Genomic DNA, 56,672 nt, shown 5'->3' with positions numbered 1-56,672 from the left:
CCATCCCCCCCAAAACTTCCGATGAAGCGGTCAAGACAACCGGCATTCAACTGGGCTTGAACTTTCCTGCCAACGCTCCTGTCATCACCGAGCCATTTGACAGAACCAACCCTGAGACATATAACAAAAGCACCGCCCTCACGGTATATGACGGCGTTGGCAATGGCTACTTGGCGACCGTCTATTACGCTAGGACTCAAGTCGCCACTGCAGACAATGACTCCAAGTGGCAGACTTATTTTTTTGTAGGAGACATGCAGGTCAAACCCGCGCTGCTGCAAGCGTCCAACCATGTGGGCGAAGCGCTCTATGTCAACAAATACGGCGAATTAGCACCCAAAACCGACCCACGCGTCATTCCCAGCAGCGGCACCACAGCGTTGTACACACTGGACCAGCTGAGCAACAAGAAAGCGTCCACTCCGGCAACGGCCTTTGGCAGCCCGGTTCCGCAGAACGAAGATGGCTTCATCATTACCGCAACAGACACGACCGCGCCCGGTGCGTCAGAGTCCGTCTTGGAAGCTGGCAGCTCAGTCACCTTTGACATCAAATTAGACGGCGCAACTCGGGCGAGAACAGTCGAATATGTCACCGTTGAAGAAGACAAAGACCCGGCCATATTGGCCAGGAATCTTGAAGTGACTGTCAACAACCTGCTCGGCCAGCCCGCGAGCGATCTGACCCCAGATGAAGTGCAAGAACTTCGTTATGGAGTCACCGTCAAGTTTGATACTGCAAACTCGAAATTCGTCATTGCATCCGGGACGACCGGTGACGAATCCAGTATCGAGATTCTCAAAAACGATGGAACCGCAGATTGGCTTGGCTTCAATCCCCCCACCGCAGGACAGGCTCAAACCAATCAACTCCTTGAATCTGCATCGCCCAACGAAGCCTTGCGCGGCATAGCCAGCTTGCCAGCGCAATTGACCGGTGAAGTGATCAACGCGAGCAAATCAAGCAGCATCGCTTTGACCTCTGGCAACAAGGATTTTCTGGTCTCTGTGGATGGCATCACCGTGCCCGTTTCGCTCGGGCCTGTGCCGGCCTCCTACACCATGGACAGGATTGCAGAAATGCTTGAGCAGGCGATCAACGGATACGAAGATCCAGAATCAAAGCGTCTTGTTTCGGGTGTACAGGTGGCATTCGAAAACCAACGACTGGTTTTCACCACTGCAACAACCGGCGAAGGGGCGTCGATTCAAGTCACCGGCAAATCCGATTGGGGCCTGGCCAATACCGAAATGAAGTTCGGCCAAACAACGGAGTGGGTCAAGTTGACGCAGCTCCTGGAAAACGGCGCGCCTCAGTACGTCAAGAATGGTGTTCAAACTGAAGATGGCAGCAGTGCATCCGCCCAAACGGAGTGGTGGCCGGTTTATTTGGACCGCGGTGAACTGAGCTTTGACATGAGCGGAAAACCAGTTTCTCCGCTGCAAACCATGCCTTTCGAAACAGCCATTTTGCAAGGTGGTACAGGCGCACTGACCATGTCCATCGACTTTACCAAGTCCACACAGTACCCCAGCGCATTTGCGGTGCTGTCGCAGTCTCAAGATGGCGCCCCTGAAGGTGAATTGATGGGGCTGAACATTGAGCTGGACGGCTTGGTCAATGCCACCTATTCGAACGGCTCTCAAGTGTCTCTGGGCAAGATTGTGCTGGCCAACTTCTCCAGCCCCTCCGGCCTGCGTCAGGTGGGTGATTCCAGTTATCTGGCATCGGCCACTTCCGGAATGGCCACGATCGGTGAAGCCGGTTCGGCTGGTTTCGGCTCCATCCGTGCCGGTGCCACCGAGCGCTCCAACGTAGATCTGACGCAAGAACTGGTGGATCTGATCACCGCTCAGCGTTATTTCCAGGCCAACGCCAAGGCGATCGAGACCAGCAGCACCATGACCAGCACCATCATCAACATCCGTTCATGATGAACTCAAGCCCACACGTTTGACCCTCAGGTAACCCACCATGGACCGCATTGTTTTTACCGCCAACGCCACCATCAAGGAGCAGGCCACTGCGCGCCAGGTGCTCGTCAATGAACTGGCCAACGTGTCCACGGTGGGCTTCAAAAGCAGCTACGACGTGGCCCTGCAATCCATCAAGGTCGAAGGCCCGGGTTTTAATTCGCGCTTTCAGGCCCAGGCCGTGGCCCGCGATCTGATCCGGCTGGAATCCGGGCCTGTCATGGCCACTGGTCAGCCCTTGGACATTGCCTTAGCCGAAAAAGCCGTTCTGGCGGTGCAGGCCACCAACGGCGACCTGGCTTTCACACGTCGTGGCGACTTGAAGGTCAACGCCCAAGGTCAGCTGGAAAACGGCGCTCGCCATCTGGTGCTCGGCGTCGGTGGCCCCATCGCAGTGCCACCAGGGATGATGGTGACCATCAACCCCGACGGATCGCTCTATGCCAGGGACCCGGCACAAGCTGCTGCGGCTCCCTCGGTGTTCATCGACCAACTGCGCTTGCGCGATGCTGCCAATGTGAAGCTTGGACGCCGCACTGATGGTTTGTTCAAGGTCGAAGGTCAAGCCGATGGCACCGACATCGGACCCGGCAACACACCACCCCAAGTCATTGTGCAAGCGCTCGAAGGCAGCAACGTCAGCGCCATCGAGGCCATGACACGGCTGATCGACCACTCGCGCAGCTTCGAGACCCAAATCCGCATCATCAAGGAAATCAAGTCGCTCGACGAATCGGGTGCTTCCATGATGAAACCCGCCTAACACCACTGACAGGAGCCCCCATGGATGCATCAATGTGGATCGCCAAAACCGGCCTGGACGCGCAGCAAACGCGCATGTCGGTCATCTCCAACAACCTGGCCAACGTCAACACCACCGGTTTCAAACGCGACCGCGCCTCGTTCGAAGACATGCTTTACCAGAACCTGCGCCAACCGGGTGCCCAAGTCGCGGCCGAGTCTCAAGCCCCAACAGGCTTGATGCTGGGGACAGGTGTGCGCATCGTATCGACAGAAAAGTCGCACAGTCAGGGCAGCTTGGTGACCACAAAAAATGCGCTCGATCTGGCTTTTCAAGGTGAAGGCTTCTTCCAGATTACGCAAACTGATGGCACCATCGCCTACAGCCGCGATGGGAGCTTCAAGCTCTCTGCCACAGGCCAATTGGTCACCGCCAACGGTGCTGCTCTGCAACCCCCCATCAACATCCCGCCCAACGTCGCCAGCATCACCGTGGGCCAAGACGGCACTGTGTCGGTGGAAGCGGCGGCAGGCGGCGGTAGTCAGGTGATAGGTCAAATCCAGATTGCCCGTTTTGCCAACCCCGCCGGTTTGCAGTCCATCGGTCAGAACCTGATGAAGGAAACCACAGCCAGCGGCGCGCCGCTGGTGGGTCAGCCCGGCATCGCAGGCGCAGGCCAGATCATGCAAGGCGCGCTGGAGGCATCCAACGTGAACGTGGTGGAAGAAATGGTCAACATGATCGAGACCCAGCGGGCCTACGAAATCAACTCCAAAGCGATTTCAGCCGTAGACGGCATGTTGCGCTTCCTCAACAACAACATGTAAGCAGCACATCATGAACAAAACACATTCTTTTTATGGCGCACTTGGCCTCGTTTCGGCATTGGCGTTGAGCGGCTGTGCCTCAACGAGTACGCCTCCCATGACCCACTCACCACAATTTTCTCCCGTGTTGCCCGTCGCCATCGAAAAACCGAAAATGGCCACCGGTGCCATCTACAACGGCCGAGCAAGTGACAACTGGTTTGGCCGGGTGCGCACCTACAACGTGGGCGATGTGATCACCGTCTTGCTCAACGAATCCACACAAGCGGGTCGCACGCAATCTGGAACTGTCAAACGGGCAGCCAAAAATGACGTGATTCCCTCAGCGCTCAACGCCCCTAATGGTCTGAGCGCACGCGTTCAGGGCCTCCGGATGCCCACCAATATCCTGGGCACCCGGCTGCAAGGCATCATGGGTGGTGTCGACTTGAGCAAGGCCAACATCGAAAGCGTGGGCGGCGGCGAAGCCGACCAGCAAGCCACCCTGATCGGTGATGTTTCTGTCACAGTGGTCGAGGTCTTGGCCAACAGCAACCTGATGGTCCGGGGTGAAAAACAACTCGCCTTGACCCAAGGCGCAGAAATCATCCAGGTCAGTGGCATCATTCGACCAGAAGACATTTCCCCCAACAACACCGTGCAGTCGCGCCGACTGGCCAATGCCCAAATCGCTTACCGCGGCACTGGCGACATGGCCAATGCGGCCAAAGCTGGCTGGGGCACCAATGCCCTGATGAAGTACTGGCCCTTCTGAGCTGATGCAAGGCTGGACATCACATGAAACCCACACTCATTGCCCTATTTTTTTTGCTGGCTTTGTCGGGCTCGGCCTGGGCCGATCGTGTCAAAGACCTGGCCTCGGTCGCCGCAGGCCGCACCAACCAACTGATCGGCTACGGCCTGGTGGTCGGCTTGCAAGGCACAGGGGACGGCACCAACGTTTCCTTCACGACCCAAAGCATGAAAGCCATGCTGGCTCGCCTGGGTGTGGGCATTGACGGCCCCCTGTCAGACTTTGAACAAAGCGCCACCAGCGGCAAGATCGACATCAAGAACGTCGCCGCCGTGATGGTGACCGCCGAGTTGCCCGGATTTGCCAAGCCGGGCCAGAAAATCGACGTCAATGTTTCTGCGATTGGCAGGGCCACCAGCCTGCGAGGTGGCAATTTGCTGCTGACCAGTCTGCGCGGTGTCGACGGCGAAATCTACAGCCTGGCCCAAGGCGCTCTCACCGCCACGGGCGTAGAGACCAGCGCCGCTGGCTCCAAGGTGAGCATCGGCGTACCCACCTCAGCCCGCATACCCGGCGGAGCCACCGTCGAGCGCATCGTTGACAGCCCGTTTGAGCGTTCTGACCATGTGGTCATGAATGTGCGCGAATCGGATTTCACCACCACCACCGCCATCGTCAACGCCATCAACAAGAACTTCGGTCAGGGCATCGCCCATGCGCTGGATGGCATGTCCCTTGCGATCAAGGCCCCCAGCGACCTGTCGCAACGTGTGGCCTTCATGAGCATGGTGGAAAACCTGGAGGTCGTGCCCGGCGAGCCACCCGCACGTGTGGTCGTCAATTCGCGCACCGGTACTGTGGTCATCAGCCGCAACGTGCGCGTCACAGCCGCAGCCGTGGCACACGGCACGATCTCGGTCGCAATTACTGCCACCAACGAAATTTCTCAACCCAACGCGCTGTCGCGTGGTCAAACCGCTGCGGTACAAAACGCAGAAATCGCGGTCTCCGAACCCAAGAACCCCATGTTCCTGTTTCAACCCGGCGTCGACTTGCGTCAAGTGGTCGATGCTGTCAACCAAGTGGGTGCCACACCTTCGGCCCTGATCGCCATCCTTGAAGCCCTCAAAAGCTCGGGCAGCTTGCGTGCCGAACTGATCGTGATCTAAAAGACAGTCGCAACGAGACACCAAATGAGCGACCTTTCCACCACCAATGCCAGCACCTACCTGGACTTCAACGCCCTCACGCGTTTGAAGGGTGAGGCAGCGCAAGACCCGACCAAAGCCATTCGCCAGACCGCTGAGCAATTTGAAGCCTACTTCATCCAGCAAATGATGAAAGCCATGCGCGAGTCGATCGAAAAAAGCGACCTCATTGACGGTGGCCACATGGACATGTATCAGGACCTGATGGACAAGGAAGTTTCCTTGCAAATGGTCAAGCGAGGCGGCATAGGCCTGGCCAACATGATGGAACATCAGATGACACTGGCCCAAGGCCTGAGCACACAAGACGCCTTGCAACTGCGCCAGCACGATGGCAAGGCCATGCCGCTCCACCCAAGACACGACCCCATGCCGCTCAGGTCAGAAGCCATCAAGGCCTACCAGCTCGAACGTAACACAGGACATACGCCTGACCGCGTCACACCGGTAGCCAAGCCATGAGTGATCTGCTGAGCATTGGCAGCTCCGGTGTCACCGCCTACCAGCGGGCATTGGCCACGGTGTCCAATAACATCGCCAACGTCAACACCGACGGCTATAGCCGCCAGGACGTCTCTCTCACGGCCAACCTGCCGCGTCAAATCGGCAACATCTATCTGGGCACGGGCACACACTTTGATGCGGTGCAACGCAAATACGATGCATTTGTTGAATCGAACCTGCGCAACAGCAACAGCGACCTGCAAAGCCAAAAACCACTGCTGTCCTACGTCAATCGACTGATCGACATCATGGGCGACGAGAGCATTGGCCTGACCACGGCGATGAACCTTTTTTTTGAATCGGCACGCGACCTGGCCACCGACCCGGCTTCGGTCGTCTCGCGCAACATCTTTTTGCGCGACGCCGATGGCCTGGCCACCCGCTTTCGCCAACTGGCTGGTCAGTTCGATTTATTGGATAAGGAGAGCCGCCAAGCGGTCGAGACCGATGTGGGCCAAATCAATGCCTTGAGTGCTCAGTTGGCCCAAATGAACAAGCAAATGGCCAAACACAGCTTGCAAGCGAGCCAACCTTCCGAGCTGCTGGACCAACGCGACTCGTTGCTGCGGGAGTTATCCAGCTTGGTTGCGATCAAGACACGTTTTGAATCAAACGGTGCTGTCATCGTCAGCGTGGGCGACACCTTGAACCAAGGCATTCTGGTCAGCCAAACCACATCGCGCGCCATCAACGTCCTGTCCTCGATCATCGATCCCGGCAGGCTCGAATTTATCATCGACCCTTACGGAAAACCCGAAACCATGCCCGCCATCACCAGCGGAAAAATTGGCGGTGCAATGAGCTTTCGCGACCAGGTGCTCCAACCAGCCAGCGATTCTCTGGACAACCTGTCAGCTGTAACGGTCATGGCCGTCAACCAGGTACACCGTGATGGGGTCGATGCCAAGGGCCAACTGGGAGACGACCTGTTTGGCTTTGCTACAGAAAAAGCTGGTAAAGCCTCGGGCATCCAGCTCTTGCTCCAGGATGCCAGCCAGGTCGCAGCCGCAGGCCAATTTCGGGTCATTGACAACCCGCTCAACAGCGGCACCGCACAAGCCCGGGTGGCCTACGCGCAGCCTATTTTTCAGGGCCCTACGCAATTGCTTGGCGACCTCGCTCTGGCCAGAGCACCGCAAATTTCCACCCTGCCCAGCGTGACCATTGAGGCCAGCCAAGGCTTCACCAGCCTGGGTCTGATCCCGATGGGCACACAAAGTTTGGACCTGACCTTGCAAACGCCAGGGCCAGGCCAAAGCCTGCAAGTGCTGACCCGCGATGGTCGTCACCTGATCGGCTCTGCATTGAACGACACCCAACAAGGCCTGATGGTCAAAGCCGGCAATGGCATGGAGGTCGGCGCCACCTACAGCACCCAAACCCTGAATGGCAAAACGCCTGCCACCTATTTGGGCATAGACATTTTCATGGGTGCCAAAGCCAGCGTCAGCATGGTGCAGCAATTCAACGCCACCACGGGCGAAGCACAGGCCCCGCTGGCCTTGGCCGCCAAGCTGACTGGCAACACCTTCGTGGACTCCGCCGATCCGATCGCCGCCAATACCTTTCAGTTGAATGACCAAAACCTGCCCGCACTGAGCGGGCCGCTGACTTTGGCCTCGGTCGTCAACTGGCTCAACACCGCCACCAGCAACCAACCGGTGGCCAGCCGCATCACCGCTTCCGTGCTGGATGGCAAACTGGTGCTCAGCCGCCCGACCAGCAACACCACCCAAGACATCCGTCTGGGACTGGGTGCCCATGGCACCCCCTCTGACTTGCAGCGTCTGGGTTTTAACACCACCCTCAGCATCGAAGGCGCGACGCCTGACGACCTGCTGGTCTTTGTGACCGACTCCGCCATCCCCGCAGCCGCCACCAGCAGCAGTGTGAGTGTGCAGGCCCAATTTTCCGACATCGCAGGCGACATGAAGCAAGCACTGCGAGCCTCTCAACTCAAGGTCAGCTTCACCAGCAACACCCAATACAAAATCATCGACAACCGGACCCAGTCGGTTCTGGCCGAGCGCACCCTGGTGCCTGATCCCCTATCGACCACATCCAGCCTGAGTTACCGGGGCCTGAAACTGGAGTTTTCCACCGCGCCCAAGCAAGGTGACGAATTCACGATCGATGGCAACCACGATGGCATTGGCAACAACGAGACGATGCTGGCCCTGGTGGCCCTGGAAAGTCAAGGCCTGACGCCAAGCGGCATGACCCTCACCGATGCCTACATTGAACGGGTGAACCAAGTCGGCAACGTGGCCAGGCAAGCCGCAATTGCGGAGCAAGCACTGGAAGTGGTCTACCGCCAAGCACAAGAAGCCCGTGACGGCATCAGCGGAGTGAGCCTGGACGAAGAAGCCTCTGCGCTGGTGCGTTTCCAGCAGGCCTACCAGGCCAATGCCAAAGTGATGCAAACAGCGATGTCACTGTTTGACAGCATCCTGCAAATCCGTTGAGGAAGGCTCTCATGAAAATCTCCACCTCATTCATGTTTGATCGCGCCACTGAGCGCATGAGCACCACCCAAAACAAACTGACCACCACCCAAGCCCAGATGACCACGGGCAAAAAAATTCTGTCTCCGAGTGCGGCTCCCGACCAGGCCACCGCGATCCTGCGTCTCAAGGGCGAAGTGGAGCGGCAAAATGGCCACATTCGCACGCTCGACGTGGCCATACGACGTTTCGCTGCTGAAGAAACGGCCTTGTCGGCCTCCAATGACCTCTTGATTCGACTCAAAGAGCTCGGCTTGCAAGCGGCCAACGCGACATTGGCACCCGATGACCGAAAAGTCATGGCCGTCGAAATGAAAGCCCTGCGTGACCAACTCCTGAGCCTGGGCAATAGCCAAGATGACAGCGGCAACTATTTGTTTGCGGGCACACGGGTCAAGACCCCCGCTTTTGCCGAAAACGGCTCTGGCCAAGTGCTCTACCAAGGTGATCAAACCGGGATACGCATCCCAGTGGACGTGGAGCGTTCGGTTCAATTGACCCGTGCGGGCACCGATGTGTACAACCGCGTCGTCCGGGACGACGGGTCACCTGTTGATTTTTTTGACGCGCTGGACGACATGATCCACGCCACAGAGCACAGCCAAAGCCATGGCATTCAGCGCGGCATTGCCGACCTGACCCAAATGCACAACACCTTGACGCTGTCACAAGCGCAAAACGGCTCGGACCAGCAGGTGCTGATTGCCCAAAAAGACGTGCTTGAAGAGACGCAACTTCGCATCAAATCCACCCTGTCAGACATAGAAGACCTGGACTACAGGGAGGCCATCACCCGCATGAACCTGGAAATCATGGGACTCGAAGCGGCCATGGGCAGCTTTGCCAAAATCTCCGGCCTGTCACTTTTTGATTACATCCGGGGCTGATTCTGCGCACAGCCTTCAGTGTTGACGCTTCGCGCCGATACTTTCGACAAGCGACTTTTTTGAACCCTCAACACAACACAATTCAGCACCATGGCCACCAGCAGCATTGTCAACACCCTCGGCGCCGGCTCCGGCATCGACGTGAAGAGTCTCGCCCAAAGTCTGGTGGATGCCGAAAAAACGCCCAAAAAAGAGCGCATCGAAACCAAAATCACCCAGTCAGAAGCGCGCATCAGCGGCTACAGCGCCATCAAATACGCCCTTTCTACGCTGAAAACCGCTTTTGGCAAACTCAACGATGCCAACGATTTCAGCTCCATCCAACCCAGCAACACGCAACCTGCGGCATTTGGCGTCAGCGCCGGCCCATCAGCCGAAGCGGGAAGCTACAGCATCGAGGTGCTGCAAACAGCGCTGGCCCAACGCACGGCCAGCAGCAACTTTGCTGACCGGGCTACCAGCCTCAATGGTGGAGCTGCCTTCACGCTGAAGTTGAGCATTGGCGGCGTGAGCAAAGGATCCATCGACGTCACCACGGCCACGCCGACTGGCCTGGTCAGCGCGATCAACGGTGCCAAGTTGGGCGTGACGGCACAACTCATCAACACTGGCAGTGCTTACAACGTCGTCGTGACGGGCGAAACCGGGGAGGCTCAAAACTTCAGCCTGACCAGCGACGACGGCACCGGCTCGGCTGTGGCCGAAGTGGGCTTTACCAACGCCTTGCAAACCGCCGCCAACGCCCGATTCAAAGTCAACGGCCTGGAAGTCAGTCGTAGCAGCAACACCATTAACGACGTGATCGATGGCGTCACCCTGGACCTGTACGCCAACAGTACAGGCGCAGCACGACTCGATCTGAACCGAAACACAGCAAGCATCAAGGACAACATCCAGGCCCTGGTGACCGCTTACAACGACTTTGAAGAAACCCTGAGAATTCTGGGCGACAGCACCAGCGAAGTGGAAGAATTTGGCGGTGCCCTGAGCGGCGACAGTCTGCTGCAAAGTGTGCGCAGCCAGGTGCGCGGCATGATCACCAACAACTCGTCCACCCCTGGCACCACCATCAAGGCCGCGCGTGATGTGGGGCTGAGCATCGACCGATTTGGCAAACTCACCCTGAATGAAGACAAGCTCGATACGGCCCTGCAAAACAACTTCAGCGAAGTATCCACCATGTTCAGCGCCGGCACCAACAACCAAAGCATCTACAGCACTGCACCTGCAGGTTTGGCAGGCGGTGCCATCAACAGCATTGAAAAAATGCTGCTATCGACTGGCTTGATTGACACCAAAAGCAAAAGTGCGACCACCCAAATTGCCAAATACAAAGAAGATCTGATCCTGCTCGACGAGCGTATGGAAAAGCTGATGACCCGCTACATGAATCAGTTCAGCGTGATGGAAAGCATTGTGGGCAACAGCAACAGCATGCGCGAAAGCCTCAAAGGAACCTTTGAAAGCATGATGAAAGCCTACAGCAACTGATCTCGTCAACACCTGCCAAGTGTTGTGCGTCATTGCCAGGGAACATCTCAAACATCCACCGCATAACCAAAGCATGGGCCCCTAGGCGGTCAAGCTGCTGTGGATGTTTGGCAACGATAGCCGGTGAACTCGCCCCGAATGGACGCCATGCATGGCGAGCCGTCGGTTCCGAAAAAACCATCAAAGCCAAACCCAACGGCAAATTCTTGCCGCTTTTTGCCAAAAGGTGCTCAAGCCTCAGGCTCAGCGTCCGAATCATGTTGACACCCCCTCCAAATTGCTGAGCCGCATGAGTGGCACACCACTGGCCAGGACTGTCAGCGGGGGCCAGACCAAGGACCATGCCATGAGCAACGACATCCAAACCCGCGCCTCCACAGCCCCTGTCATGGGTGCTGCCATGCCCGCTGCAGGTTCAGCAGACGTACAGCTTCGACCACAAGCCCCGGCACAAGCCAAACCAGCGGAGGAAAACAAACCCGACCCGCAGGAGGCCCGACGCATCCTGCAAGAGGCCACCGAACACCTGAACAAACAAATGCAGCGCAACAGCCGCGCCCTGAGTTTCAGTGTGGACGACATAGCCAGGAAGGTGGTCATAACGGTAAAAAACCTCGAAGGCGAAGTGGTACGCCAGATCCCCAGCGAAGTGGCCTTGCGCGTGGCGCACAACCTGGATGACATAAAAGGACTGCTGCAAGACGGCAAATCCTGATTAAAAAAACTGCACAAGTGCTAAAGCTTCTTCTACAGCTTCCGAATCATCAAGTAACAGAGATTCAAACCAGATTTTCTGTAAAACCAGGCAGGTCCTACTCCCTTCGGGTTCCTGCCAACCTTTTGAAATAAACCTCGTCAAGGAGTAAGACCATGTCAGTTATCAACACCAACGTGAAATCCCTTGTGGCACAAAACGCCATGACCATCAACAACCGTTCCATGAACAAGGCGATGGAGCAACTCTCCACCGGCAGCCGGATCAATAGCGCTGCTGACGATGCGACCGGCTTGGGAATTGCAAACAAGATGACCGCACAAATCCGCGGCTTGAACCAAGCGGTTCGCAATGCAAACGACGGCATCTCGATGATTCAGACAGCGGAAGGAGCCACCAAAGAAATCACCAACATGCTGCAGCGCATGCGTGAACTGGCAGTGCAGTCTGCCAACGGCACTTACAACGACGCAGACGATCGCGCATCCCTCGATGCTGAATTCACGGAGCTTGTCTCTCAGATTTCAGACATTGCTGCAAACACAAAATGGAACAACACTGCCGTGATCGACAGCTCAGTCTCCAGCACCGATTTCCAGGTTGGCGCAAACTCCTCGGAAACCATGACCTGGACAATGTCCAAACTTGACACAACCACTTTGGGTGTGGCCAGTTCAAAAGTGGATGATGTCACCAGTGCAACAGCAGCCCTCACAGCCCTTGATTCAGCCATTGGTCTGGTTGATACCGCACGTTCCACCATGGGGGCCATGGTCAACCGTCTGACATACGCAGCCGATAACCTGGCCAACATCTCCCAAAACACTTCGGCATCACGCAGCCGCATACAGGATACAGATTACGCCACGGCCACCACAGAACTGGCTCGGACCCAGATCATCGCTCAGGCAGCAACGGCCATGCTCGCACAGGCCAACCAGCAGCCACAAATGGTCCTGAAACTTTTGGGTTGATCAGCTTGACATAAACAAAACAAACAAAAAGCCCTGATGGGCTTTTTGTTCTGATCAAGCCGTGAGTTTCAAGCATCGGCTGCCTCATCTCTGCTCAGCCGGTTCGCGAGAGCAGATCGATCAAATCAGGAGTTCAACCATGGGCAATGTTGTCAACACCAACGTGAACGCCATTGCAGCCCATCAGGCTTTGTCCAATGCGCAAAAAACGCTGGACAAATCCATGGTTCAAATCAACACAGGACAAAAAGTCCATTGTGCTGCGGACGATGCCTCTGGTCTGGCCATCAGCAACAAAATGACAACGCAAATTCGAAGTCTCAATATGGCAATTCGAAATGCAAATGATGGCATTGCAATGCTTCAGACTGCGGATGCAGCAAGCAGCCAGATCACAATGATGCTGATGCGGATGCGCGAAATGGCTGTTCTTTCGGCCAATGGGACAAACGACACACCTGAACGCGATGGTCTCCAGCTCGAATTCAGAGCTTTACAAACGCAACTGGGTGACACCATCCGCAACACCAGCTGGAACGGCATGAAGTTACTCGATGGCGATGCGGGATCGGGTGGAACGGTTACTTTTCAGGTCAACTCCAACAGCGCTGATTCAATCAGCCTGCCTTTGGCCACACTCAACAGCGGGGATATCACGACCGTGCTCGCCAGCGGCTCCACACGCATTGATACCGCGTCGGCTGCTCAAGGCAGTCTGGCCACCATTGATGAGGCCATCCGTCAAATTGACGGCGAGAGAAGCAAATGGGGGGCCATGATGAATCGCTTGAGCCACGCAGCCGAAAACGCCAGCAACGTTGCCCTGCACAACAGTGCCTCACGAAGTCGCATTTTGGATACGGACTACGCACAAGCAACGGCTGAAATGGCCAGGTCCATGATCCTCGACCAAGCCGGTATGGCCATGCTGTCGCAGGCAAACCAGCAACCCATGTACGTGCTGGCCCTGCTGCGATGATTGTGCCGACCTGCTGGCCAACGCCGTGCCAGTTCAGGCCGCCGACAATGCGTTGCTGATCATCAGGCGTCATCCATGATGCAAGCAGCACTGGCTTTTTAACCAAAACCTTTCATTCGGCGCTGTCTAGCAGTGCCAGCCACGCGCTCAGTCCCGCCCATGTCCGGCGGGCCGTTGCCGATCCAGCTGATCCAACCCATCACCCCTTTGACCAGATGGGTCTGCACAGCCTCTGCGCTCCAAATCCGAATGGAACCCGGCAAATTTTTGCCGCCCAAACGACAGCAGATTGCCAGGCCCCGTGAAAAAAACAATTTTTGGCCTTGACAGCGTAAAAAAGTCCACAAACAGCCAAGGAAGAACTGGCACGCGGTTTGCTTGAAAAGGGCAAGTTCGGTTTCGCTACAACGCAAGCGAGCAATTGCCCCCCTTATTCAGGAGACCTGTACATGACCCCCCTCTACCAAGCCATGCTGTCGCAGGCCGTTACTGGCCAGCTGCTGAATGTGCGCGATGTGTCGCATTTTTCTGCCGCCGAGATCCGCCAGACCATGGCTGACCTGGTGGCCACCGACCGTATGGATCTGGCCAACGCCTTGGCCGCGGCCGGTCAAAGCCTCTATCCAGAGAGCGAAGACATTTTGGCCATGAGTGCTTTGCTGGCCGAAATTCAGCAACATTGGAGCAGTGCCGAAGAGTTGCTGCACAAATTGGTGCAAGCCCAGGGCGATACGGTCACCCCTTTGACTTGGCGCCACCTGATTCGCGTGCTTCGCTGCCAGTGTGAACCCGGCAAAGCCATGCAAGCAGCTCGGCAAGCCTTGGCCCAATACCCACAAGACGAATTGCTGCAAGAAGAACTGGAGTCCTTGCAGGCGCTGGTTTCCGACCCCATGCCCTTGGAGGCACCAGAACAGTTGCATTGATGCGTCTGCGCTGACACCAGATTTTTTCAATTCCCTCATTTAAAGCCAAGGACTCACGGTCATGAACGTCATCAACACCAACATCAAGTCACTCGTTTCGCAAAACGCGATGGTCAAGAACAACCGCGATTTAGCCAATGCGATGCAGGAATTGTCCACGGGCAAGCGCATCAATTCAGCCAAGGACGATGCCGCGGGTCTGGCGATTACATCGCGCATGACTTCGCAAATCACCGGTTTGAACCAGGCCATCCGCAACGGCAATGATTCGGTATCGATGCTGCAAACCACCGAAGGGGCCATGATCGAGATGACCAACATGCTGCAGCGCATGCGTGAATTGGCCATCCAGTCGTCCAACGACACCTACACAGCCATTGACCGGGGTTATCTGGATCTGGAGTTTCAGCAACTCAAAGCTGAAGTCAACCGCATTACCAAAGACACCGAATGGAACGGCATGCCTGTTCTGAATGGCACCGTTCAAAACGATGAAGGCACATTCGGAAAATTCGAATTTCAGGTGGGTGCCAATCAGGGACAGATCATCATGCACACCATAGCCAATATGGGGTTTCGCGATGATGCGAAAACCAGCTTTGCTACAACAACAGCCAACGCCTCAGGTGTTCATCAAGTTTCCACACTGACTCTGAGTGGCACTTACAAAGCCGGGGACACCATCTCTTTTAGTGTTGGCGGCGAAGATAAAACCTATAGCGTGCTGGAAGAAGATCTCACCAGCTCATCAAACGATACGAATTTGGCGAGCATTGCAGCCAAGCTTCTAACGACTGCAGAGACCCCAATGGGCTTGGCCGATCAAGCCGATGTGACTGCTTCCGGCAGTGTTTTGACCTTTACTGCAGCAACTGCCGGCACGGAATTTTCCACAAGCACCGCCACTGACCTCGTGGATACAGGCGTTCTCAAAAATACGCGCGCCTTGACGATTTTGAACAACACCGACTCCAACGCCTCCATCTCCGAACTCGATGTCGCCATCAACCGCATCAACACCGAGCGCGCTGGCATCGGCGCGGTCGTCAACCGATTGACCTACGCGATGGACAACCTGACGAACGTGTCGCAAAACACGTCCGAATCACGCAGCCGCATCATGGATGCCGACTACGCCAAGGCCTCCAGCGAGCTGGCCCGCACACAAATCATCTCGCAAGCGGCCACAGCCATGCTGGCCCAGGCCAACCAGCAACCTCAAACGGTGATGAAGCTGCTGCAAGGTTAAACCGCTTCATCGCGTTGCCTACGCGCCTGCACATTCGATCGGATTTGCAACGTCTGCCATCCACCGGTTTGCAGCTTCACCATCGCAGATGCACACGACACCCCCGACAGCAGCCCACGAGCGCGGCCCCAATTGTTGGCAGTGCCGATTCTTGGCCATTACCCATCTGCCCTCAACACCCTATGCCTGCAAAGCCATGGGTTTTCAGTCACGTCTTTTACCTTCGGTGGAAGTGCTGCGTGTCGACGGTCGGTTTTGCCAGCTCTTTCAGGCCAAAGGCCCGCCCCTGGCCCGTGGAATCCCCCGCTGTCAATCTTCCGTCAATTAAATTGTCAAAATTGATATAAAGAATAAAATATTAAAGTTTTCAAAAAAATTATTTTTCTTATTTTAAACTGATTTTTCTGGCACAAGGGTTGCTTGGTGTGTTCCATCTGAACATGAGATCAACGCCGTGAAGTCACAACCCATGACCACCCCTCTGGCCCTTTGGCTGGACCCCGAAGCAACCCTGAGCCCCGAGCACAGCCATGCCTTGCAGGTCAGTGGTTGGGCTGTGCTGCCTGAGACCACTTTGGACAACTTGCTGAACCACGCGCCCGATGCGGCCATAGTGGTGCTGCACCTGACTTTGGACATATCGCGACTGAGGGCTGTGCAACAGATTTTGCAAGACGCGGGGCTGAGCACGCCTGTGGTGTGCCGCGTTGACCGCCATGAACTGGATCTGGCCGTTGAGGCCACCCAAGCGGGTGCGTTGACCGTGCTGGCTGCTCAAGACGTTCGCACCGCCTCTTGGCAACGTCTGCAAAATCAAATCAACCCGACAGCCCCTCGCACGATGCCTCACCTTGTTCGGAACGTGGTTTTCGTGGACCCAGCCAGCCAGCACCTGCTGGCTCTGGCCCAAAAGGTGGCTCAAGCCGATGTGACCGCTTTGCTGGTGGGCCCCACCGGTTCGGGCAAAGAAGTTCTGGCCCGCGTGCTGCACGGAACTTCTGGCCGCGCCCAGGGCCCGTTTGTTGCACTCAACTGTGCTGCCATGCCGGAGAACCTGATCGAAGACATGCTGTTTGGTCATGAAAAAGGGGCCTTCACCGGGGCTCACCGCGAACAAAAAGGCTTGTTCGAGCAAGCCCAGGGCGGCACCTTGTTTCTGGACGAGATTGGCGAGATGCCCATGCACCTGCAAAGCAAACTGCTGCGCGTGTTGCAAGAGCGACAACTCACACGCCTGGGTGGCCAAAGTGTGATCCAGCTGAATGTGCGCATCGTGGCGGCCACCAACAAGGACCTGAAAAAAGCCATCACCGATCGCGAGTTTCGCGAAGACCTGTACTACCGCATCGCCACTTTCCGCATGAGATTATTGCCCTTGGCCGAGCGTCCCGGCGACATCATCCCCTTGGCCATGCAGTGCCTGTTGCACCAAGACAAAAGGCCTTGGCAACTGCACCCCCAAGCCCAAAAGCAACTGCTTCAATACCCCTGGCCTGGCAATGTACGCGAGCTGGAAAACGTGATGCGTCGCGCCATGGTGCTGTGCACGGACCATGTGGTTACGCCCGCACACCTGATGTTTGACGACTGGTTGACCCCCAGCGCTGTGCCGCTGGTCGCCTCTTGGGGAGCAGCACTCGCTGACGAGCTGGACGCCGCCGCGTCGCTTGCGCACCGGCAGCAGTTGATGGCAGCTGCCAAGGACAACATGGACCTGCAAGAACAAGACAACACCGAAAAAACCGGCAACTTGCCCACTGACCTGCTCAGTGCGGCACGCATGAACGAGCACCAGGTCATCATGGCCACATTGGCCAGCACACCCAGCAAAACCGAAGCGGCCAAACGCCTGGGCATCAGCCCGCGCACCTTGCGCTACAAGATAGCCCAGTTGCGTGAACATGGCCTAGGCATGGCCAGCGCAGCTTACTGACGGAGGTACGCATGATCGAAAAAACCATCTCTCCAGCCAGCATTCAGTCGATGCTGCAAACCCTGCGCAGCCACCAAGCTCAAGTAGCGGGCAAAACAGCAGACATGCTCAACGGGTCCGAAGCGATCGCTGACGCAGGCAGTACCCAGAAAACAGGTTTTTCCGATCTGGTCTCTGGGGCGCTTGGACAGGTCAACAAGCTGCAACTTGAATCATCGGCGATGCGAACCGCCTTTGATCGTGGCGAAAACATAGCGCTAACCGACGTGGTGCTGGGTATGCAGAAATCTTCGCTGGCTTTTGAGGCGACCTTGCAAGTACGCAACAAAGTGCTCAAGGCCTACGAAGAAATTTTGAACATGCCGGTCTGACCGACACAACTGAACCAGAAGAATCCACATGGCCACAGCCACTGCACCTATGAACTCCGGCTTGATGACGACGCCTCAAGCATCCAGCAACACCCCGGCCAACTTGCCCGCCAATGGCTCGGCCAGCATGGTCATGGCCAACGCCCCGGGGGCCAATGGCAACGTCAAAAACGCAGGGAGCATGCCCAGCCCCTGGCGTACAGAAGGCATGACTGACAACTTCAAAAATGTGATCAATCAACCTGCCGTGCGCCGGGTTCTGCCGCTCATCGTCATGCTGGCAGTGATGGTCATTTTTGGTCTGTTCTATGCCTGGATGCAAGCGAGCCCCTACCGGCCCGTAATGCCAGGCTTGCAAGAAGCCGATCAGCAAAAGGCTTTTGAATCGCTCAAGGCTGCGGACTTCAGCCCCAAAATCGATCCGGTCACAGGACAACTGACGGTGCCCAGCCAGCGTTTTCATGAAGCCCGGATTTTCCTGGCCTCACAAGGTTTACCCAAAGCCGGGGCTACGGGTCTTGACGGCCTGAAGGAACAGTCGTCCATGACGACCAGCCAATTCATGGAGCAAGTCAGGGTCAATGCTGCCATGGAGCAGGAGCTGGCACGCAGCATCATGCAAATTGGCAGCGTACAAAGTGCCCGCGTGCACCTGGCCACCCCCAAGCAAAGCGTTTTTGTACGAGACCGAACGCCGCCCAAGGCCTCTGTGGTGTTAGCGCCCTATCCTGGGCGCGCAGTGTCGGCCTCTCAAGTGCAGGCCATCGTGCACTTGGTCTCCTCCAGCGTGCCCTATCTGGCACCGGACCATGTCACCGTGGTGGACAACGTGGGCAAACTCATGACCGAGTCGGCCACAGAGCAAAAGCTAGGTTTGACATCGGCCCAAGAACAGCACAAGCAGCAACTCGAAGAGGTTTACCGCAACCGAATCCTGCAAATTCTGGCCCCCATGGTGGGCGAGGCCAACGTGCGCTCGCAGGTAAACCTGTCGCTGGACTTCACCCAGATTGAAAGCACAACCGAGGACTTTGACAACCGTGACAAAGGGCCTCGCACCCGCTCCGAAGTGCTGACCGAAGACCGTGCTGTCAACCGGGGAGCTGAAGGCATTCCAGGGACCTTGACCAATACACCCCCTGCAGAGCCGAACACAACCAAGGAAACCCAGGAGGATGGCAACAAAACTCAGGGGGAATCGGGCAGCACACTCAGCAGTCGTTCGACCCGCAACTTTGAACTCGACCGTACCGTGCGCCACGTGCGTAACGCCTCTGGCGGCATCATGAAAGTCAGTGTGGCGGTGGTCGTGAACGAGCGCCCTGTACCGCCCCCCGCCAAAGATGCCACCGCGGTGCCCAACGCCCCAACTACACAAGCCTACACGCCTCAAGAGCTGGAGCAAATGCTGCAAGTGGTGCGCGGGGTGGTGGGCTACGACCAGCAGCGCGGCGACAACGTCTCGGTGGTACCCGCCAAATTCGAGCCAGTCTCGCCGCTGGAGACCATCCCCTGGTACCTTGAAGATGCAGTGCAAACCGGCATCAAAGGCGGCTTGCTGGCCATCAGTTTCATCGCATTCATGTTGATCGTGGTGCGCCCGATCATGCGCCAAATGCTTACCACCAACACCACCTACAACGACCGGGTCAAGGCTGCTCTGAGCGATGGCGAATTGAGCGAAGCCGACATGCGCATGATCCAGATTGGGGAGGGCGAGAGTCTGGAAGAAATCAAGGCCAAGCTCAAACCCAAGAAGTCCAGCATCTCCATGGACATGCTGGACACCGCCAACACCTACGACGACAAAGTAGCGCTCATCCGCATGTTGGTGGCCGAAGACTCGGGCCGTGTGGCCAACGTGCTCAAGGGCATGATCAAGTCCAGCTAACGCTCATCAGGAAAAAAACATCATGGCCACCCAAAAAGCCGAAGCCAAGGACGCCAAAGCCGACAAAGTCGACAAGCCCAAAGCGGGTAAAGACACGCCCCCCGCATTGCCTGGCGTTGGCGGCATCAGCATGACCGAAGAGTTGGCAGAATTGACCAGCACACAGCGTGCTGCGGTATTGATGTTGCTTTTGGGCGAACAACAAGCCTCCGAAATCATCCGTTTCTTGCACCCCAAGGAAGTTCAGTCACTGGGCGCCGCCATGGTCTCTGTTTCCGATTTGTCGCAAGAAACAGTGAACATTGTTCTGGACGAATTTGTGACCATGCTGAAAAAGCAGACCAGCCTGGGTCTGGGCACAAGTGACTATGTCGAAAAAGTGCTCAAACGCGCTCTGGGCGAAGACAAAGCTGCTTCAGTACTCAGTCGCATCATGCCGAGCCAGGGCAGCAAGGGCCTTGAAATTCTCAAATGGATGGATGCCCGATCGATTGCTGAGATGATCCGCGGGGAACACCCACAGGTGGTGGCCATCATCCTGTCGGTCCTCGAATACAACGTGGCTGCAGACGTGTTGAACTTCTTGCCGGAAGAATCACGCCCGGAAATCATCCAGCGCATTGCCAGCCTGGAAACGGTACAACCTTCGGCCATGGAAGAGCTGGAGCAGATCATGATGAAACAGTTCGCCACAAGCTCCTCATCAAAATCGTCCAGCTTCGGTGGCATCAAGGCGGCAGCCCAAATCATGAATTCGGTCAAGGTTGAGCTCGAATCCTCGATCATGTCAGGACTGTCACAGATCGACGGTGATCTGATGCAAAAGATTCAGGACAACATGTTCACCTTCGAGAACCTGGTGGGCGTGGACAACCGGGGAATCCAGGCCATCATGCGCTCGGCCGAGCCCGACCTTTTGATGGTGGCACTCAAAGGTGCGCCTGACTTCGTCAAGGACAAATTTCTCGACAACATGTCGGCCCGCGCCCGCGTCATGTTTGTGGACGACATGGAAAGCAAAGGCCCGTTGCGTATTACCGAAGTGGAAGAGGCGCAAAAGAACGTCATTCGCCTGGCACGCAAGCTGTCCGATGCGGGCGAGTTGGTTTTGGCAGGAGGCGGCGATGGCTTTGTCTGATATGAACGAAAAGCCAGCCCCCTGGATCCCCGACCCCTTGCTCAACAGCAAGGCCCGGGCACCCCGCTTCTTGCGAACCCAGTGGGATGAGGCCTGTGCCCGCTCATTTGGCCCTTGGCGAATCGCCGATAAAGCCGATCCTGCAGATGGTTTAATGACCGAAAGAACGGACGTTGAGACCTTGGAGGCAGAGACCAACGGCTCAAACAGGACGACGCCATCCGAAGCACCGATCACAGCGCCCGATTCAGAGCTGCCTTGGACAGCATCGACACTCGGGCAATTGCGCGACGAATCCTATCAGCGCGGTTTGCACGATGGTCAAACCCAGGTTCACACACAATTTGAAGCCGAACGGCAAAAAGAGCGCGAACTGATGCGCCATCTGGGCATCGAATTGCGCAGCATCAGTCAGGATCCCCAACGTTTTTTTGAGCCACTCAAACGTTTGTCCCTGCATCTGGCTGAACAATTGGTTCGTGCCGAACTGCAGCTTTCAGGGCAAGCCGTGCACCAGCTGATTCAGGAATGCATCCAGCAGCTTGACCACGCAGTTGAGCCCGTGACCGTGAGCGTCAACCCCGAAGATTTACAGCGCCTGAAGGCTATGGGCGATTCGATCAGCCAACACATGCAGCTCCAAGCCGATGCCCAGCTGCGCCCGGGTAGCGTGCGGGTGCGTGTGCAAGACAGCTTGGTGCAAGACTTGATTGAACACCGCCTAGAGCCTTTGGCCCGTCGCCTGCTGGCTCAGCCAGAGGCCTGGATGCAACAGTCCTGCCTGGTCACCGACAGGGCCGAAGCACTGCCCGCCGATACCCCAGTCCGTGACTGGCAACGCCAGGTGATCGATGTCGAAGACACCGCGATCAAGCCCGAATCAACTCCGGATGTCGAGAATCCATGATGAATTTTGATGCGGAAGTCAACCTGTTGATCAGTGCGCTGCACACGCCTGAACCCCGTCGTAGCGGGACCCTGGTTCGCTCGGTAGGCATGCGCCTGGAAACCCGTGGTCTGATGGCACCTCTGGGAGCCTGCTGCGAAGTGGTGGGGCAATTCGGGCTGCGGGTCGAAGCCGAAGTTGTTGGCTTTCACGACGAGAGCCTGTACCTCATGCCGTTTACCGAGCCCAATGGCATCGGCCCTGGCGCGCAGGTGACCGTCATCAACCATTCCTCAAACGTCAGACTCGGCTCCGAATTGCTGGGCCGAATCATCGACGGCCGGGGGCAACCGCTGGATGGCAAACCCGCTGCCGATTGCCCTGACGTACTCAGCCTGCTGGGCCGCCCGCTCAACCCCATGGAGCGTGGCCCCATCCACCAGATCCTTGACGTGGGAGTGAAGGCCATCAACGGCGTGCTGACCATCGGGCGTGGCCAGCGTCTGGGCCTGGTGGCTGGTTCGGGCGTAGGCAAAAGCGTATTGCTGGGCATGATGACCCGCTTCACCGAAGCCGATGTGGTGGTGATCGGCCTGATCGGGGAGCGGGGTCGCGAAGTTCAGGCCTTTATCGAAGAAACACTTGGCCCTGAAGGCCTTGCCAAGTCGGTGCTGGTGGCGGCCCCCGCCAACGTGTCGCCGGTGCTGCGCCTCAAAGCCACCCACATGACCCATGTGATCGCCGAATACTTTCGCGACCAGGGCAAGAACGTTTTGATGCTGGTTGACAGCCTGACTCGGGTGGCCCATGCACAAAGGGAAATTGGCTTGGCCATCGGTGAGCCGCCAACCGCCAAAGGTTACCCGCCTTCGGTCTTCGCCCTGTTGCCCAATTTGATCGAACGTGCCGGTGTCGGTCGACATGGTTTTGGCTCGATCACCGCCATCTACACCGTGCTGGCCGAAGGTGACGATGCGAACGATCCCATTGTGGACATTGCCCGCGCCTCGCTCGACGGGCAAGTCATGCTGTCGCGCAAACTGGCTGATGCAGCCCACTACCCGGCCATTGACCTGAACGGCTCAATATCCCGGGTGATGCAGAACCTGCTCAACCCGGATGAGCTCAAGTCATCAAATCGATTCCGTCGTTTGTGGTCCTTGTACCAGCAAAACCAGGACCTGATTCAGGTGGGCGCCTACGAAGCCGGCAGCAACCCCGAACTCGATCAAGCGATCCGTTTGCGACAAGGCATGGAAAAATTCCTGCAACAAGACATGCACACCAACATGGATGTGCCGTCTACCCGCCACGAACTCCAGTCCTTGATGGCCGCCTAACCTGAGGAACCCAAGGATGCGACAAGCCCGAAACTGCTGGCCTGCCCTGGTCAAAAAGGCCTCAGACGAGGTGGCTCAAACCCAAACCGAGTTGACTGCGGCTCTAGCGCGTGTGGAGCAGTTCCATACCAGTCATCAGAGGCTTTGCCGCTTGTACGAAGAATACCGGCTGAAAGAGCAACAGACCCAAAGTGAAGCCGTGGGCATGCAAGCGAGCATGAACCAGCGCCAATTCATGGCCCAGTTGCTCAATTTGCAACACCGTCTGGTACTTGACATCAGCAAGGCCGAGGCCCAAGTCAGCGGCCTGCGCAAAAAGCGCCTATTGGCCGACATCGCGCTGCAGAAGATGCTGGCACTGCAGGAGCAAGAGATGATGGCGGTGCGGCTCGACCAGCAGCAGCAGGAGCAGCGCGACATGGACCAATTGGGCCTTCGGCAGTTCAATTTGCGCATGCAAGCGTAAAAGACCGCGTGTCAGGACTTTCCCTTAGAAAAAACGCTGTCTGACTACAACATAATGAGGCGATCAGCGCAGCACAGGGCTGCACACTGATTTGCTTCATTGGAGACACACATGACATCCCGACGTTCCTTACTCACCCAAGGCGCAGCCCTCCTGGGCACCGCGTCCACCGGCTTGCTCGCCCCTGCCAGCGCCCTGGCCCAAAGTGGCAAGATCCGCGTTGGCTTGATGCTCCCCTACACCGGCACTTTTGCCCAGCTGGGTGTGGCCATTGAAAACGGTGTGCGCATGGCCATCAACGAACAAGGCGGCAAGCTGGGTGGCCGCGAAATCGAGTGGTTCAAGGTCGATGACGAGTCCGAGCCCGCCAAAGCCATCGAGAACGCCAACAAACTGGTGCAGCGCGACAGAGTCGATGTTCTGATCGGCACCGTTCATTCTGGTGTGCAAATGGGCATCCACCGCGTGGCCCGCGAAAGCGGTGTCATCAACCTGATCCCCAACGCGGGCGTGCACATCGCCACCCGAGCCCAATGCGCCCCCAACGTCTTCCGCACCAGCTTCTCTAATAGCCAGCCCACCATGGCACTGGGAGAAACGATGGTCAAGCGCGGTCACAAAAAGGCTGTCTGGATCACCTGGAAATATGCTGCAGGCGACGAAGCCTTTGAAGGCTTCAAGGAAAGCTACACCAAGGCCGGTGGCACCATCATCAAGGAATTGGGCTTGCCCTTCCCCAACGTAGAGTTTCAGGCTTTGCTGACCGAAATCGCCGCCCTCAAGCCCGATGCGGTGGCCTGCTTTTTTGCCGGTGGTGGTGCAGCCAAGTTCTTGCGTGACTATGCAGCCGCTGGCCTCAAGGGCAAGATTCCCTTGTACGGCTCTGGCTTCTTGACCGAAGGCGTGCTGGATGCGGCAGGCCCTGCGGCCGACGGCGTGCTCACCACGCTGCATTACGGCGATGGCATCGAGACCAAGCGCAACAAGGAGTTCCGCCTGAACTACGCCAAAACCTTCAAGTTGCAACCTGATGTGTATGCCGTGCAAGGCTATGACACCGGCTTGCTGCTGGTGCAAGGCGCCAACGCAGTCAAGGGCGATGTCAGCCAAAAAGCCAACATGATCAAGGCCATGGAAAGCGCCGTGATCGACAGCCCCCGCGGCAAGTGGACCATGAGCAAATCGCACAACCCTGTGCAAGACATCTACCTGCGTGAAGTCTCGAACAAAGAGAACAAAGTCATCGGCATTGCGGCCAAGGCCTTGGCCGACTCGGGCGCTGGCTGCCGCATGTGAACCCGCATGGGCCGGGTTGGGTGACTTTCGCCCTCATCCCCGGACATGCCAGCCATCCCACGGCGGATTTCGGTCCGCCGTTTTTGTGCCGAGCATTCGGATTCTGCGTTGATCTGAGCAGACCATCACCTTCGTTTTTCAAACGCTCAACGCCAAACGCAAAACCCCATGGACTTTGTCAATTTTTTGATCCAGCTGCTCAACAGCGTCCAGTACGGGCTGCTGCTTTTCATGCTGGCTGCAGGCCTGACGCTGATCTTCGGCATCATGGGTGTGGTCAATCTGGCACATGGCAGTTTTTACATGCTGGGCGCTTACCTGGCCTGGTCACTGGCGGCGCAACTGGGCAGCTTCACGCTGGCCATTGTGCTGGGAACAGCCTTGTCAGTGGCTTTTGGTCTGCTGATCGAGCGCCTGCTGTTTCGCCACTTCTACCACCGTGACCACCTCGACCAGGTGCTGCTCACCTTCGGCCTGATCTATGTGTTTGAGGAGATGCGCTCCATGATCTGGGGTGACGATGTGCACGGCCTGCCCGTGCCCGAATTGCTGGCAGCATCGATTCCCCTGACCGAAAACCTGTCGTACCCGGTGTACCGCCTGTTCATGTCAGGGGTGTGCCTGGTGTTGGCGCTGGGCCTGTATTTGCTGATCTCCAAAACCCGCTTGGGCATGAAGATCCGGGCCGGGGCCTTCAACCGTGAGATGACCGAGTCGCTGGGCGTCAACATCCGCCTGATCCATTCGGTGGTGTTCGCTTTGGGCATTGGGCTGGCCTCCATCGCCGGCATGATCGCTGCGCCGGTGTCCAGCGTCTACCCCAACATGGGCAGCCAGGTGCTGATCATGTGCTTTGTGGTGGTGGTCATTGGCGGCATTGGTTCGGTGCGCGGCGCCCTGATCGCCGCCTTGCTGGTCGGCTTGGTTGACACCTTTGGCAAAGTGCTGCTGCCCCAGGCCTCGGGCATGCTGGTGTATGTGCTGATGGCCGCCGTGCTGCTGCACAAGCCCGAAGGCCTGTTCAAGCAATGACAACGAGAAGAACACCATGAGCATGCCGCAAATTCACCTCGAAACCCTGCCGCGCAGCATCCAGCTGTTGATGGTGCTGGGTTTTTTGGCGCTCGCCGCCTTCCCCTTTGTGGGGTCTGACTTTTACACGGCCATGGTTGTGCGCATGATGATCCTGGCTATTTTTGCCATGAGCCTCGATTTGCTGCAAGGCGTCACGGGCCTGGTCTCACTGGGCCATGCCGCTTACTTTGGTCTGGCCGGTTATGTGCTGGCCTTCATTACCCCCCAGAACGAAGCCATCAGCTTCTACACCAGCTTGCCCCTGGCCGTAGGCGGCGCAGCTTTGGCAGCGCTGGTGATTGGCTTTTTGGTGGTGCGCACGCATGGCATTTACTTCATCATGGTCACCATGGCCTTTGCGCAGATGATTTTCTTCATCTTCTTTGACAACAAGGCGTTGGGCGGCTCGGACGGTTTGTTCCTCAACTTTCGGCCCGATGCAGGCGTGATCGACCTGGAAAACAAGCGGGTGTTTTATTACTTCACGCTGGCCTGCTTGGTAGGCGGTCTATGTGTTTTTGCGTCGCCTGCTCTGGAGCCCATTTGGCCGAGCGCTGTCGGGCATTCGGGTGAATGAGCACCGCATGCGGGCGCTGGGTTTCAACACCTTCAGCCACAAGCTGGCGGCCTTCACCTTGGCCGGGGCTTTGGCGGGTTTGGCGGGATATTTGTTTGCCGCCCAAACTGGTTTTGTGAACCCCGAACTGATGGGCTTTCACCTGAGCGCGCACGCCATCATGATGGTGATATTGGGCGGCATGGGCAATTTTGCGGGAGCCATTGTCGGGGCCTTCAGCTTTGAGTATTTGCTGCACATCTTCAAGGACCTGCCCGACATCGGCAGCTTTCGCACAGGCAAGCACTGGCAGATGTGGATGGGCCTGTTCATTGTGGCGCTGATCATTTTTGCGCCCAAGGGTATTTTGGGCCTGGTCAACCGCTTCATCGGTAGCAAAACCCCCGGCGCTTGGGCCGGCAAGGAGTCAGACCATGGCTGATCGCAGCACACTGATGTCTGCGCGTGGGCTGACCAAACGCTTCGGCGGTCTGGCTGCGGTGAATGACGTTTCGCTCGACCTGTGGTTGGGCCAGATCCACGCGGTCATCGGCCCCAATGGGGCGGGCAAGTCCACGCTGGCCAACTTGTTGTCCGGCGATTTGCCGCCCACCAGCGGCCGCATGACCTTGGGCGAGACGGACATCACCGGCTGGACTCCCGAAAAAATCTCGCGCCTTGGCTTGGGACGCAGTTACCAAAAAACCAACATCTTCAGCACCTTCAGCGTATGGGATAACGTACGCCTGGCGGCGCAATCGCGCGTACAGCCCTCCCCCTTCAACCCCCTGGGCTGGTGGCGCGCTGCCGGCCATATGCAGAGCGTGAACCAACGCGCTGAGCGCGCCATCGAACTGGCTGGCCTGCAAGAGCGTCGTCAGGTGCAAGCCGGGGCCACCAGCCATGGCGAGCAGCGACAGCTGGAGATCGCCATGACCTTGGCCACCGAACCCCAGGTCTTGCTGCTCGATGAACCACTGGCGGGCATGGGCCAAGCAGAAGCCGAGCGCATGGTGCAGCTGCTGCTGCGCCTTAAAACCGAGCATGCCATTTTGTTGGTCGAACACGACATGGACGCCGTGTTCACCCTGGCCGACCACTTGACGGTGATGGTCAACGGGCAAGTGATCGCCAGCGACACGCCTGTGAATGTGCGGGCCGATGCGAGTGTGCAGGCGGCCTACCTGGGTGAGGAGCACTGACATGAGCGAACTGTTGATCCAGGCCCAAGACCTGAATACTTTCTATGGCGCCAGCCACATCCTGCGTGGCGTCAACTTCACGGTGGCTCGGGGCGAAACGATTGGCCTGATGGGGCGCAACGGCATGGGCAAAAGTACCCTGCTCAAAACCCTCATGGGCATTGTGCCGCCGCGCACCGGCTCGGTGGACATCAAGGGCCAGCGCATGAATGGCCGCGCCACGTTCGAGGTGGCCCAAATGGGCATCGCTTACGTGCCAGAGGGGCGCGGCATCTTTGGCAACCTGAGCGTAGTCGAAAACCTCAAAATGGCCGCCCGCTCCGGCACCCAGGGCCAGCGTGAGTGGACGTACGAACGGGTGCTGGAGACCTTTCCACGCCTGCAGGAGCGTCTGGGCCACGGTGGCCAACAACTGTCGGGCGGCGAGCAACAAATGCTGACGATTGGCCGTGCCTTGATGACCAACCCCGATGTGCTGATTCTGGACGAGGCCACTGAAGGGCTGGCACCGCTGATTGCGCGCGAGATCTGGCGCATTTGCAGCGTCATCAAGGACAGTGGCATCAGCTCGATCATCGTGGACAAAAACTGGAAACACGTCACCCGGATCACCGACCGCAATGTCATCCTGGTCAAGGGTCAGGTGGTGTTCGAAGGCTCCTCCCCCATCTTGCTGGCCGACCCCAGCGTGCTCGAACAGCACTTGGGGGTCTGAGACAGCTCACAGCAAGGGACGCAACTGTCTGGCCGCCTCCAGCAGCAGGGGCAACCATTTGTGCTGCACGGCAGCATCAGTCAATTGTTCTCCGGTGCCCACCACATTCAGTGCGGCCAGCGTATGGCCCTGCATGTTGCGTAACGGCACAGCCAGCGCGTGGATGCCCAACTCGTGTCCATCTCGGGCCAGGCAAAAATCGTCCTTCCGGACTTTTTCAATAAGGGACTTGAAGCGGGTTAACCCCACCTCGGTGAACGGCGTGATGCGCGGCAATTCGCGCCCCTTGAGCCAGGCAGCCAATTCGGCCTTGGGCCAACTGGCCAGCAGCACGCGGCCGGTAGACGTGGCGTGCACGGGCAAGCGCGCGCCCAAATGCAGGCCATGAGCCAGGTGGCGTACCGGTTCGGCTGCACCCGCGCTGCGCGCCACGATGACGCACTCATTGCCGCCCAACACCACCGCACTGAACGCTGCTTGGGTTTGCTGCGCCAAACGGTTGAGCGTGGGCTGCAAGGTACGCGGCAGGCGCGATGTGGCCATGTAACTGCCCGCCAGCCGCAGCACCCGAGGCGACAGCCAGTAGTGGCTGCCGTCGGTCTCCAGATAGCCCAAATCGGCCAGCGTGAGCAAATGCCGCCGCGCCGCCGCCCGAGTGATGCCCGTGCGCTGTGCAGCCAGCGTCGCGTTCAGGCGCTGACGCTCGGTGTCAAAAGCCTCCAGCACTGCCAGTCCTTTGGCCAGTCCTGCGATGAAGTCGGCTTTGGCGATGGTCATTTTGTCCATTTGGCAAGTCCTTTGGAGTCGGGTCTCGCGGCGGCATCGGCCTTGAATGGAGACCCATCAATTTCGCGCGATGATCGCACAAAAAGTCAAATAACGCACAAACTCGTGATCTCTCATCCCAGAATAAATCAACTGACACCTAAGCTTGAGTGCATCCCAGACACCACTTCCAAGAAACACATCATGAGCACCACCCGCACCCAGGTCGCCATCATCGGCGCAGGCCCTTCCGGACTGTTGTTGGGTCAACTTTTGCACAAGGCCGGTATCGACGCCACCATCGTCGAGCGCCAAAGCGGCGACTATGTCCTAAGCCGCATCCGCGCAGGCGTGCTGGAACAAGTCACCATGGAGCTGCTGGACGAGGCAGGTGTGGGCCAACGCATGCACAAAGAAGGCCTGGTTCACACGGGCTTTGACCTGCTGTTCAAAGGCGCACGCCACCGCATCGACATGGAACTGCTGACTGGCGGCAAAAAAGTCATCGTGTACGGCCAAACCGAAGTCACCCGCGACCTGATGGACACCCGCCAAGCGGAGGGCTTGCCCACGGTGTACGAAGCGAACAACGTGCAAGTGCACGACTTCGACAGCCAAAAGCCACGCGTGACTTACGAAAAAGATGGCCAAACCCACACCATCGAATGCGACTTCATTGCAGGCTGCGATGGCTTTCACGGCGTGTGCCGCGCCACTGCCCCCAAAAGCGCCATCAAAGAATACGAAAAGGTCTACCCCTTTGGCTGGCTGGGCGTGCTGTCAGACACCCCGCCTGTGCACCACGAACTCATTTATGCCAACAGCACCCGCGGTTTTGCCTTGTGCTCTCAGCGCAGCGCCACGCGCAGCCGCTATTACCTGCAAGTGCCGCTGACCGACAAGATTGAAGACTGGAGCGACGAAGCCTTCTGGACCGAATTGCGCCATCGTTTGGACCCCGAAGCCCGCGAGCATTTGGTGACAGGCCCCAGCATCGAGAAAAGCATCGCCCCGCTGCGCAGCTTTGTGACCGAGCCCATGCGCTTTGGCCGCATGTTCCTGGCGGGTGACGCCGCGCACATCGTGCCCCCCACCGGGGCCAAGGGACTGAACTTAGCGGCCACGGACGTGAAGTACCTGTCCACCGCCCTCATCGAGTACTACCAGGAGAAATCCAAAGCGGGCATCGACGCCTATTCAGAGCGCTGCCTGCGCCGCATCTGGCGTGCCGAACGATTTTCCTGGTGGTTCACCAGCCTGATGCATCACCTTCCCGAAAATGGCGAGATCGGGCAAAAGTTCCAGGAAGCCGAGCTGGACTACCTGGTCAACAGCGAAGCGGGTGCCAAAACCATGGCCGAGAACTATGTGGGCTTGCCGCTCGACTTTGGCTGCTGAAAACGTGTGGGCACAGGTCCATGCAAGCAGCCGCGTTCTTCAGCCAGGCAGTGTCAACAGGGGGATGTCTTGGGCCGCTGCCAGCTTGTCCAGTTGTTGACGGGTCTTGCCAGCTAAGAAGGCGGCAATGGTTTGGTGGATCTCGGGCTTGAACAGGTCTTTGACCGGGTGCACCAACGTGATGCCCGCTGCCGCGCACAAACTGATTGCAAAGTGCGGCTCCAGCGCGGCCACGGCCACCCGGCCGTTTTTGCAGGCATACACCCGATAGCCTGCATGCGCCCCGCCGACTGCGCCATCGGGCGTGGTCATGCGCAACTGACGGGGCAAGGCCAGCCAGGCAGCCGCGTCTGACAAGGCGACCTCATGGCGCGTGCCCTTGCCGCTGATCTTGAGCATCAGCACCGCTTTGAGCGTGGCCTCACTGGCCATCAGAGCACCGCCCATGTCGGCGAACAGACTGGGCGGCAAGTCCAGCCCGTTGACCAAGCCCACCTCGGCCTGATACGTCAGATCATGGCCAGGAATTTCGGCCAAGGGGCCGGGTGCACCCACCACCTCGATCAGACTGAGTGCGGGGTATTGTTGGTGCAGGCTCTTCCAGCCCAGGCCCAGCTTGCTCAAGGCCGAAGGCCGAAAAGAGGTGAGCAGCACATCGATCTGGGGCAATAACTGGTGCAAGGCGGCTTGGCCCGCAGTAGTTTTCAGGTCCAGGGTCTTGTGCGCCACCCCTTTGTGCAGCAGGTCATAACCTGTGGGCGTGTAGTGCTGCATCGGGTCGCCGGCAGGCGGGTTGACTTTTGTGCAACGTGCACCCATTTGTACCAGACGCATCAAGGCGGCAGGTCCGGGTAAATTCAGGGCAAGGCTGAGGATGCGCACACCGCGCAAGGCTTGGGCAAAGGACATGTGTGAGGACTTTGGGTAGACAGCTCGGAACCGCCATGGACGGCGAACAATGATCCCGCATTATGGGCACTTTTCCCCTCAGCGCTTGTCATTTGGGCGGTCCTTGCCCAGCCACCCAAAGTCCCCGGTCTGCGCTCAGGCGATTTTCAGAACATGGCTTTGACCGTTGTGCTTTTTGGGCAAAGTCAGTTGCAGCACGCCGTTTTCGTACTTGGCTTGGGCGGCCGATTGGTCCACGCTTTCGTCCAGGGTGAAGCTGCGTGAAACACTGCCGTAATAACGCTCACAGCGGATGAGCTTGGCACCTTCTTTTTGATCGGTTTCTTTTTTCACCTCGGCGCTCAAAGACACCAAGTTGCCATCCACCGACACTTTGATGTCTTCTTTCTTGACACCGGGAATTTCGGCTTTGACAAAAAAGTTCTTATCGTCTTCCGACAGGTCCAGGCGCATTTGGGGCTCGCCCTCCATCATTCGAAACACTGGACGCAGGGCAAAGCCCTTGAAAAAGTCGTCACTGAAAGGGTCGCGAAGTTCGCTGAAAGGATTGAATCGTGCAAGGTTGCTCATGGTCTTTTCTCCAAGAAAAACGCAGCGAGGGTGCTGCCAACGTGGGAGCCCATTCGGCCCCCCCCTCACTGTGGCCCAGGGCCAGCCGTGTGTCGGTTGCTCAAGGCACACAATTGGCGGCAAGCACAAGCCACCGATCCGGCACTGTGGGTCGCACCCTCAAGCGTGATCGGCATCATCGGCCAGGGCAGACGCGGGCAAGCCGAAGACCCGGTCAAAGCACCAGGTGAACGCGATCGCATAAAAGAAAAAGAACGCGAGCAAGCCCAGGATTGGCCAAGCAAGGCAGCGTGTGAGTGAAATGTCGAGCCACAGCGACATGACGGGCAGCAAGGATGATCACCAGGCCCCCCTCAAAACCAGCCCCGTGGGCCAGCCGCCTTGCAAAAGAGCGGCCCCGCACAGATTGGCGCGACTCCCAACGCTCAAAAATCCAGTTGAAGACGTAGTTCCATGTCAGCGCCATCGTAGGACAACACCACCGCCAAGCCGAATGTGGAAGTGGGCGACTTGTCAAAAGCCAGGCTCAACACGGGCCCAACCACCGCGATGGCGATGGCCTCGTACAACAGGGCTTGGAGAACGCGGCGGGTGCTGGGAGACATGGTGATCACAAGGGTTGGGATAGCGGTCGAGGATAGCGCAGCCCATGACCTGAGCCATGGGCTGCTGAACGCCGCGATGCGGTTTTAAACCAATGCCTGGTTCGCTGCCACCTTCGCCCGCGCGACGTGCAGTTTTTTGTAGCTATCGAGCAAGCGCTGGTGCCGGTCCAGGGTTTCCAGCTGCAGGCTGGTGGGCGTGAGACCATGAAAGCGCACGCTGCCGTCCACCGAGCCGATGGCAGCATCCATGCGCTCGTGGCCAAACATACGACGGAAATTCACCTCGTAGTCTTCCAGGGCCAAGTCCTGGTCCAGCGTCACCTCCAGCACCACGTTCAAGGCCTGGTAAAACAAGCGGCGCTCTACCGTGTTGTCGTTGTACTGCAAGAAAGCACCCACCAGTTCATGGGCCTCTTCCAACTGCTGCAAAGCCAGGTGGATCAAGAGCTTGAGCTCCATCACCGTCAACTGGCCCCACACCGTGTTGTCGTCAAATTCGATGCCAATCAGGGTGGCGATGTCGAGGTAATCGTCCAGCTCGTTGTTCTCCAATCGGCCCTGCAATGCCATCAAAGCCTCGTCGTCCAATTGGTGCAGGTTAAGCACATCGGCGCGGAACAACAGCGCTTTGTTGGTGTTATCCCAAATCAGGTCATCGACCGGGTACACCTCGGAATAGCCCGGCACCAGGATGCGGCAGGCGGTGGCGCCCAGTTGGTCGTGCACCGCCACATAGGCTTCTTTGCCCATGGCCTGCAAAATGCCAAACAGCGTGACGGCCTCTTGCGCGGTGGCGTCCTCACCCTTCCCGGCAAAGTCCCACTCCACAAAGTCGTGATCGGCTCGGGCACTGAAAAACCGCCACGACACCACGCCGCTGGAGTCGATGAAATGCTCGACAAAGTTGTTGGGCTCGGTCACCGCGTTGCTGGTGAAGGTGGGTGCAGGCAGGTCGTTCAGGCCCTCAAAACTGCGGCCTTGCAGCAGCTCGGTCAGGCTGCGCTCCAGCGCCACTTCCAAGCGCGGGTGTGCGCCAAAGGACGCGAACACACCACCGGTGCGCGGGTTCATCAGGGTCACGCACATCACTGGGTACACACCGCCCAGCGACGCGTCTTTGACCAAGACCGGGAAACCCTGAGCCTCCAAAGCCTCGATGCCCGCGACGATGCCGGGGTACTTGGCCAACACAGCCTGTGGCACATCGGGCAAGGCCATTTCACCTTCCAGAATCTCGCGCTTGACGGCCCGCTCAAAAATTTCTGACAAGCATTGCACCTGAGCTTCCACCAGCGTGTTGCCTGCGCTCATGCCGTTGCTCACGAACAGGTTTTCCACCAGATTGGAGGGGAAGTACACCACCTCACCATCAGACTGGCGCACATAGGGCAGTGCACAAATGCCGCGCGAGGGGTTGCCCGAGTTGGTGTCGAACAGGTGCGAGGCCTTGAGTTCGCCATCGGGGTTGTAAATGGGCAAACAATGCGCATCCAACAAGCCTTTGGGCAGCGCGTCGCGCTTGGCCGGTTGGAACCAGCGCTCTTTGGGGTCGTGCACAAAGTCGGCTTGGGCAATGTCTTCACCAAAAAACACGCCTGCGTAAAAGTGGTTGTTGTTCAGGCGCTCGATGTATTCACCCAGCGCCGAGGCCAAGGCGCTCTCTTTGGTCGAGCCCTTGCCGTTGGTGAAGCACATGGGCGAATGCGCATCGCGAATGTGCAGCGACCACACGTTGGGCACCAGGTTGCGCCAAGACGCAATCTCGATCTTGATGCCCAAATCGGCCAAGACCCGCGTCATGTTGGCGATGGTCTGCTCCAGCGGCAAGTCCTTGCCCGCAATGAAGGTCTGCGCTTGCGCATCGGGGTTGAGCGTGAGCAAGGCCTGCGCGTCGGCGTCCAGGTTGTCCACCGCTTCAACAATGAAGGTGGGGCCTGCTTGGATCGCCTTTTTGACCGTGCAGCGGTCAATCGACCGCAGAATGCCTTGGACGGTCTTTGTCAGGACATGTCGGCCTGGCAACTCCACCTGAATCTTGGATGGTCTGCAAGATAGCGGTTCTCGGGGTCGACGATGTTGTTTTGCGACAGGCGGATGTGCTCGGTGGAGATACCGCGCGTCTCGCAATACAGCTTCACAAAATACGCCGCGCACAAAGCCGACGACGGCCAAAAAATAATCAAACGGCCCTGGTGCCGAGCCATCGCCCTTGTAAGCGATCGGCTGATCGGCCAGCACAGGTGAAGTCGTCAAACTTGGCCTCCAGGCGCAGTTTGTCGAGAAAGTTGACTTTGATTTCCATGCGGTGTTTCCGGGCAATTGAGGCATCCCAGCGGCTGACAAAAGGTTGATCAGCGGCTGGGGATGTGAACGAAGGGGGTATGCAGTGTGCCTGAACGGGACGCGTCAAGGAGTTTCGCTGCGGCGTTCAGGAAGCTGGAATCAAACCAATGAGGCTGCGGCAGTGTGACCCATGGTTAGTCCGACCCGGTTAGACCGCTTGCAAAATGGCTTCAGGGCGACTTCAGGGCAATGCGCAGCAGTGTGCGCGCCGCGCCTGATGGCTCCCGGCGGCCCTGCTCCCACTCTTGCAAGGTGCGCACGGATACGCCCAGCAATTGGGCAAAAGCTGATTGAGAAACGCCCAGTTTCAGGCGCGCCTCGGTCGCGGCAGTCACAGCCACTTGCGTGACACGGCCTTCGCCACGTTTGGCCTGGCGAATGGACTCCAGCAAATCCTTTTCAAATTCCGTCATTTCCGCATCGACAGGGGATGAGATTTTGGACATGGTTTATTCCTCGTAAAGTTGCGCCAGACTGCGCAAAAAAGCATTCGACAAAGTGTCGTGTTCGGCCTTCGCATAAACGGTCAACAACACCAACACCCCTTGGGCATTTCGCAGCATGTAGATAACTCGAACACCACCGCGTTTACCCATGCCAGGGCGCGACCAGCGCACTTAACGCAAGCCCCCAGTGGCGGCCATCACATCGCCGGCGTCAGGGTGTTCAGCCAGCCAGACGATGAACTCATTGCGCTCTGCGTCATCCCACACTTTTGCAGCGTAGCGCAAGAAAATAGGTGTTTCGATGACGGTGAGCATGAGCCGATGATACGTCAATTGACGTATAAAAGACAATTCAGAGCCCAGCTCAATGATTCAACTGCCCCCAAGCCTTCTCCAGCCGCTTGATGCTGACGGGCTGGGGAGTGCGCAAGCTCTTGCGCGAAGAAGCTCACGCGCAGTTCTTCCAGTAGCCAGCGGAACTCCAGCATGCGGGCGTCTTGCGCGCCTTTGCGTTCGGCCACCAGGACGCCAGTAGCGTTGTTCTTGCGGTTTGAGCTCAGTCAGGCGCTGGGCGTCGCGGGCGGGGTCGGCGCGGTATTTGTCCAGGCGCTGGGTGATGGCCTTGCAGGTAGCGGGCGTAGTGCTGCAGCTGCGGCCACGGGGTGGCGGCCATGAAGTTTTTGGGCATCAGGCGTTGCAGTTGCGCAGTGCAGTCTGCGGTCGCGTCGGGGGCGTTTTTGGTGTCCTTGATCTTGCGGGTGGCCGCGCCAAACTCCAGCAAGATGGTGCCCGCCAAACGTGCCACTTCGTTGGCAATCAGCGTCAAGCGGCCACGGCCTTCTTCGATGCGACGTTTGAAGGTGATTTCGTCATTGGGCAGCGGGTCGAGCAAAAAGGCACGGTCCAGCGCCACGTCGATGATCTGGGTTTTCAGCTCATCCGCCGTGCCCAGCGGCATGTAGGCCACGGCCATTTTTTGCAGGTCGGGGATGTTTTTCTCAAGGTATTTGAGCGCGTCTTTGATCTGCAGCGCAAACAGGCGGCGCAGGCCCGCGCGGTTTTTGGTGGCGGCCACGTCGGGCTCGTCAAACACTTCGATGGTCACGGCGTCTTGCACGTCCACCAGCGCGGGAAAGCCAATCAACGTCTGCCCGCCTTTGCTGATTTCCATCAACTCGGGCAGTTCGCCAAAGGTCCAGGCGGTGTAGCGCTGGGGGGCCAATGGCTTGGGGGCGGCTGATTTCTCACCTCGTGGCTGATTGGCGCGCCCACCTGCATCGGCCTTGAAGAAATGGGGGTCTGACCCCGATTGTTTTGACCCCGATGGTTTGGACTCCCCGCTATTGGGGGCTTGAGGCACTGCGGCAGGTGCAGCCGAGACTTTCAGCTGCGCCAGCGCCTGAAACGCGCCACGCGCTTTGGCGCCCAGCTCGCCTTTGAGCGCACCCAGGTTGCGGCCCATGCCCAGCTGGCGGCCATGTTCGTCCACCACCAGCAGGTTCATGAACAGGTGCGGGCTGAGCATCTCGTGTTTGAAGTCGGTGCGCTTGATGTCGAGGCTGGTTTCGTCGCGGGCTTTTTTGAGCAGCACGTCGGTCAACGATCCGGCACCAAACAGCTCAGGCACTGACAGCTCGGCGGCCAGGCGAGTGGCGGATTCGGGCAGCGGCACAAAGCGGCTGCGCGGGCGCTGCGGCAGGCTTTTGAGCAGGGCTTGAATTTTGTCTTTGAGCAGGCCGGGCACCAGCCATTCGCAGCGGTCTTCGCTCACCTGGTTGAGCACAAACAACGGCACCGTCACCGTGACGCCATCGCGGGCGTCGCCGGGTTCGTGCAAATACGTGGCCTGGCAGTCGGTGCCGCCCAAGCGAATGTGTTTGGGGAAGGCCTGCGTGGTGATGCCTGCGGCTTCGTGGCGCATCAGTTCTTCACGGCTCAGCATCAACAGACGCGGCTGCTTGGCGCTCTCAGTGCGGTACCAGTTTTCCAGCAGGCGGCCGCTGCACACGTCGGCGGGCAGTTGCTGGTCATAAAAAGCGTAGATCAGCTCGTCGTCCACCAACACGTCTTGGCGGCGCGACTTGTGTTCCAGCTCTTCGACCTTGGCGATCATCTTGTGGTTAGCGGCCAAGAACGGCAGCTTGGTCTCCCACTGGTCGCCCACCAGTGCTTCGCGGATGAAAATCTCGCGTGCGCCGTGCAGGTCCACCCGGCTGTAGGGCTTGCGACGGCCACTGTAGACCACGAGGCCATACAGCGTGGCCCGCTCCAGCGCCACCACTTCTGCGGACTTCTTTTCCCAATGCGGGTCGAGCAGTTGCTTCTTGAGCAAATGCGCCCCGACCTGCTCCAGCCACTGCGGCTCGATGGCGGCAATGCCCCGGCCAAACAAGCGCGTGGTTTCCACCAACTCAGCCACCACGATCCAGCGCCCCGGCTTTTTGGAGAGGTGCGCGCCAGGGTGTTTGTGGAACTTGATGCCGCGTGCGCCCAAATAGGCTTCTTCGTCTTCGAGCTTGTAACCCACGTTGCCCAGCAGGCCCGCCAACATGGACAGGTGCAACTGCTCGTAACTGGCCGGCTGCGTGTTGATGCGCCACTTGTGTTCAGCCACCACGGTGAGCAGCTGGGTGTGCGTGTCTCGCCACTCGCGCACGCGGCGGATGTTGATGAAGTTCTGACGCAGCAGTTGCTCGTATTGGCGGTTGCTCAGCTTGTGCTGCGGCGCTTCTTGCGCAGGCCTTCCTTTAATTGGGGTCAGATCCCGATTGTTTTGACCCGCAGAAGCAGCTGGATTTAATTGGGATCTGACCCCAATTAACTTAGATGGGCCGCCACGGGCGTCGTGAATCCATTTCCACAGCTTCAGGTAACCGGTGAATTCGCTCTTGTCGTCGTCAAACTTGGCGTGTTGTTGGTCGGCCTGGGCTTGCGCGTCCATGGGGCGGTCGCGCACGTCTTGCACGCTCATGGCGCTGGCGATGACCAGCACTTCGTCCAGCGCTTCGCGACCACGGGCTTCCAAGATCATGCGGCCCACACGGGGGTCCAGCGGCAGGCGGGCCAGCTCTTTTCCGATGGGCGTCAGCTCGTTGTCGTCGTCCACCGCGCCCAGCTCGGCCAGCAGTTGGTAGCCGTCGGTGATGGCGCGTTTGGACGGCGCTTCGATGAACGGAAAGTCTTCCACCACGCCCAGGTGCAGGCTCTTCATGCGCAAGATCACGCCCGCCAATGACGAACGCAAAATTTCCGGGTCGGTAAAACGCGGACGGCCGGCAAAGTCTTGGTCGTCGTACAGGCGAATACAAATGCCGTTGGCCACGCGGCCGCAACGGCCAGCACGCTGGTTGGCCGCCGCCTGGCTGATCGGCTCGACCATGAGCTGCTCAACCTTGCTGCGCAGGCTGTAGCGCTTGACGCGGGCGGTGCCAGCGTCGATCACGTAACGGATGCCAGGCACCGTGAGCGAGGTTTCGGCCACGTTGGTGGCCAGCACAATGCGGCGGCCGTTCGATGCTTCAAAAATCTGGTCTTGCTCGGCCTGCGACAAGCGGGCAAACAGCGGCAGCACTTCGGCCCCGCGTGTGAGCGGCTGGTGCGACAGGTGTTTGCGCAAGTGGTCGGCGGCTTCGCGGATTTCGCGCTCGCCGGGCAAAAAGATCAGGATGTCGCCCCCTGCCCCGCCTTGCCAGAGTTCGTCCACACCGTCGGCCATGGCCTCGTTCAGGCCGTAGTCACGCGTTTCTTCAAACGGGCGGTAACGCTGCTCCACCGGAAAGGTGCGGCCAGAGACCATGATGACCGGGGCCGGACCGTGGCGCGAGGCAAAGTGCTTGGCAAAGCGGTCGGCGTCGATGGTGGCCGAGGTGACGACGATTTTGAGGTCGGGGCGGCGCGGCAAAATTTGGCGAAGGTAGCCCAGCAAAAAGTCGATGTTCAGGCTGCGTTCGTGCGCCTCGTCGATGATGATGGTGTCATAAGCCTGCAGCAGCGGGTCGGTCTGGGTTTCGGCCAGCAAAATACCGTCGGTCATCAGTTTGACGGACGCGTTTTTGCTCAAACGGTCTTGAAACCGCACCTTGAAACCCACCACCTCGCCCAATGGCGTCTTCAACTCCTCAGCAATGCGTTTGGCCACCGAGCTGGCCGCAATGCGCCGGGGCTGGGTGTGGCCAATCATGCGGGCGCGTTCGCCGGGCTTGGCGTTCAGCTTGCCGCGCCCCATCGCCAGCGCGATTTTGGGCAACTGCGTGGTCTTGCCTGAGCCGGTCTCACCGCAAACAATGATGACCTGGTGCTGGTCCATGGCGGCCATGATTTCGTCACGGCGGGCCGAGACCGGCAGGCCTTCGGGGAAGTCGATTTGGAGGGGGATAAGGTTTGCGGGCTCGGTCACGGGCTGGATTATCCCACGACACGTTTTCACGTGCTACACTGGTTCACGTGAACTTTCGGGACGGAGATTTTTCATGACCAATCTGACCATTTCGCTCGACGAAAACCTCGTCAAACAAGCCCGCATCAAGGCCATTCAAGAAGGCACCTCGCTGAGCGCCAAGGTGCGCGAGATGCTGTCGGCCTATGTGCGGCAGGACATGCCCACTGCGCCATTGGTGATCCCCAAACTGCCGACCGGAGGCAGCGGCGGTTTGCTGCCAGGCATCGACCCCTGCAGCAACCGCTCCATGTTCGATGCCATAGACGCCGCTGAGTACAAATTTCCAACATGACGCCCGACGTCAATCTGTTGGTCGCGGCCATGCGGCTGGATCACCCGCACCATTCACTGGCCTTTGCACATTTGCAGTCTCAACTTCAACAAGCCACAAAACGACCTCTCCATCCGAGCGTCGTTTTGTTGGGAACGGTCGTTTCGGGTTTCATCCGGATTGTGACCAACGCACAGATTTTCATCAAACCCAGCTCTTTGCAGCAAGCCATGGACTTTGTAGATGCGCTGCTCATTTCTCCAGGCGTGGTTTTTCAATCCGCAGGCAGCCCTTGGCCGGGCTTCAGAGACTTGTGCCTTCAAGCGGCTGTCACGCCGAATCTGGTCTCCGATGCCTGGATCGCTGCATCGGTCTTGCAATTGGGCGAGGTGATCCATACCTTCGACCGCGACTTCAAAAAACTCCTCCCTGCCGACAACCTCCATTTGTTAAGCCGCTAGCCCATGTCCACAGTTTTCAATTTCACCTTCGTGCCCTGGTTCCGGTCGGTGGCGCCTTACATCCACATGCACCGGGGCAAGACCTTTGTGGTGGGCATCGCGGGCGAGGCGATTGCGGCGGGCAAGCTGCAAAACCTGGCGCAAGATCTGGCCCTGATCCAGAGCATGGGCGTGAAGATCGTGCTGGTTCACGGCTTTCGCCCGCAGGTCAACGAACAACTGGCAGCCAAAGGCCACACGCCCCAATACGCCAACGGTATCCGCATCACCGACAGTGTGGCGCTGGACTGCGCCCAAGAGGCAGCAGGCCAGCTGCGCTACGAGATCGAGGCGGCCTTTAGCCAGGGCCTGCCCAACACGCCCATGGCGGGCTCCACGGTGCGAGTGATTTCGGGCAACTTCATCACCGCACGGCCGGTGGGCATTGTCGATGGCGTGGATTTCATCCACTCGGGTCTGGTGCGCAAGGTGGACGTGGACGGCATCATGCGCACGCTGGACATGGGCGCGATGGTGCTGCTCTCGCCCTTTGGCTTTTCGCCGACGGGCGAGGCGTTCAACCTGTCCATGGAAGAAGTGGCCACCAGCGTGGCCGCCGAGTTGCAGGCAGACAAGTTGATTTTTGTGACCGAGGTGCCCGGCATCCGCATCGAGCCCAATGCCCCGGCCAGTGAGGACAACCCCATTGACACCGAACTGCCATTGGCCGCGGCCAAGCAGTTGTTGGCTTCGCTGCCGCCCCCCACCGAGCCCACCGACATCGGCTTTTATTTGCAGCACTGCGTGAAGGCCTGCGAAGAAGGCGTGGAGCGCTCGCACATCCTGCCCTTTGCGGTGGACGGCGCTTTGTTGCTGGAGGTGTATGTGCACGACGGCATTGGCACCATGGTCATCGATGAAAAACTCGAAGAGCTGCGCGAAGCCACCTCGGACGACGTGGGCGGCATCTTGCAATTGATTGAGCCGTTCGAGAAAGACGGCACCTTGGTCAAGCGCGACCGCACCGAGATCGAACGCGACATCGACCACTACACCATCATTGACCACGACGGTGTGATCTTTGCCTGCGCCGCGCTCTACCCCTACCCCGAGAGCAAAACGGCCGAGATGGCGGCGCTCACCGTCTCGCCCCAGTCGCAAGGTCAAGGCGACGGTGAAAAGGTGCTCAAGCGCATCGAACAACGGGCACGCGCCATGGGGGTCAAAAGCATCTTTGTGCTGACCACCCGCACTATGCACTGGTTCATCAAGCGCGGCTTTGTTCAGCAAGATCCCGACTGGCTCCCCGAAGCGCGAAAGCGCAAATACAACTGGGACCGCAAGAGCCAGGTGCTGGTCAAGAAGCTCTGAATCTGCCCTAGAGCGCCATGCGCTCGGCTGCGGCAAAGGCTTGTGTTTGCGGGTTGAAGTGACGCCAGACCTCCTGGCCGTCGACATAGACACGGAATTCGCCGGTACGCAAGGTTTGCCAGGGCTCATCAATGGTCAAAGGTTCGGTGGCCAGCAAGGTCATGACGTCGCCTTCGGCGTTGAGCGGCCCCAGATCCAGGCTCATGTCGCAGTCCACCAACCTTGCCTTGGGAAACGGATGGTGCCGGGTCAGCTGGTGCAGGTGGGTCGAGCAATGCACATACAGCGCATGGCCGTCGCTCAAAAGCATGTTGAGGTTGCCGTGCCGGGCCAGATCGCCCACGATGTCCGCCAACACTGGGGCAAGCTCTAACCACTCGGGGGGCTGATGCCGGTTTTTGAAATGTTGACGCACGCGGCTCATGAGGGTGCAAAAAGCACGTTCGCTGTCGGTGGTGCCCACGGGCATGTCTTGACAAGTCAACGGGGCTTCAAAGCGGCCCAGGTCGCCGTTGTGCGCAAACACCCAGGTGCGCCCCAGCCACTCGCGCTGGAAAGGGTGGCAATTGGCCGCTTGCACATCGCCCTGGGTGGCTTTGCGCACATGCGCCACCACCACCCTAGATTTGATCGGGTGGTTGCGCACGTATTCGGCCAGCGGTGACTCGCTGGCCGGTTGGTCGTCCTGAAAGACGCGGCAACCATGCCCGTCGTAGAAGGCGATGCCCCAGCCATCGACATGGTCCGAGGTGCGCCCGCCCCTTGCGGAAAAACCAGTGAAGGAAAACGTGGTGGCTGCACGGTTGTTGCAGCTCATGCCCATCAATTGGCACATGATGAGCCTCAGGACAATGAGAAATCCACCGCCGCCATGGCGTGCAGTTCCGTGGTGTCAAAGCTGGGCAAGCCGCCGTCACCGGGCTGCAAGATCATGGTCAGCTCGGTGCAGCCCAAAATCACGCCTTGTGCCCCCTTGGCCGCCAGCTCTCGCACCAGGGCTATGAGTTTTTGGCGAGAGTCGTCCCGCACCACGCCCCTGCAAAGCTCTTCAAAAATGACCCGGTGCACCTCGATGCGTCCGGGCTCATCGGGCACGACACATTCGATGCCCCTTGCGGCCAGGCGGTCGCGCATGAAGGTTTGCTCCATGGTGAAACGAGTGCCCAGCAGACCCACCTTGTGCAAACCAGCAGCCAAAATCGCGTCTGCCGTCACGTCGGCAATGTGCAGCAATGGCAATCCGGTCACCGACTGGACCTCCTGCGAGATGCGGTGCATGGTATTGGTGCAAATGAGCAAGACCTCGGCACCGCTGCTTTCGAGCTGGCGCGCCGCCGTTTGCAAAATCTCTGTCATGCGGGGCCAGTCGCCCTGTTTTTGCAAGTCGGCAATTTCCTGAAAGTCAAGACTGATGAGGTGGACTCGCCCCGAGCGCAGACCGCCGTGGCGCTGGGCCACTTCGCGGTTGATGTGCTGGTAGTAAAGCGCCGTCGATTCCCAGCTCATGCCCCCGATCAATCCGATTTTTCTCATGACAACTTTCTTGACAAAATGAGCATCAAAGTTTGCCACTGAATGAGCAGCATGAATTTTCAAAATAATGCGAAAAATGAGTGATTTTTAGAATTTTTTCCTACAATGACCCCATGAAACAGAAATTAGACGCAATAGATCGAAAATTACTGGAGTTGCTGCAAAAGGGCAGCGACATGCCGATCAACGAGTTGGCCACCGCCGTGCACCTGACGCCCACGCCTTGCTGGCGACGCATTCAACGGCTCAAGGAGCTGGGCGTGATCTCGCAGCAGGTGGCCCTGGTGGATCGGCAAAAGGTGAATCTGGGGGTGACGGTGTTTGTGGCGGTGCGCACGCGTGACCACGATCTGCCTTGGCTGGAGAGGTTTCGAGCCACGGTGCAGGCCATTGAGGAAATCGTCGAGGTCTACCGCATGAGTGGTGATGTGGACTACCTGCTGCGGGTGGTGGTGCCCGACATTGCCGCTTATGACCAGGTGTACAAAAAGTTGATTCAGCAGGTGCCGCTGTCAGATGTGAGTTCGAGCTTTGCCATGGAGGAACTCAAATACACCACCGCAGTGCCACTCAGTTATGCCGCTGGCTGACGCGATTGAACAGCCACCCACAGGCCCAAGAGGGCAAACACCACGAAGCACACGAATGACCAGTTGGCGATCGAGCCGCCCAACAAGGTCCAGTCGATCTTGCTGCAGTCGCCGCTGCCTTTGAAGATCATGGGGATGGCGCGGTTGAGGGGGAAATTTTCGACCATGCCGTAAAAATCGCGCCCGCAGTTCACCACCTCGGGTGGGTACCACTGTAGCCAGCTTTGCCGGGCGGCGGTGAAAGCGCCAAAGCCAGCCGTCAGTGTCAAAAGCAGACTGGTTGCGGCCAAGCCTTTGCCGAGCAAACGCCAACCGACCAAGGCCAACACCACCACGCCAATCAAGGCATAACGCTGCACGATGCACATGGGACATGGGTTCAGACCCACCACATGCTGCAAATACAGGCCGAAGACCAGCATGCCGATGCCTGACAAGGCAATCAACAGCATCCAGCGTTGGGGGGAGATGGCGGACAGTTTCATGGCGACTTTTCAAAAGCAAGGGGGCATTCTGGCCCCATGTACCTGGGTCTGTTGGCGGGATAGCTCACAAAGCGAGGCCGAGTTCAGGACTCGGCAAAGGCCCGTTCGATGACAAAGGCCCCGGGGGTGCTGGTGTTGCCTTCCTTCAGCTCACGCGCTTCACAGATGCGTTTGAGATCCTTGAGCATTTCGGGCGAGCCGCAAATCATGACACGATCGGTCTCGGGGTGCAGCGCCGGCAGGCCCAGGTCGGCAAACAATTTGCCGTTTTCGATGAGGTCGGTGACGCGGCCCTGGTTTTTGTAGGGCTCTCGGGTCACCGTGGGGTAATACAGCAACTGGCGGCTGACCATCTCACCCAGGAACTCGTGGGCGGGCAGCTCTTGCGTGATGTAGTCGTGGTAGGCCAGCTCATTGACTTGGCGCACGCCGTGGACCAAGACGACTTTCTCAAAGCGGTCATAAGTTTCGGGGTCACGAATGATGCTCATGAACGGGGCCAAGCCGGTGCCGGTGCCCATGAGGTACAGGTTTTTGCCGGGCAACAGGTAGTCGCACAGCAAAGTGCCCGTGGGTTTGCGGCCCACGATGATGGTGTCGCCCACCTGGATGTGCTGTAGCTTGGAGGTCAGCGGGCCATCAGGCACCTTGATGCTCAGGAACTCGAGGTGCTCTTCGTAGTTGGCGCTGGCAATCGAGTAGGCGCGCAGCAGCGGTTTGCCGTTGTCGCCACGCAGCCCAATCATGGTGAAGTGGCCATTCGAAAAGCGCAGGGCCTGGTCGCGGGTGGTGGTGAAGCTGAACAGGCGGTCGGTCCAGTGGTGGACACTCAAAACACGTTCTTCAAGAAAAGCACTCATTTGGTATAGGTGTGTGTTGGGAGGCAGCAGAGACCCAATGCGCTTGGGGGATGCTGAAAGCTTGCTACATTTACGGCCTGCAAGACCACACGAAAATCGCAACAAATTGCATTGTCGTGTGATCGGCTTTCAACTGGAAATACTGAAATTCTATATCCGTATAACCAGCGCTTCTTAAGACAGATCAAGGCTCGACATCACCATGGCACGCACCGTTCAATGCATCAAACTCGGCAAAGAAGCTGAGGGTCTGGATTTTCCGCCCTACCCCGGCGATTTGGGCAAGCGCATTTGGGAGGGCGTGAGCAAGCAAGCCTGGGGCGATTGGCTCAAGCACCAGACCATGCTGGTCAATGAAAACCGCCTGAACCTGGCAGATTTGCGCGCCCGCCAATACCTGGCGCGCCAGATGGAAAACCATTTTTTTGGCGACGGTGCCGATGCGGCCCAAGGCTACGTGCCTCCAGCGGCCAGCTGACCGCTTGCCGGCCCTTACCCATTTTTTCCTGAAATTTTGAGCCGCCCTGCCGACCCTCGCCGGGCACTGGTCATCGGTGCAGGCTTGTCGGGGTCTGCTGTGGCGTTCAGCCTGGCCCAGCGCGGTTGGTCAGTCACCGTCTTGGACCAAGCCAATGGACTGGGTGCAGGGGCATCGGGTTTGCCTGCTGGCCTGGCTGCACCCCATGTTTCACCCGATGACAACGTCCTTTCACGTATCACCACCCGCGCAGGCGTAGAGGCAACACTGCAACGCGCCCAAACCCTGCTGCAAAACGGCACCGACTGGGACCTGACAGGGGTTCTGGAGCACAACGTAGGCGCCAAACGCAGGCTACCTCAGGATCTGCAGGGTTCAGATGCCAGTGCTCTGGCCACCCCTGCCCAAATAGCCGCAGCTGGCCTGCCTCCCGGCACGCCGGCCTTGTGGCATGCGCACGCGGGATGGATTCGGCCGCGCCAATTGGTGGCAGCGCAACTGCAAACACCGGGTATCCAAGTGCTTTGGGGCCAACATGTTCACAGCTTGGAGCGCCATGGCACTGAATGGACCGTGCGCGATGCGCAGGGTCAGCCGCTGGGTCAAGCGCGGTGGGTGGTGGTGGCCAGCGCTTTTGACAGCCTGGACTTGCTGCAGCCCTTGCCGGGTTTTGCGGTGCCGCTCAACCCCTTGCGCGGCCAAATCAGTTTTGGCCACATGACCGATCTGAGTGCGGATGAGCGTCGGCTGCTGCCGCCCTTCCCCGTCAATGGGCACGGCAGCTTCATCAGCGGCGTGCCCACACCCGCTGGCACGCCGGGCTGGTTCATCGGCTCGACTTTTGAGCGCGAATGCGAACAAGCTCCGGTGCGCCCCGAAGACCACGAAGCCAACCGGCTGCGTTTGGCCACGCTCTTGCCCGACTTGGGCGAGGCCATGAACACGCAATTTGATCCGGCCCGGGTGCAAGGCTGGGCGGGCGTTCGCTGCACCTTGCCCAATCGACTGCCAGCTGTGGGTCCCATCGACCGCGAACGCTTGCCGGGTCTGTGCTTGAGCGCCGGCATGGGCGCACGCGGCATCAGCCTGTCGGTGTTATGCGGGGAGTTGCTGGCCGCTGAACTGAACCACGACCCTCTGCCCTTACCGCCCGAACTGAGTCGGCATTTGAGGGCCGAGCGTTACGCCAACCCCGTCACTTCATCGCATCAGCGGGACGGCGCGCCCTGACGTAGGCATCGGTCGGCAGGTGGTTTTTGCCATCGGCATAGCGCCATTGCACCATGGTGCCCTTGCCGCCGCGCAAATCGAGTTTGCCCACATACGCACCCATGGTGGATTGCTGGTCAATGGCGCGGAATTCGGCGGGCCCAAACGGGGTGCTGAACTTCAGGCCGCGCATGGCGATGACCAGCTTTTCGTTGTCCACGCTGCCTGCTTTTTTGATGCCAGCAAAAATGGACTGCATGGTGGCGTAGCCCACCACCGAGCCAAGTTTGGGGTTTTCGCCAAACTTGCGGTAGTAGTTGGCGGCAAAGCTGGCGTGCTCACGGGTGTCGATCTGGTCCCAGGGGTAACCGGTCACGATCCAGCCTTTGGGGGTTTCGTCCTTCAGCACTTCCAGGTACTCCGGCTCGCCCGACAACATGGACACGACAGGGGTCTTGGGGAAAATGTTGCGCTGGTTGCCTTCGCGCACCAGTTTGGCCAAATCGGCACCAAAGGTCACGTTGAAAACCGCATCGGGCTTGGCGGCCATGGTGGCGGTCAAGGTGCTGCCCGCGTCGATCTTGCCCAAGGCAGGCCATTGCTCACTCACAAACTCGACATCGGGCCGCTTGGCTTTGAGCAGCTCTTTGAAGCTGGCCACCGAGCTTTGGCCGTATTCGTAATTGGGCGCGATCGTGGCCCAACGTTTGGCGGGCATCTTGGCCGCTTCATCGACCAACATGGACGCTTGCATGTAAGTGCTGGCGCGCAGGCGGAAGGTGTAGCGATTGCCTTTTTCCCAGACGATGGCGTCGGTCAACGGCTCGCTGGCGATGAACAAGCGCTTGTTTTTGACCGCATGGTCGGCCAAGGCCAAGCCCACATTCGACAAAAAGCCACCCGCCAAAATGTCCACTTTTTCTTTGGATGTGAGCTCAATCGCGTGGCGCAAGGCTTCGTCGGGTTTGCCAGCATCGTCTCGGGCAATCACCTTCGACCTTGCGGCCCAACAAGCCGCCCTGGGCGTTGATTTCTTCGACCGCCAACTGCCAGCCTTGCCGATAGGGCTGGGTGAACTGGGGCATGGACGAGTAACTGTTGATTTCACCAATCTTGATGGGCGGTTGGGCAAAAGCGGGGGCAGCAGTCGCGACAATCAACAAACAGACAGCGATCAAGCGATTCATGCAGGGGTCCAAGGGTGATGAGTAAGCAGTGAGTTTAACAGCACCCGATCAAAGCTGTCGCCTTGGGGACATCATCAAGCTGGATCAAGGGTCATCCATGGTCGGCTTGATCCTTGGCAAGCCAAGCTGCCAAGCGCGCCACACCTTGCGCCAGCCGTGCCAGGTCTTTGGACGCGAAGCACCAGCGCAGCCAGCCTGCAGCTTCGGGCGCAAAGGCTTCGCCTGGGGCCAGGCCCAGACCGGCTTCGGCCACCAAGCGTTTGGCCGTCTGCACCGAATCAGGATGGCCTTCGAGCCTGAAAAATGCGTACATGCCGCCCTTGGCCGGGGCCAGTTGCACGCCCGGCACGGCTTGCAGCAGCGGCAGCCAAAGTGTCGCGGCAGGCTTTGAGGTGGGCCTACCACTCTGAGGCGTGATGTCGGCGGTGTTTTGCAAAGCCACCACCCCGGCGCGCTTGGGTGAACACCGAGGCGCAAGAGGTGTTGAACTCGATCAGTTTGCCCATGTGCGACGTCATGGCGGCGGGCATGACCAGCCAGCCCAAGCGCCAACCGGTCATCAAAAAGCTCTTGGAAAAGCTATGCACCACGACCAGGACGATCTTCCGGCTCAGGCCACATCCAGAAAACGACGGGTGCGCAGCCGTTGGCGGTGTCGGTTTCGTAATACAGGCGCTCGTACACCTCGTCGGCCAGCACCCAGGTGCCGGTGCTGCGGCAGTGCGTCAAGATCTCGGCCTGCTCAGCGCGGCTGAGTGTCCAGCCCGTGGGGTTGTTGGGCGAGTTGACGATCAGCATCCGCGTGGCGGGCGTGATGGCGGCTTTGAGCGCCGCCATGTCGAGCTGCCACTGGCCGTCCACCGGGCGCAGCGACACGCACTTCAGATTTCGCACCCATCACCAAGGCCTGCGCCGTCAAGGTTGGGCCAAACAGGGCGTCACGGCAAGCCACTTCGTCGCCCGCATCGATCAGGGCTTGCGCGGCCAGCATAAGCGCATTCACGCCGCCCGAGGTGATGGCCAAACGGTCTACGGCAATGGGGCCGTGCAGGGCCGACATGTAAACCGACACGGCCTGGCGCAACTCCGGCAGGCCCAGGTTGTGCGAATAAAAAGTCTCGCCTTTTTGCAGCGAATCGGTGGCGGCTTGGCGCACGATGTCGGGGGTGACCTCGTCAGATTCACCAAACCAAAAGGCCAGCACATCGGGGCGGCCCATGCCCGCGTTGGCGACCTTCACGGATACGGGACTTCTTCCAGGTCCATGACGGCCTGGCGCATGAAAGGGGCGGTGTTTGGGTTCATGCTCAAGCATCCTAATGCTTGACGCCGTTTCGAACGAGTCACCTCTTGCACAGTGTTGGCTACCCGCTTGAACTCGGTGCTTGCAGATTGCGCCCGGCTTGCCTATGATGCACATCACAACAAAAGACAGGGAGACCGCCATGAAAATTCGGCATTGGGCATCGACGCTGGCCAGCGTGGGTTTGGGACTGGGATGGCATGGCGGCTATGCCCGCCAGCGGGGCTACGGACAACTTCACCGCCGTGACCGCCGCCGACAAACCAGCCAAAAAACCCAACCAGGCCAAACAGACCAAAGCCCCCAAGCCGCCCACCGACAAAGGCTCGGCAGAAAGCAAGCCTGAGCGCGACAAACGCCTTATTCGCGAATGCCGGGGCCGACCCAACGCCGGGGCGTGCGAAGGCTACGCCAGCTGAGTGTTCCAGGCGCCGGGCTTCACAAGCGGCTGTGCCCACCTCTGCGCCAAGCCGCTGGCGCGCACGCTGGGGCGGTGAATGGCCGCTTCGAGCAAACCAGCTTCGGCCTCGACCAGGGTGAACTGATCGCGGGCCCGGGTGATGCCGGTGTAGACCAGCTCGCGGCTGAGCACCTCGGCACCGCCCGGGGGCAGCACCAGCGCGGTGTGCTCGAACTCTGAGCCCTGGCTTTTGTGCACCGTCATGACAAACGCGGTGTCGACCTGGGCCATGCGCATGACACTCACCGAACGCAGGGCTTCACCGTCCAAAAACCAGACCTTGGGCTTGCCTTCGGTGCCCGGCAACACCACGCCCACGTCGCCGTTGAAGACGCCCAGCTGCGCGTCGTTGCGCGTGACCATGACGGGCCGCCCCTCGTACCACTCGCCTTTGACTTGCAGCAGCCCCGTATCGGCCAAGGCTTTTTGCACCGCAGCATTCAGCGCTAGCGTGCCCCACTCACCCTGGTGCACCGCGCACAAAATGCGAAACCGCTCGAAGGCTTGGAGCACGCTGCGCGCCCATTGGGCGTGGATTTCGCTGGACACCTCCGCGCCCTGCTCTGCCGGGCCGTTTTGCAAAAGGCGCAGGTAATCGGCATACGAAGGCTTGCCCGCTTCGCCCAGGGCCAGTGCGCAAACGGCTTGGGGGCTGCTCGGCTGGAGGGCCAGCAGGGCAGATGGTTGCCCTGTAGGAGCGGTCTCCGACCGCGATAAACCGCCAACCAAACCATCGCGGCCAGAGGCCGCTCCTACAAAAACGTCCCTAGCTGCAACGGCATCGCCCCGGTTCACCGCCAGAGCGAGCTGGCCAATGGCGCCTTTGAAGCGGCGGCTTTGGCGCAGCATCACGGTTTGCTGGGCCAACACGGGGGCTGGATCGGGCAGCACAAATTCGGCAGCCAGGGTCTGACCGGCTGCGTGCTGAACATACTCAGCCGTGGCCGCGCTGTAGCGGCCCGCTGCAGCGTCTTGGCACAGGTCGCCCAGCACCGCCCCGGCTTCGACCGAGGCGAGCTGGTCTTTGTCGCCCAACAGCACCAAGCGCGCCGTAGGCGGCAAGGCCAGCAGCAGCGCGTCCATCATTTCCAGGTGGACCATCGAGGCTTCGTCCACGATCAGCACATCCACATCGAGCCGGTTGGCCGCGTGGTGGCGAAACTGGCGTGTGTCGGGCCGCGCCCCCAGCAGCGAATGCAAAGTGCGAGCCGGCCCCATGCGGGCGATCAGCGCGCTCAAATCCAAGCCCGCATCGGCAGGCACGGTCAAGCGGGTCAGGGCATCGTCGATCGATTGCTTCAAGCGCGCCGCCGCCTTGCCGGTGGGCGCGGCCAGCGCCACACGCAGCGGCGGGCCATTGGGGTGCAGCGCCAACAGCAGCGCCAACAAACGGGCGGCGGTGTAGGTCTTGCCGGTGCCAGGCCCACCGGTGATGACCGACAGCCGCGCGCGCAGCGCCACAGCGCAAGCCACTTTCTGCCAATCGGTGAAGTTGTGCGCTTGGGGGTTGGGCGCTTGAGGGTTGGGCACAAAGAAACGGTCCAGCCATTCGCCTGCCGCCGCTTCGGGCACGGCCAGTGGCGCGCTGGCGCGCTGCAACAGGCTTTGGCCCACGCGCTGCTCGTAGCCCGCATAACGGCGCAGGTACAAAAGCGGTGCATCGGCAGGGCCACCCAACACCAGCGGCTGGCCTTGGTCAGGGGCATCGGCCAGGCGCACACCCACGCTGGGCGAGTGGCCTTGCAAAGCGGCTTGCCAGTCTGCCAATGTGGCGGGCAGGTGTGCCCACAAGGCCTTCAGGCCCTGCGCACCGTCCACCGCCGCCGCAGGCCAGCCCAGCAGCGCCACGGGCGGCTGGCACAGCTTGGCCACGGCCAGGCAGGTGTGGCCACGCCCTTCCATGTGGGCGAGCACGGCCGCTGCCACCAACAAAGGCGCAGCAGCCCCGGCATCCAGGCGCAGCACTTGCGCGGCGAAGGCGCTGTCGATGTGGCGCAGCAGGCCTTGGCCGGTCCACAGGTTCAGCCATTGCACCGTTTGCGCAGCGGTCAGGCCTTGGGCGGGCAGGTCCATGAGCCAGTCCATTTGCGCGGCGGGCACATTCGTCATGCGTGAGGTTTTTTTCAAGTTCATCACGCCACCTCTTCGTTCAGCATGGCGTCCAGGCCATCGAGCAGCGCCAAAGGCGCAGGCAAAGTGCAGCAGCCACCCGCAGGCCCGTCGATGCCGCGCAAGAACAGGTAGACCGCACCGCCCAGCTGCTGGGCCGGGTCGTAGGCACTTCCTAAACGGGCGCGCAACAAGCGGTGCAGCGCCAGCATGTAGAGCGCAGCCTGCACTTCATAGCGATGCTGGGCCATGGCCGCATCCAGGGCCTGTGCGGTGTAGGCCGCGTCATCGGCCCCGAGGTGATTCGATTTGTAATCGAGCACCCAGTAGCGGCCTTCGTGCTCGAACACCAGGTCGGCAAAGCCCATCAGCATGCCGTGCAGTTGCGCGTCGGGCAACTGCGGCCGGCTCACGCCAGGCAACAGGTGCTGCTGGCACAGGGCATCGACCTGGCGTGCATGCAAGCGCTCGGCGGGCAACCAAAACTCCATCTCGGGCAGCAAGGCACCCAGCGCGTTCAGCGGCGCGTCGGGCCCGCGCAAAGGCTGGGTCACCACACGGCTGAGCCACTGCAGCACGTCGTCGGCCTGGGCTGTGTAACCTGCGTTTTCGCAGCGGTATTTCAGGCGCTCGGCCTTGGACGCATCGAGCGCAAAGCCATCTGCCGCCAACCATTCGAGTTGGTCGTGCAAAAAATTGCCAGCCGTGGGGCCTTTGGCAAAGCCATGCCACGGGGCCAATGCACCGGGGTTGGCCACCGAGGCCATGGGCATGGCCGCATCCTCTGGCGGTTCGTCGTCGGCGGGGCGCGGCGGGTTCAGGTGCAAGACCAAGGGCGCCAAGGCCTGCGAAGACAGGTCGCGCGTCAAGCGCGAAAAACTCGCGATTGTCCACGACTTGTCGATGCGGGCGGTGCAGCTCAGCGCCTCGCGCAATTCGGTGGTGTGCGCAGGTTTTTGCCACAGCGTCAGCGGCACCTCGGCAGGGGCGAGATGCATCTGCACCGACAAGGCCTGGCCTTGCGCATCCGTCTGCAGGGCTTGCAGCTTGCTCAGCCAATCGGCGGCCTCACATTCTTGACCGCCACTCAGCAAATGCCCGGCCGCACTGCCGTGGTTCACGCAGGCTTTGCCGTTGCCGCGCTTGACCGCGCTCCAGCCCACCCACAGTGCATGGCGCGCTCGTGTGAGCGCGACGTACCACAGGCGCAGGTCTTCACGCAGGCGGTCGTGGTCCGCGAGCTTGGAGTCTTCCTTGTCAAAGTCCAGCGTCCAGTGGCGGTTGCCCTCGCCCTCCCCCCCTTCCAACTGCAGCACAGCGGCTTTGTCGGCCGTGACCACGCGGTGGCTGTGCGCAAAGGGCAGGCAAACCATCGGGTACTCCAGGCCCTTGCTGGCGTGGATGGTGATGACTTTGACCAGATCCTCGTCGCTTTCAAGCCGCACGGTTTGCTCTTCGCCACCGCTGGTGTTGCCCGACTGCGCTTCGTCCATCTGCTGAGCCAGCCACCGGATCAGGGCCTGCTCGCCATCGATCTGACTGCTGGCCGCTTGCAGCAATTCGGCTAGGTGCAGCACATTGGTCAGGCGGCGTTCGCCATCCGTCTGGCCGCGCCAGCGCCCTGCCAGCTGGAGTACGTGCAGCGACTGGCGCAGCATGGCCAGCACGCCTTGGCTTTGCCAGGTCTGGTGCAGCTCGCGCATTTGCTCGGCGCGGGTGTCCAGCAGTTCGTCTTGTGTGGCCAGGTCGTACAGCTCGGCCAGCGACAGGCCCACCGTGCGCGTGCCTAAAGCGGCGCGCACGCGGCGCATGTCTTGCGGCTCGGCCACACCGCGCAACCAAAGGCACAGGTCTTGCGCTTCGTCGCTGGCAAACACCGAGTCGCGGTCTGACAAATACACCGAGGCCACACCACGCACCCGCAGCGCGTCGCGCACGGCAGCGGCCTCTTTGCCGGTGCGCACCAACACGGCGATGTCTTTGGGCTGCAAGGGTTTGTCGCCTTTTTCCGCATCGGCAAATCGCGCTTGGGGGTCGCTGAGCCAGGCAACGATCTGCTCGGCGCACAGGGCCGACAGGTGCGTCTGCGCATCGCGTGTGCTGCGCAAAGAGGCGTCGTGCACCACGGTCATGGCTTGCACATCGCCTGCGCTTGTTCTGAACACTTCATCGCGACCCTTCGCGCCCACGGGCTGGAAGGGCAGCGGGTCTTCATCGCCTCGTTTGTAGCCAAAGGCGTCTGGCGCCATGTCGAACCAGCGGTTGACCACATTGACCACCGCGTGGGTGGAGCGAAAGTTGGTGCCCAGCACATGGTGGCGGCCTGCGGTGGCGCGACGCGCGGCCAGGTAGCTGTGGATGTCCGCGCCCCGAAAACCATAAATCGATTGCTTGGGGTCGCCAATCAGCAGCAGCGCGATGTCAGGCAGGTTCTCGGCCGTGCGGTAGATGCGGTCAAAAATGCGGAACTGCAGCGGCGAGGTGTCCTGAAACTCATCGATCATCGCCACCGGGAACTGTTCGCGCAGGCGCTGCGCCAAGCGTTCGCCCGATTCGGGATCGGCCAGCGCGACATCGAGGCGCTCGAGCATGTCGGCAAAGCCAAACAAGCCGCTGCGCCGCTTGAGCTCGGCCATGCGCTGCAGCACATGGGTGCGGGCGTGCAGGCGGGCGGCTTGGGTGGGATCGGGCAAGGACTCAAGTCCTGCCAACAACTGCGCATACGTTTGGCTTTCGGGTGGCAAATCCACCACATCGCCATCTTTGCGGCACTCCAAAAGCCCTTCGGGCGTGAAACGGCTCCAGCCTTTACCCATCGCGTCTTTCAGTGCTTTGAAGTCGCCTTCGCTTTGAGCCCAGGACTTGAGTGCTTCGAGCCACTTTTGGGAACGACCAACCTGCAGCAGAGTGCCGTTCCAGCCGTGTTTTTTAACCGCCAGCTGCGCCTCGATCCAGCCCAACAAGTTGTCGGCCTTTTCGCCCCAGCCCTGCTTGAGTGCCTGCAGTTGCGCATCGCGCTCGGCCATGGCCGCGCCGAACACCTGCGCCAGCGTGCCGGGCTGGGCATCGTCCAGCGGCACCGCCATCAGGGCGCGCATGTCTTGTTCGAGCGCGGGCACATCGCGCCAAACGCCCAGCACCTTTGTCACCAGTTCTGTGCCCATGGGGTAGAGCTGCTGACGCCAGTAGTCCTGCACCGCTTCGAGGCGCAGCGCGGCCTCGTCGCCCACCAGGTTTTCTTCAAACAAGCTGCCGCTGTCGAACGCGTGTTCGCGCAGCATGCGTTGGCACCAGGCGTCGATGGTGTAAACGGCCGCGTCGTCCATGGCCTGCGCCGCCAACGCCAGGCGGTGAGCGGCTTGCTCGCGCAGCTCGCCTTCGGGGTACTCGTGCTGCAGTTGTTGCAGGAAGTCATCGTCGGTTTCAGCCAGGCCCCGAAACACCTGCGCCGCCTCGGTCAAGCGGGCGCGGATGCGGTCCGACAACTCGCGCGTGGCGGCGCGGGTGAAGGTCATCACCAGCACGTCTTGCGGCAGCATGGGGCGCACCGGTGCGGTGCCCTCGTGGCCGTGGCCCAGCACCAGGCGCACATACAGCGCGGCAATGGTCCAGGTCTTGCCGGTGCCAGCACTGGCCTCGATCAGGTGGCTGCCGCGCAGGGGGAAGGTGTGCGCATTGAGGGTGTGGGCATTTTGGGCGTGGGCCTGGGGGGCGTCGGCATTGGATGCGTGCGTGGTGCTCATGCCTGCTCTGCCTCTTCGCTGTCGTGGGGCGCATCGGGCAAGGCCTCGATCTCGGCTTGCTCGGCCCAGGCCTTCAAAGGCGCGTAAACGGTTTGGGCCAGGCGCTCGAACGCGCCCGTGGCCAACAGATCCTCGACCGTGGGGTAGGTGCGGGCCAGCGCCGGGTCTTTGTCTTTTTCGGCGCGCTTGAAGTCACTGCCCTCGTAGGCATCGGCCAGCGCGTTGGGGTTCTCCGGGTCTTTGAGCCACTGCAGGGCCACACCCGGCGGCAGTGGCAGCGGCCAACGCATGCCCTCGGCCCAAACGCCCAACAGCGCAGTCAACTGGGCGCGGGCGGCCTCTGGCACTTGCTCGGCCATGCGCAGCACGGCGTTGCGGCCCACCACCACACACCTCATGGGCTGGTCCATGGCGGCAGCGGCCAGCGACAGCAGCCAAATATCGATCAGTTTGTCGGGGTGGGCCTGCGGTGTTTTGTTTTTCAGGTTGGCCAGATCGCTGGCGCGCAGGTGCAAGGACATCAGCCCCCCTTCACTCACACCTGTGCCTGCCAGCACATCGCCCAGCGCGTCCTGCATG

General features: G+C 59.4%; 54 protein-coding genes and 3 pseudogenes (2 of these 57 running past the window's edge). 34 read left to right on the top strand and 23 right to left on the bottom strand.

The genetic code is table 11. The features are described from left to right. From HEQ17_RS04270 to HEQ17_RS04145, 26 genes and pseudogenes are all read left to right on the top strand, one after another. On the top strand, positions 1-1,934 hold the 3' portion of the coding sequence (locus tag HEQ17_RS04270; RefSeq protein WP_296291453.1) for a flagellar hook-basal body complex protein. Its footprint begins 430 nt before the window's first position; the window shows 1,934 of its 2,364 coding nt (coding positions 431-2,364); its start codon lies off the left edge, out of view; its stop codon occupies positions 1,932-1,934. A 40-nt stretch (positions 1,935-1,974) separates the two neighbouring features. After that, the gene (locus tag HEQ17_RS04265; protein WP_296291450.1) at positions 1,975-2,736 is read left to right on the top strand and encodes a flagellar basal body rod C-terminal domain-containing protein; all 762 of its coding nucleotides are present in this window, start codon (positions 1,975-1,977) and stop codon (positions 2,734-2,736) included. A gap of 20 nt (positions 2,737-2,756) precedes the next feature. Next, positions 2,757-3,542: a flagellar basal-body rod protein FlgG gene (flgG, locus tag HEQ17_RS04260; RefSeq protein ID WP_296291448.1), complete on the top strand. Its 786-nt coding sequence runs from the start codon at positions 2,757-2,759 to the stop codon at positions 3,540-3,542. A gap of 97 nt (positions 3,543-3,639) precedes the next feature. Then, entirely contained in the window at positions 3,640-4,296 is a 657-nt protein-coding gene (locus HEQ17_RS04255; protein WP_296291447.1) for a flagellar basal body L-ring protein FlgH, read from the top strand. A gap of 23 nt (positions 4,297-4,319) precedes the next feature. Beyond that, positions 4,320-5,444 (top strand): flagellar basal body P-ring protein FlgI, encoded by a 1,125-nt coding sequence (locus HEQ17_RS04250; RefSeq protein ID WP_296291444.1) that lies wholly within the window; start codon positions 4,320-4,322, stop codon positions 5,442-5,444. Positions 5,445-5,468: 24 nt separating this feature from the next. Next, positions 5,469-5,945 (top strand): rod-binding protein, encoded by a 477-nt coding sequence (locus tag HEQ17_RS04245; RefSeq protein WP_296291442.1) that lies wholly within the window; start codon positions 5,469-5,471, stop codon positions 5,943-5,945. Next, on the top strand, positions 5,942-8,452 hold the full coding sequence (gene flgK / locus HEQ17_RS04240) for a flagellar hook-associated protein FlgK (RefSeq protein ID WP_296291440.1): 2,511 nt from the start codon (positions 5,942-5,944) through the stop codon (positions 8,450-8,452). The genes HEQ17_RS04245 and flgK overlap by 4 nt, the downstream gene beginning before the upstream one ends. Positions 8,453-8,463: 11 nt before the next feature. Then, positions 8,464-9,378, top strand: coding sequence for a flagellar hook-associated protein FlgL (gene flgL, locus HEQ17_RS04235; protein WP_296291438.1), 915 nt, complete (start codon positions 8,464-8,466; stop codon positions 9,376-9,378). Positions 9,379-9,468: 90 nt separating this feature from the next. Continuing rightward, positions 9,469-10,869: a flagellar filament capping protein FliD gene (fliD, locus tag HEQ17_RS04230; RefSeq protein ID WP_296291436.1), complete on the top strand. Its 1,401-nt coding sequence runs from the start codon at positions 9,469-9,471 to the stop codon at positions 10,867-10,869. Between the two features lie 346 nt (positions 10,870-11,215). Beyond that, positions 11,216-11,584, top strand: coding sequence for a flagellar protein FlaG (locus tag HEQ17_RS04225; RefSeq protein ID WP_296291434.1), 369 nt, complete (start codon positions 11,216-11,218; stop codon positions 11,582-11,584). 155 nt (positions 11,585-11,739) lie between these two features. Beyond that, positions 11,740-12,558: a flagellin gene (locus HEQ17_RS04220; RefSeq protein ID WP_296291432.1), complete on the top strand. Its 819-nt coding sequence runs from the start codon at positions 11,740-11,742 to the stop codon at positions 12,556-12,558. Between the two features lie 139 nt (positions 12,559-12,697). Next, on the top strand, positions 12,698-13,537 hold the full coding sequence (locus HEQ17_RS04215) for a flagellin (protein ID WP_296291430.1): 840 nt from the start codon (positions 12,698-12,700) through the stop codon (positions 13,535-13,537). A 449-nt stretch (positions 13,538-13,986) separates the two neighbouring features. Further along, a complete protein-coding gene (locus HEQ17_RS04210; RefSeq protein WP_296291428.1) occupies positions 13,987-14,463 on the top strand; it encodes a hypothetical protein in 477 nt (158 codons plus the stop codon). Positions 14,464-14,524: 61 nt separating this feature from the next. Then, positions 14,525-15,712: a flagellin gene (locus tag HEQ17_RS04205; RefSeq protein WP_296291426.1), complete on the top strand. Its 1,188-nt coding sequence runs from the start codon at positions 14,525-14,527 to the stop codon at positions 15,710-15,712. A gap of 469 nt (positions 15,713-16,181) precedes the next feature. Further along, positions 16,182-17,645 (top strand): sigma-54 dependent transcriptional regulator, encoded by a 1,464-nt coding sequence (locus HEQ17_RS04200; protein WP_296291424.1) that lies wholly within the window; start codon positions 16,182-16,184, stop codon positions 17,643-17,645. Positions 17,646-17,656: 11 nt separating this feature from the next. After that, positions 17,657-18,016, top strand: a complete 360-nt coding sequence (gene fliE, locus HEQ17_RS04195; protein WP_296291423.1) for a flagellar hook-basal body complex protein FliE — start codon at positions 17,657-17,659, stop codon at positions 18,014-18,016. Positions 18,017-18,044: 28 nt separating this feature from the next. After that, on the top strand, positions 18,045-19,907 hold the full coding sequence (fliF, locus tag HEQ17_RS04190) for a flagellar basal-body MS-ring/collar protein FliF (protein ID WP_296291422.1): 1,863 nt from the start codon (positions 18,045-18,047) through the stop codon (positions 19,905-19,907). A gap of 22 nt (positions 19,908-19,929) precedes the next feature. Then, positions 19,930-21,045, top strand: coding sequence for a flagellar motor switch protein FliG (gene fliG, locus HEQ17_RS04185; protein ID WP_296291421.1), 1,116 nt, complete (start codon positions 19,930-19,932; stop codon positions 21,043-21,045). Further along, positions 21,032-21,952 carry a FliH/SctL family protein gene (locus HEQ17_RS04180; RefSeq protein WP_296291420.1) on the top strand — a complete coding sequence of 307 codons (921 nt, stop codon included), beginning with the start codon at positions 21,032-21,034 and terminating at the stop codon, positions 21,950-21,952. Before fliG ends, HEQ17_RS04180 begins: the two co-directional genes overlap by 14 nt. Next, positions 21,949-23,271, top strand: a complete 1,323-nt coding sequence (locus tag HEQ17_RS04175) for a FliI/YscN family ATPase (RefSeq protein ID WP_296291419.1) — start codon at positions 21,949-21,951, stop codon at positions 23,269-23,271. Before HEQ17_RS04180 ends, HEQ17_RS04175 begins: the two co-directional genes overlap by 4 nt. A 16-nt stretch (positions 23,272-23,287) precedes the next feature. Continuing rightward, on the top strand, positions 23,288-23,737 hold the full coding sequence (locus tag HEQ17_RS04170) for a flagellar FliJ family protein (protein WP_296291418.1): 450 nt from the start codon (positions 23,288-23,290) through the stop codon (positions 23,735-23,737). 111 nt (positions 23,738-23,848) lie between these two features. After that, positions 23,849-25,033, top strand: a complete 1,185-nt coding sequence (locus tag HEQ17_RS04165) for an ABC transporter substrate-binding protein (RefSeq protein ID WP_296291417.1) — start codon at positions 23,849-23,851, stop codon at positions 25,031-25,033. Between the two features lie 168 nt (positions 25,034-25,201). Next, the gene (locus HEQ17_RS04160) at positions 25,202-26,065 is read left to right on the top strand and encodes a branched-chain amino acid ABC transporter permease (protein ID WP_296291416.1); all 864 of its coding nucleotides are present in this window, start codon (positions 25,202-25,204) and stop codon (positions 26,063-26,065) included. Between the two features lie 16 nt (positions 26,066-26,081). Next, positions 26,082-27,105 (top strand): annotated as a pseudogene (locus HEQ17_RS04155) (branched-chain amino acid ABC transporter permease). Next, positions 27,098-27,865 (top strand): ABC transporter ATP-binding protein, encoded by a 768-nt coding sequence (locus HEQ17_RS04150; protein WP_296291415.1) that lies wholly within the window; start codon positions 27,098-27,100, stop codon positions 27,863-27,865. The pseudogene HEQ17_RS04155 and the gene HEQ17_RS04150 overlap by 8 nt, the downstream one beginning before the upstream one ends. A 1-nt stretch (position 27,866) precedes the next feature. Beyond that, the gene (locus HEQ17_RS04145) at positions 27,867-28,580 is read left to right on the top strand and encodes an ABC transporter ATP-binding protein (protein ID WP_296291414.1); all 714 of its coding nucleotides are present in this window, start codon (positions 27,867-27,869) and stop codon (positions 28,578-28,580) included. Between the two features lie 6 nt (positions 28,581-28,586). On the opposite strand, the gene HEQ17_RS04140 is transcribed toward HEQ17_RS04145, so the two are convergent. Further along, complete coding sequence (locus HEQ17_RS04140) at positions 28,587-29,357, bottom strand: IclR family transcriptional regulator C-terminal domain-containing protein (RefSeq protein WP_296293673.1); 771 nt, start codon at positions 29,355-29,357, stop codon at positions 28,587-28,589. A 192-nt stretch (positions 29,358-29,549) separates the two neighbouring features. Between HEQ17_RS04140 and pobA the strand changes: the two genes are divergently transcribed. After that, positions 29,550-30,743 (top strand): 4-hydroxybenzoate 3-monooxygenase, encoded by a 1,194-nt coding sequence (gene pobA, locus HEQ17_RS04135; RefSeq protein ID WP_296291413.1) that lies wholly within the window; start codon positions 29,550-29,552, stop codon positions 30,741-30,743. A gap of 39 nt (positions 30,744-30,782) precedes the next feature. Here the strand turns inward: pobA and HEQ17_RS04130 are convergent, their stop codons facing one another. The 10 genes and pseudogenes from HEQ17_RS04130 to hrpA all read right to left on the bottom strand — a co-directional run bounded on the left by HEQ17_RS04130 (position 30,783) and on the right by hrpA (position 40,012). Continuing rightward, positions 30,783-31,652, bottom strand: coding sequence for a CoA transferase (locus tag HEQ17_RS04130; RefSeq protein ID WP_296291412.1), 870 nt, complete (start codon positions 31,650-31,652; stop codon positions 30,783-30,785). A gap of 135 nt (positions 31,653-31,787) precedes the next feature. Continuing rightward, positions 31,788-32,222 carry an Hsp20/alpha crystallin family protein gene (locus tag HEQ17_RS04125; protein WP_296291411.1) on the bottom strand — a complete coding sequence of 145 codons (435 nt, stop codon included), beginning with the start codon at positions 32,220-32,222 and terminating at the stop codon, positions 31,788-31,790. 159 nt (positions 32,223-32,381) lie between these two features. Further along, positions 32,382-32,543: a chlorhexidine efflux transporter gene (locus HEQ17_RS04120; RefSeq protein ID WP_296291410.1), complete on the bottom strand. Its 162-nt coding sequence runs from the start codon at positions 32,541-32,543 to the stop codon at positions 32,382-32,384. A 206-nt stretch (positions 32,544-32,749) separates the two neighbouring features. Beyond that, positions 32,750-32,827 (bottom strand): annotated as a pseudogene (locus HEQ17_RS04115) (hypothetical protein); the annotation flags it as partial. An 84-nt stretch (positions 32,828-32,911) separates the two neighbouring features. Beyond that, a complete protein-coding gene (locus HEQ17_RS04110) occupies positions 32,912-35,065 on the bottom strand; it encodes an OsmC domain/YcaO domain-containing protein (protein ID WP_296293672.1) in 2,154 nt (717 codons plus the stop codon). After that, a complete protein-coding gene (locus HEQ17_RS04105; RefSeq protein WP_296293777.1) occupies positions 35,007-35,129 on the bottom strand; it encodes a hypothetical protein in 123 nt (40 codons plus the stop codon). The genes HEQ17_RS04110 and HEQ17_RS04105 overlap by 59 nt, the downstream gene beginning before the upstream one ends. A 211-nt stretch (positions 35,130-35,340) precedes the next feature. Then, the gene (locus HEQ17_RS04100) at positions 35,341-35,616 is read right to left on the bottom strand and encodes a helix-turn-helix domain-containing protein (protein ID WP_296291409.1); all 276 of its coding nucleotides are present in this window, start codon (positions 35,614-35,616) and stop codon (positions 35,341-35,343) included. A 171-nt stretch (positions 35,617-35,787) separates the two neighbouring features. Next, entirely contained in the window at positions 35,788-35,931 is a 144-nt protein-coding gene (locus HEQ17_RS15970; RefSeq protein WP_366938027.1) for a hypothetical protein, read from the bottom strand. 14 nt (positions 35,932-35,945) lie between these two features. Further along, complete coding sequence (locus HEQ17_RS04090; RefSeq protein WP_366938026.1) at positions 35,946-36,137, bottom strand: DUF3418 domain-containing protein; 192 nt, start codon at positions 36,135-36,137, stop codon at positions 35,946-35,948. Between the two features lie 35 nt (positions 36,138-36,172). Continuing rightward, entirely contained in the window at positions 36,173-40,012 is a 3,840-nt protein-coding gene (gene hrpA / locus HEQ17_RS04085) for an ATP-dependent RNA helicase HrpA (protein ID WP_296291408.1), read from the bottom strand. Between the two features lie 73 nt (positions 40,013-40,085). On the opposite strand from hrpA, the gene HEQ17_RS04080 reads away from it, so the two are divergent. The 3 genes from HEQ17_RS04080 to argA are packed head-to-tail and all read left to right on the top strand — an operon-like array spanning position 40,086 to position 42,136. Then, positions 40,086-40,346, top strand: coding sequence for a ribbon-helix-helix protein, CopG family (locus tag HEQ17_RS04080; protein ID WP_296291407.1), 261 nt, complete (start codon positions 40,086-40,088; stop codon positions 40,344-40,346). Further along, a complete protein-coding gene (locus tag HEQ17_RS04075) occupies positions 40,343-40,786 on the top strand; it encodes a TA system VapC family ribonuclease toxin (RefSeq protein WP_296291406.1) in 444 nt (147 codons plus the stop codon). Before HEQ17_RS04080 ends, HEQ17_RS04075 begins: the two co-directional genes overlap by 4 nt. 3 nt (positions 40,787-40,789) lie before the next feature. Further along, a complete protein-coding gene (argA, locus tag HEQ17_RS04070; RefSeq protein WP_296291405.1) occupies positions 40,790-42,136 on the top strand; it encodes an amino-acid N-acetyltransferase in 1,347 nt (448 codons plus the stop codon). A gap of 7 nt (positions 42,137-42,143) precedes the next feature. On the opposite strand, the gene HEQ17_RS04065 is transcribed toward argA, so the two are convergent. Together HEQ17_RS04065 and HEQ17_RS04060 are read right to left on the bottom strand one after the other, a co-directional pair. Then, positions 42,144-42,971, bottom strand: coding sequence for a class II glutamine amidotransferase (locus HEQ17_RS04065; protein ID WP_296291404.1), 828 nt, complete (start codon positions 42,969-42,971; stop codon positions 42,144-42,146). Between the two features lie 8 nt (positions 42,972-42,979). Then, positions 42,980-43,669, bottom strand: a complete 690-nt coding sequence (locus tag HEQ17_RS04060) for an aspartate/glutamate racemase family protein (protein WP_296291403.1) — start codon at positions 43,667-43,669, stop codon at positions 42,980-42,982. Between the two features lie 113 nt (positions 43,670-43,782). Between HEQ17_RS04060 and HEQ17_RS04055 the strand changes: the two genes are divergently transcribed. Then, positions 43,783-44,259, top strand: coding sequence for an Lrp/AsnC family transcriptional regulator (locus tag HEQ17_RS04055; protein WP_296291402.1), 477 nt, complete (start codon positions 43,783-43,785; stop codon positions 44,257-44,259). On the opposite strand, the gene HEQ17_RS04050 is transcribed toward HEQ17_RS04055, so the two are convergent. Continuing rightward, the gene (locus tag HEQ17_RS04050) at positions 44,244-44,744 is read right to left on the bottom strand and encodes a disulfide bond formation protein B (RefSeq protein WP_296291401.1); all 501 of its coding nucleotides are present in this window, start codon (positions 44,742-44,744) and stop codon (positions 44,244-44,246) included. The genes HEQ17_RS04055 and HEQ17_RS04050 overlap by 16 nt on opposite strands. Before the next feature lie 83 nt (positions 44,745-44,827). After that, a complete protein-coding gene (locus HEQ17_RS04045) occupies positions 44,828-45,604 on the bottom strand; it encodes a ferredoxin--NADP reductase (RefSeq protein WP_296291400.1) in 777 nt (258 codons plus the stop codon). Between the two features lie 202 nt (positions 45,605-45,806). Here HEQ17_RS04045 and HEQ17_RS04040 point away from each other — a divergent pair, with 202 nt between their 5' ends. After that, entirely contained in the window at positions 45,807-46,082 is a 276-nt protein-coding gene (locus tag HEQ17_RS04040; RefSeq protein ID WP_019426046.1) for an oxidative damage protection protein, read from the top strand. A 36-nt stretch (positions 46,083-46,118) separates the two neighbouring features. Continuing rightward, complete coding sequence (gene mnmC / locus HEQ17_RS04035) at positions 46,119-47,312, top strand: FAD-dependent 5-carboxymethylaminomethyl-2-thiouridine(34) oxidoreductase MnmC (protein ID WP_296291399.1); 1,194 nt, start codon at positions 46,119-46,121, stop codon at positions 47,310-47,312. Here mnmC and HEQ17_RS04030 read toward each other — a convergent pair. The 5 genes and pseudogenes from HEQ17_RS04030 to HEQ17_RS04010 all read right to left on the bottom strand — a co-directional run bounded on the left by HEQ17_RS04030 (position 47,278) and on the right by HEQ17_RS04010 (position 49,718). After that, a pseudogene (locus HEQ17_RS04030) lies at positions 47,278-48,478 on the bottom strand (ABC transporter substrate-binding protein). The gene mnmC and the pseudogene HEQ17_RS04030 overlap by 35 nt on opposite strands. A gap of 91 nt (positions 48,479-48,569) precedes the next feature. After that, positions 48,570-48,920, bottom strand: a complete 351-nt coding sequence (locus HEQ17_RS04025) for a hypothetical protein (RefSeq protein WP_296291398.1) — start codon at positions 48,918-48,920, stop codon at positions 48,570-48,572. Then, entirely contained in the window at positions 48,877-49,038 is a 162-nt protein-coding gene (locus HEQ17_RS04020; protein WP_296291397.1) for a hypothetical protein, read from the bottom strand. Before HEQ17_RS04020 ends, HEQ17_RS04025 begins: the two co-directional genes overlap by 44 nt. A 19-nt stretch (positions 49,039-49,057) precedes the next feature. Continuing rightward, the gene (locus HEQ17_RS04015; RefSeq protein ID WP_296291396.1) at positions 49,058-49,315 is read right to left on the bottom strand and encodes an aminotransferase class I/II-fold pyridoxal phosphate-dependent enzyme; all 258 of its coding nucleotides are present in this window, start codon (positions 49,313-49,315) and stop codon (positions 49,058-49,060) included. Next, positions 49,221-49,718: an aminotransferase class I/II-fold pyridoxal phosphate-dependent enzyme gene (locus tag HEQ17_RS04010; RefSeq protein ID WP_296291395.1), complete on the bottom strand. Its 498-nt coding sequence runs from the start codon at positions 49,716-49,718 to the stop codon at positions 49,221-49,223. Before HEQ17_RS04010 ends, HEQ17_RS04015 begins: the two co-directional genes overlap by 95 nt. Positions 49,719-49,981: 263 nt before the next feature. Here HEQ17_RS04010 and HEQ17_RS04005 point away from each other — a divergent pair, with 263 nt between their 5' ends. After that, entirely contained in the window at positions 49,982-50,200 is a 219-nt protein-coding gene (locus HEQ17_RS04005) for a hypothetical protein (RefSeq protein WP_296291394.1), read from the top strand. Here HEQ17_RS04005 and recD read toward each other — a convergent pair. The 3 genes in view from recD to recC are tightly spaced (each overlapping or abutting the next) and all read right to left on the bottom strand, a layout consistent with a single transcriptional unit that may run on beyond the window. After that, positions 50,188-52,374 carry an exodeoxyribonuclease V subunit alpha gene (gene recD / locus HEQ17_RS04000; RefSeq protein WP_296291393.1) on the bottom strand — a complete coding sequence of 729 codons (2,187 nt, stop codon included), beginning with the start codon at positions 52,372-52,374 and terminating at the stop codon, positions 50,188-50,190. The two genes, HEQ17_RS04005 and recD, sit on opposite strands and share 13 nt — an antisense overlap. Further along, a complete protein-coding gene (gene recB, locus HEQ17_RS03995) occupies positions 52,374-56,093 on the bottom strand; it encodes an exodeoxyribonuclease V subunit beta (protein ID WP_296291392.1) in 3,720 nt (1,239 codons plus the stop codon). The genes recD and recB overlap by 1 nt, the downstream gene beginning before the upstream one ends. Further along, on the bottom strand, positions 56,090-56,672 hold the final stretch of the coding sequence (gene recC / locus HEQ17_RS03990; protein WP_296291391.1) for an exodeoxyribonuclease V subunit gamma. Its footprint extends 2,984 nt past the window's final position; the window shows 583 of its 3,567 coding nt (coding positions 2,985-3,567); the start codon falls outside the window, past its right edge; the stop codon is at positions 56,090-56,092. The genes recB and recC overlap by 4 nt, the downstream gene beginning before the upstream one ends.

Source organism: Limnohabitans sp., from assembly GCF_023910625.1.
Classification (GTDB): Bacteria; Pseudomonadota; Gammaproteobacteria; order Burkholderiales; family Burkholderiaceae_C; genus Limnohabitans_A.
This window is presented reverse-complemented; position numbering and strand designations above follow the sequence as displayed.

What these genes read in the sequence shown, in the direction of transcription:
- HEQ17_RS04150 (WP_296291415.1), top strand. Translation starts at nt 27,098, where the DNA reads ATGGCTGATCGCAGCACACTGATGTCTGCGCGTGGGCTGACCAAACGC.
- HEQ17_RS04210 (WP_296291428.1), top strand. Translation starts at nt 13,987, where the DNA reads ATGACCCCCCTCTACCAAGCCATGCTGTCGCAGGCCGTTACTGGCCAG.
- recB (WP_296291392.1), bottom strand. Translation starts at nt 56,093, where the DNA reads ATGAGCACCACGCACGCATCCAATGCCGACGCCCCCCAGGCCCACGCC.
- HEQ17_RS04125 (WP_296291411.1), bottom strand. Translation starts at nt 32,222, where the DNA reads ATGAGCAACCTTGCACGATTCAATCCTTTCAGCGAACTTCGCGACCCT.
- fliF (WP_296291422.1), top strand. Translation starts at nt 18,045, where the DNA reads ATGGCCACAGCCACTGCACCTATGAACTCCGGCTTGATGACGACGCCT.
- HEQ17_RS04175 (WP_296291419.1), top strand. Translation starts at nt 21,949, where the DNA reads ATGATGAATTTTGATGCGGAAGTCAACCTGTTGATCAGTGCGCTGCAC.
- HEQ17_RS04080 (WP_296291407.1), top strand. Translation starts at nt 40,086, where the DNA reads ATGACCAATCTGACCATTTCGCTCGACGAAAACCTCGTCAAACAAGCC.
- HEQ17_RS04245 (WP_296291442.1), top strand. Translation starts at nt 5,469, where the DNA reads ATGAGCGACCTTTCCACCACCAATGCCAGCACCTACCTGGACTTCAAC.
- HEQ17_RS04050 (WP_296291401.1), bottom strand. Translation starts at nt 44,744, where the DNA reads ATGAAACTGTCCGCCATCTCCCCCCAACGCTGGATGCTGTTGATTGCC.
- HEQ17_RS04040 (WP_019426046.1), top strand. Translation starts at nt 45,807, where the DNA reads ATGGCACGCACCGTTCAATGCATCAAACTCGGCAAAGAAGCTGAGGGT.
- HEQ17_RS04055 (WP_296291402.1), top strand. Translation starts at nt 43,783, where the DNA reads ATGAAACAGAAATTAGACGCAATAGATCGAAAATTACTGGAGTTGCTG.
- HEQ17_RS04060 (WP_296291403.1), bottom strand. Translation starts at nt 43,669, where the DNA reads ATGAGAAAAATCGGATTGATCGGGGGCATGAGCTGGGAATCGACGGCG.
- HEQ17_RS04100 (WP_296291409.1), bottom strand. Translation starts at nt 35,616, where the DNA reads ATGTCCAAAATCTCATCCCCTGTCGATGCGGAAATGACGGAATTTGAA.
- fliD (WP_296291436.1), top strand. Translation starts at nt 9,469, where the DNA reads ATGGCCACCAGCAGCATTGTCAACACCCTCGGCGCCGGCTCCGGCATC.
- HEQ17_RS04015 (WP_296291396.1), bottom strand. Translation starts at nt 49,315, where the DNA reads ATGGCGGCGCTCAAAGCCGCCATCACGCCCGCCACGCGGATGCTGATC.
- HEQ17_RS04225 (WP_296291434.1), top strand. Translation starts at nt 11,216, where the DNA reads ATGAGCAACGACATCCAAACCCGCGCCTCCACAGCCCCTGTCATGGGT.
- pobA (WP_296291413.1), top strand. Translation starts at nt 29,550, where the DNA reads ATGAGCACCACCCGCACCCAGGTCGCCATCATCGGCGCAGGCCCTTCC.
- fliE (WP_296291423.1), top strand. Translation starts at nt 17,657, where the DNA reads ATGATCGAAAAAACCATCTCTCCAGCCAGCATTCAGTCGATGCTGCAA.
- flgL (WP_296291438.1), top strand. Translation starts at nt 8,464, where the DNA reads ATGAAAATCTCCACCTCATTCATGTTTGATCGCGCCACTGAGCGCATG.
- HEQ17_RS04205 (WP_296291426.1), top strand. Translation starts at nt 14,525, where the DNA reads ATGAACGTCATCAACACCAACATCAAGTCACTCGTTTCGCAAAACGCG.
- HEQ17_RS04165 (WP_296291417.1), top strand. Translation starts at nt 23,849, where the DNA reads ATGACATCCCGACGTTCCTTACTCACCCAAGGCGCAGCCCTCCTGGGC.
- HEQ17_RS04145 (WP_296291414.1), top strand. Translation starts at nt 27,867, where the DNA reads ATGAGCGAACTGTTGATCCAGGCCCAAGACCTGAATACTTTCTATGGC.
- recD (WP_296291393.1), bottom strand. Translation starts at nt 52,374, where the DNA reads ATGAACTTGAAAAAAACCTCACGCATGACGAATGTGCCCGCCGCGCAA.
- HEQ17_RS15970 (WP_366938027.1), bottom strand. Translation starts at nt 35,931, where the DNA reads ATGCTCACCGTCATCGAAACACCTATTTTCTTGCGCTACGCTGCAAAA.
- HEQ17_RS04180 (WP_296291420.1), top strand. Translation starts at nt 21,032, where the DNA reads ATGGCTTTGTCTGATATGAACGAAAAGCCAGCCCCCTGGATCCCCGAC.
- HEQ17_RS04250 (WP_296291444.1), top strand. Translation starts at nt 4,320, where the DNA reads ATGAAACCCACACTCATTGCCCTATTTTTTTTGCTGGCTTTGTCGGGC.
- flgK (WP_296291440.1), top strand. Translation starts at nt 5,942, where the DNA reads ATGAGTGATCTGCTGAGCATTGGCAGCTCCGGTGTCACCGCCTACCAG.
- HEQ17_RS04215 (WP_296291430.1), top strand. Translation starts at nt 12,698, where the DNA reads ATGGGCAATGTTGTCAACACCAACGTGAACGCCATTGCAGCCCATCAG.
- HEQ17_RS04265 (WP_296291450.1), top strand. Translation starts at nt 1,975, where the DNA reads ATGGACCGCATTGTTTTTACCGCCAACGCCACCATCAAGGAGCAGGCC.
- HEQ17_RS04065 (WP_296291404.1), bottom strand. Translation starts at nt 42,971, where the DNA reads ATGTGCCAATTGATGGGCATGAGCTGCAACAACCGTGCAGCCACCACG.
- fliG (WP_296291421.1), top strand. Translation starts at nt 19,930, where the DNA reads ATGGCCACCCAAAAAGCCGAAGCCAAGGACGCCAAAGCCGACAAAGTC.
- HEQ17_RS04075 (WP_296291406.1), top strand. Translation starts at nt 40,343, where the DNA reads ATGACGCCCGACGTCAATCTGTTGGTCGCGGCCATGCGGCTGGATCAC.
- HEQ17_RS04160 (WP_296291416.1), top strand. Translation starts at nt 25,202, where the DNA reads ATGGACTTTGTCAATTTTTTGATCCAGCTGCTCAACAGCGTCCAGTAC.
- HEQ17_RS04255 (WP_296291447.1), top strand. Translation starts at nt 3,640, where the DNA reads ATGACCCACTCACCACAATTTTCTCCCGTGTTGCCCGTCGCCATCGAA.
- HEQ17_RS04200 (WP_296291424.1), top strand. Translation starts at nt 16,182, where the DNA reads ATGACCACCCCTCTGGCCCTTTGGCTGGACCCCGAAGCAACCCTGAGC.
- HEQ17_RS04020 (WP_296291397.1), bottom strand. Translation starts at nt 49,038, where the DNA reads ATGACCGGTTGGCGCTTGGGCTGGCTGGTCATGCCCGCCGCCATGACG.
- argA (WP_296291405.1), top strand. Translation starts at nt 40,790, where the DNA reads ATGTCCACAGTTTTCAATTTCACCTTCGTGCCCTGGTTCCGGTCGGTG.
- HEQ17_RS04220 (WP_296291432.1), top strand. Translation starts at nt 11,740, where the DNA reads ATGTCAGTTATCAACACCAACGTGAAATCCCTTGTGGCACAAAACGCC.
- HEQ17_RS04045 (WP_296291400.1), bottom strand. Translation starts at nt 45,604, where the DNA reads ATGAGTGCTTTTCTTGAAGAACGTGTTTTGAGTGTCCACCACTGGACC.
- HEQ17_RS04130 (WP_296291412.1), bottom strand. Translation starts at nt 31,652, where the DNA reads ATGTCCTTTGCCCAAGCCTTGCGCGGTGTGCGCATCCTCAGCCTTGCC.
- flgG (WP_296291448.1), top strand. Translation starts at nt 2,757, where the DNA reads ATGGATGCATCAATGTGGATCGCCAAAACCGGCCTGGACGCGCAGCAA.
- HEQ17_RS04120 (WP_296291410.1), bottom strand. Translation starts at nt 32,543, where the DNA reads ATGTCGCTGTGGCTCGACATTTCACTCACACGCTGCCTTGCTTGGCCA.
- HEQ17_RS04005 (WP_296291394.1), top strand. Translation starts at nt 49,982, where the DNA reads ATGGCGGCTATGCCCGCCAGCGGGGCTACGGACAACTTCACCGCCGTG.
- HEQ17_RS04105 (WP_296293777.1), bottom strand. Translation starts at nt 35,129, where the DNA reads ATGGAAATCAAAGTCAACTTTCTCGACAAACTGCGCCTGGAGGCCAAG.
- HEQ17_RS04170 (WP_296291418.1), top strand. Translation starts at nt 23,288, where the DNA reads ATGCGACAAGCCCGAAACTGCTGGCCTGCCCTGGTCAAAAAGGCCTCA.
- HEQ17_RS04140 (WP_296293673.1), bottom strand. Translation starts at nt 29,357, where the DNA reads ATGACCATCGCCAAAGCCGACTTCATCGCAGGACTGGCCAAAGGACTG.